Annotated in this window: 45 protein-coding genes (1 of these 45 cut by a window edge); 33 read left to right on the top strand and 12 right to left on the bottom strand. The window is 49.3% G+C overall.

Annotated elements, in window-relative coordinates:
• Together BQ2633_RS03620 and BQ2633_RS03610 are read right to left on the bottom strand one after the other, a co-directional pair.
• Positions 1-12 carry the start of an Ig-like domain-containing protein gene (locus BQ2633_RS03620; RefSeq protein WP_083233930.1) on the bottom strand. The gene continues 3,936 nt to the left of window position 1, outside the view, so only the first 12 of its 3,948 coding nucleotides appear in the window; its start codon is at positions 10-12; its stop codon lies off the left edge, out of view.
• A 555-nt stretch (positions 13-567) separates the two neighbouring features.
• A complete protein-coding gene (locus BQ2633_RS03610; RefSeq protein ID WP_346048092.1) occupies positions 568-2,022 on the bottom strand; it encodes an MATE family efflux transporter in 1,455 nt (484 codons plus the stop codon).
• Positions 2,023-2,133: 111 nt separating this feature from the next.
• On the opposite strand from BQ2633_RS03610, the gene BQ2633_RS03605 reads away from it, so the two are divergent.
• The 23 genes from BQ2633_RS03605 (at position 2,134) to BQ2633_RS03495 (ending at position 25,602) form a co-directional block, all read left to right on the top strand.
• Complete coding sequence (locus tag BQ2633_RS03605; RefSeq protein ID WP_083233929.1) at positions 2,134-3,015, top strand: MBL fold metallo-hydrolase; 882 nt, start codon at positions 2,134-2,136, stop codon at positions 3,013-3,015.
• Positions 3,016-3,096: 81 nt separating this feature from the next.
• Positions 3,097-4,194 (top strand): tryptophan--tRNA ligase, encoded by a 1,098-nt coding sequence (gene trpS, locus BQ2633_RS03600; RefSeq protein WP_075565161.1) that lies wholly within the window; start codon positions 3,097-3,099, stop codon positions 4,192-4,194.
• A 233-nt stretch (positions 4,195-4,427) separates the two neighbouring features.
• Positions 4,428-4,586 carry a 50S ribosomal protein L34 gene (gene rpmH, locus BQ2633_RS03595; protein WP_009437314.1) on the top strand — a complete coding sequence of 53 codons (159 nt, stop codon included), beginning with the start codon at positions 4,428-4,430 and terminating at the stop codon, positions 4,584-4,586.
• Positions 4,587-4,774: 188 nt separating this feature from the next.
• Positions 4,775-5,410 carry a PASTA domain-containing protein gene (locus BQ2633_RS03590; RefSeq protein ID WP_075565160.1) on the top strand — a complete coding sequence of 212 codons (636 nt, stop codon included), beginning with the start codon at positions 4,775-4,777 and terminating at the stop codon, positions 5,408-5,410.
• A 73-nt stretch (positions 5,411-5,483) separates the two neighbouring features.
• On the top strand, positions 5,484-6,596 hold the full coding sequence (locus BQ2633_RS03585) for an RluA family pseudouridine synthase (RefSeq protein ID WP_141700125.1): 1,113 nt from the start codon (positions 5,484-5,486) through the stop codon (positions 6,594-6,596).
• A gap of 171 nt (positions 6,597-6,767) precedes the next feature.
• Positions 6,768-7,763 (top strand): D-alanine--D-alanine ligase, encoded by a 996-nt coding sequence (locus tag BQ2633_RS03580; protein ID WP_075565158.1) that lies wholly within the window; start codon positions 6,768-6,770, stop codon positions 7,761-7,763.
• Positions 7,764-7,834: 71 nt separating this feature from the next.
• Positions 7,835-9,004 carry a 1-acyl-sn-glycerol-3-phosphate acyltransferase gene (locus tag BQ2633_RS03575; protein ID WP_075565156.1) on the top strand — a complete coding sequence of 390 codons (1,170 nt, stop codon included), beginning with the start codon at positions 7,835-7,837 and terminating at the stop codon, positions 9,002-9,004.
• Between the two features lie 33 nt (positions 9,005-9,037).
• Positions 9,038-9,706: a NigD1/NigD2 family lipoprotein gene (locus tag BQ2633_RS03570; protein ID WP_075565154.1), complete on the top strand. Its 669-nt coding sequence runs from the start codon at positions 9,038-9,040 to the stop codon at positions 9,704-9,706.
• A 139-nt stretch (positions 9,707-9,845) separates the two neighbouring features.
• Positions 9,846-10,931 (top strand): GNAT family N-acetyltransferase, encoded by a 1,086-nt coding sequence (locus BQ2633_RS03565; protein ID WP_075565152.1) that lies wholly within the window; start codon positions 9,846-9,848, stop codon positions 10,929-10,931.
• Positions 10,932-10,995: 64 nt separating this feature from the next.
• Entirely contained in the window at positions 10,996-12,168 is a 1,173-nt protein-coding gene (locus BQ2633_RS03560) for an esterase-like activity of phytase family protein (protein ID WP_176720089.1), read from the top strand.
• A 132-nt stretch (positions 12,169-12,300) separates the two neighbouring features.
• Entirely contained in the window at positions 12,301-12,906 is a 606-nt protein-coding gene (locus tag BQ2633_RS03555; RefSeq protein WP_075565149.1) for a DUF3575 domain-containing protein, read from the top strand.
• 235 nt (positions 12,907-13,141) lie between these two features.
• Complete coding sequence (locus tag BQ2633_RS03550) at positions 13,142-13,750, top strand: DUF3575 domain-containing protein (RefSeq protein ID WP_083233927.1); 609 nt, start codon at positions 13,142-13,144, stop codon at positions 13,748-13,750.
• 454 nt (positions 13,751-14,204) lie between these two features.
• Positions 14,205-14,555 (top strand): NADH-quinone oxidoreductase subunit A, encoded by a 351-nt coding sequence (locus tag BQ2633_RS03545; RefSeq protein WP_009437298.1) that lies wholly within the window; start codon positions 14,205-14,207, stop codon positions 14,553-14,555.
• The gene (locus BQ2633_RS03540) at positions 14,546-15,184 is read left to right on the top strand and encodes an NADH-quinone oxidoreductase subunit B (RefSeq protein WP_075565145.1); all 639 of its coding nucleotides are present in this window, start codon (positions 14,546-14,548) and stop codon (positions 15,182-15,184) included. The genes BQ2633_RS03545 and BQ2633_RS03540 overlap by 10 nt, the downstream gene beginning before the upstream one ends.
• A gap of 443 nt (positions 15,185-15,627) precedes the next feature.
• A complete protein-coding gene (locus tag BQ2633_RS03535) occupies positions 15,628-17,187 on the top strand; it encodes an NADH-quinone oxidoreductase subunit D-related protein (protein ID WP_075567166.1) in 1,560 nt (519 codons plus the stop codon).
• Between the two features lie 42 nt (positions 17,188-17,229).
• On the top strand, positions 17,230-18,309 hold the full coding sequence (gene nuoH / locus BQ2633_RS03530) for an NADH-quinone oxidoreductase subunit NuoH (protein WP_075565143.1): 1,080 nt from the start codon (positions 17,230-17,232) through the stop codon (positions 18,307-18,309).
• A 24-nt stretch (positions 18,310-18,333) separates the two neighbouring features.
• Positions 18,334-18,804, top strand: coding sequence for a 4Fe-4S binding protein (locus tag BQ2633_RS03525; RefSeq protein WP_075565141.1), 471 nt, complete (start codon positions 18,334-18,336; stop codon positions 18,802-18,804).
• An 18-nt stretch (positions 18,805-18,822) separates the two neighbouring features.
• A complete protein-coding gene (locus BQ2633_RS03520) occupies positions 18,823-19,338 on the top strand; it encodes an NADH-quinone oxidoreductase subunit J family protein (RefSeq protein ID WP_075565139.1) in 516 nt (171 codons plus the stop codon).
• A 44-nt stretch (positions 19,339-19,382) separates the two neighbouring features.
• On the top strand, positions 19,383-19,691 hold the full coding sequence (gene nuoK / locus BQ2633_RS03515; protein ID WP_075565137.1) for an NADH-quinone oxidoreductase subunit NuoK: 309 nt from the start codon (positions 19,383-19,385) through the stop codon (positions 19,689-19,691).
• A gap of 22 nt (positions 19,692-19,713) precedes the next feature.
• Entirely contained in the window at positions 19,714-21,687 is a 1,974-nt protein-coding gene (gene nuoL / locus BQ2633_RS03510; protein ID WP_075565135.1) for an NADH-quinone oxidoreductase subunit L, read from the top strand.
• A 10-nt stretch (positions 21,688-21,697) separates the two neighbouring features.
• On the top strand, positions 21,698-23,233 hold the full coding sequence (locus BQ2633_RS03505) for a complex I subunit 4 family protein (RefSeq protein WP_075565134.1): 1,536 nt from the start codon (positions 21,698-21,700) through the stop codon (positions 23,231-23,233).
• Between the two features lie 23 nt (positions 23,234-23,256).
• Positions 23,257-24,729, top strand: a complete 1,473-nt coding sequence (locus BQ2633_RS03500; RefSeq protein ID WP_075565132.1) for an NADH-quinone oxidoreductase subunit N — start codon at positions 23,257-23,259, stop codon at positions 24,727-24,729.
• Positions 24,730-25,278: 549 nt separating this feature from the next.
• Positions 25,279-25,602 carry a hypothetical protein gene (locus BQ2633_RS03495; RefSeq protein WP_075565130.1) on the top strand — a complete coding sequence of 108 codons (324 nt, stop codon included), beginning with the start codon at positions 25,279-25,281 and terminating at the stop codon, positions 25,600-25,602.
• A 332-nt stretch (positions 25,603-25,934) separates the two neighbouring features.
• On the opposite strand, the gene sov (BQ2633_RS03490) is transcribed toward BQ2633_RS03495, so the two are convergent.
• The 9 genes from sov (BQ2633_RS03490) to panC form a co-directional block, all read right to left on the bottom strand.
• On the bottom strand, positions 25,935-27,782 hold the full coding sequence (gene sov / locus BQ2633_RS03490) for a T9SS outer membrane translocon Sov/SprA (RefSeq protein ID WP_346048687.1): 1,848 nt from the start codon (positions 27,780-27,782) through the stop codon (positions 25,935-25,937).
• A gap of 15 nt (positions 27,783-27,797) precedes the next feature.
• Positions 27,798-35,282: a T9SS outer membrane translocon Sov/SprA gene (gene sov, locus BQ2633_RS03485; RefSeq protein WP_075565126.1), complete on the bottom strand. Its 7,485-nt coding sequence runs from the start codon at positions 35,280-35,282 to the stop codon at positions 27,798-27,800.
• A 95-nt stretch (positions 35,283-35,377) separates the two neighbouring features.
• Positions 35,378-35,989, bottom strand: a complete 612-nt coding sequence (gene ruvA / locus BQ2633_RS03480; RefSeq protein ID WP_075565124.1) for a Holliday junction branch migration protein RuvA — start codon at positions 35,987-35,989, stop codon at positions 35,378-35,380.
• Positions 35,990-36,303: 314 nt separating this feature from the next.
• Positions 36,304-36,591 (bottom strand): DUF4834 family protein, encoded by a 288-nt coding sequence (locus tag BQ2633_RS03475; RefSeq protein WP_075565122.1) that lies wholly within the window; start codon positions 36,589-36,591, stop codon positions 36,304-36,306.
• 72 nt (positions 36,592-36,663) lie between these two features.
• Complete coding sequence (locus tag BQ2633_RS03470; RefSeq protein WP_083233926.1) at positions 36,664-37,476, bottom strand: CDP-alcohol phosphatidyltransferase family protein; 813 nt, start codon at positions 37,474-37,476, stop codon at positions 36,664-36,666.
• Positions 37,477-37,580: 104 nt separating this feature from the next.
• Positions 37,581-38,300 carry a phosphatidylserine decarboxylase family protein gene (locus tag BQ2633_RS03465; protein ID WP_075565120.1) on the bottom strand — a complete coding sequence of 240 codons (720 nt, stop codon included), beginning with the start codon at positions 38,298-38,300 and terminating at the stop codon, positions 37,581-37,583.
• Positions 38,301-38,558: 258 nt separating this feature from the next.
• Entirely contained in the window at positions 38,559-39,140 is a 582-nt protein-coding gene (gene nadD, locus BQ2633_RS03460; protein ID WP_075565118.1) for a nicotinate (nicotinamide) nucleotide adenylyltransferase, read from the bottom strand.
• Positions 39,140-39,487: an aspartate 1-decarboxylase gene (gene panD / locus BQ2633_RS03455; protein ID WP_075565116.1), complete on the bottom strand. Its 348-nt coding sequence runs from the start codon at positions 39,485-39,487 to the stop codon at positions 39,140-39,142. Before panD ends, nadD begins: the two co-directional genes overlap by 1 nt.
• A gap of 95 nt (positions 39,488-39,582) precedes the next feature.
• Positions 39,583-40,431, bottom strand: a complete 849-nt coding sequence (gene panC / locus BQ2633_RS03450) for a pantoate--beta-alanine ligase (protein ID WP_075565115.1) — start codon at positions 40,429-40,431, stop codon at positions 39,583-39,585.
• A 309-nt stretch (positions 40,432-40,740) separates the two neighbouring features.
• Here panC and BQ2633_RS03445 point away from each other — a divergent pair, with 309 nt between their 5' ends.
• From BQ2633_RS03445 to BQ2633_RS11175, 4 genes are all read left to right on the top strand, one after another.
• Positions 40,741-40,953 (top strand): DUF4492 domain-containing protein, encoded by a 213-nt coding sequence (locus tag BQ2633_RS03445; protein ID WP_075565113.1) that lies wholly within the window; start codon positions 40,741-40,743, stop codon positions 40,951-40,953.
• A gap of 280 nt (positions 40,954-41,233) precedes the next feature.
• Positions 41,234-42,730, top strand: coding sequence for a cytochrome ubiquinol oxidase subunit I (locus BQ2633_RS03440; RefSeq protein ID WP_075565111.1), 1,497 nt, complete (start codon positions 41,234-41,236; stop codon positions 42,728-42,730).
• Positions 42,731-42,742: 12 nt separating this feature from the next.
• Positions 42,743-43,891, top strand: coding sequence for a cytochrome d ubiquinol oxidase subunit II (gene cydB, locus BQ2633_RS03435; protein ID WP_176720088.1), 1,149 nt, complete (start codon positions 42,743-42,745; stop codon positions 43,889-43,891).
• 311 nt (positions 43,892-44,202) lie between these two features.
• Positions 44,203-45,126, top strand: a complete 924-nt coding sequence (locus tag BQ2633_RS11175) for a phosphatase PAP2 family protein (RefSeq protein ID WP_176720087.1) — start codon at positions 44,203-44,205, stop codon at positions 45,124-45,126.
• A gap of 690 nt (positions 45,127-45,816) precedes the next feature.
• Here BQ2633_RS11175 and BQ2633_RS03425 read toward each other — a convergent pair.
• A complete protein-coding gene (locus tag BQ2633_RS03425; protein WP_075565109.1) occupies positions 45,817-46,770 on the bottom strand; it encodes a LuxR C-terminal-related transcriptional regulator in 954 nt (317 codons plus the stop codon).
• Between the two features lie 267 nt (positions 46,771-47,037).
• Between BQ2633_RS03425 and BQ2633_RS03420 the strand changes: the two genes are divergently transcribed.
• The 6 genes from BQ2633_RS03420 to BQ2633_RS03395 all read left to right on the top strand — a co-directional run bounded on the left by BQ2633_RS03420 (position 47,038) and on the right by BQ2633_RS03395 (position 57,667).
• Entirely contained in the window at positions 47,038-48,546 is a 1,509-nt protein-coding gene (locus BQ2633_RS03420) for a hypothetical protein (protein ID WP_075565107.1), read from the top strand.
• A gap of 275 nt (positions 48,547-48,821) precedes the next feature.
• Positions 48,822-50,192, top strand: a complete 1,371-nt coding sequence (locus tag BQ2633_RS03415) for a lipoprotein N-acyltransferase Lnb domain-containing protein (RefSeq protein WP_083233924.1) — start codon at positions 48,822-48,824, stop codon at positions 50,190-50,192.
• A 49-nt stretch (positions 50,193-50,241) separates the two neighbouring features.
• The gene (locus tag BQ2633_RS03410) at positions 50,242-51,840 is read left to right on the top strand and encodes an alkaline phosphatase family protein (protein WP_176720086.1); all 1,599 of its coding nucleotides are present in this window, start codon (positions 50,242-50,244) and stop codon (positions 51,838-51,840) included.
• A 165-nt stretch (positions 51,841-52,005) separates the two neighbouring features.
• Entirely contained in the window at positions 52,006-55,386 is a 3,381-nt protein-coding gene (gene secA / locus BQ2633_RS03405) for a preprotein translocase subunit SecA (protein ID WP_075565104.1), read from the top strand.
• A gap of 271 nt (positions 55,387-55,657) precedes the next feature.
• Positions 55,658-56,728, top strand: coding sequence for a 3-phosphoserine/phosphohydroxythreonine transaminase (gene serC, locus BQ2633_RS03400; protein WP_075565102.1), 1,071 nt, complete (start codon positions 55,658-55,660; stop codon positions 56,726-56,728).
• Positions 56,729-56,746: 18 nt separating this feature from the next.
• A complete protein-coding gene (locus BQ2633_RS03395; protein ID WP_075565100.1) occupies positions 56,747-57,667 on the top strand; it encodes an NAD(P)-dependent oxidoreductase in 921 nt (306 codons plus the stop codon).
• Positions 57,668-57,671: the final 4 nt, after the last annotated feature.

Genomic DNA, 57,671 nt, shown 5'->3' with positions numbered 1-57,671 from the left:
TTTTCTATTCATGGACAAATAGATTACTTTTATGGTATAATGTTGTTTCTTTTTGTGGTAGATTTGAATAAGAAGTTCAGGGCTATCTAGAACTTAAGGGCAAATATACATGTTTTTTTTTGTTTTTCCAGACGTTTGCTGACTTTTATGTGGATAAGAGGTTGATTCCTTGCAAAATTATTCTATTATCGCAGCTGAAAAGCCAAGATGAAATCAGAAAAAAGTCAAGCTAGAAGAAATAATTGCAGACTTGTGCGGAACTATATAGTTGGAAAGGGATTGGAAAAATCTCCGATATAAATGAGAAAACGTGGGAGTTTTTTGAAAAAACGTGGGAGATTTTTGGAAAAACGTGGGAGATAATTTTAGAAATCTCCGACGTTTTATTTCTGGCAAGGGAGAGGTGGAGAAGTGGAGACGAGTCGGAGAAAAGGAAAATAGCAACGTCCGTGTCAAGGTATGATAACTTGACACGGACGTTGTTCGTAGAGAGAAGGAAGATAAAACGGCAATTACCTTCTCGGAAAAACACGCTATGCGATAGCACTCTCACACGAGTCGTGAAGACTATATTTTCTTGTTGAGCCACGTGCCACGACGCATATAAAGGAAAGATCCCAGAAGCAAGGTGAGCGAATAGAAAAGCTCGGCACACCAAGCCACGGTGAGGCTGCAACGCAAATAGAACACGACATAACTGATGAAACCTACATAGAAGAATAGGGCAATAAGTTCGATGACGAGGGCAGAGCGCGTGTTGCCCGAACCTGAGATGCAACTGAAGAGAATGAAGCCAGGAACGAGCAAGGTAGAACTCACACTCAACACGCGCAAGGGCTCGATGCAAGCCGCTATGGTGGGAGCTTCGTTGGTGAAGATGCCCACGATGGGCACTGGGAATATCCACAGGAGCATCCACAAGGGCACGATGGACACTACTGCCATGAGGGTGGCGCGTTTGATCATGGGCACTACGGCTTCACGATGGTCAGCTCCGAGAAGGTTGGAGGTGAGGGTGGAGGCAGTGGAGGCAAACGCCACAAGGGTGACGAACATGAAGTTGGAGATAGCTCGCATCACGTTGGTGGCTGCCAGTTCGCGAGAGCCCAAATGCTCCACGGCGATGAAGAAGACGAACCATGTGGTGAGCGAAAGGAAGTTTTGCACCATCGTCCAAATGGAGATATTGAGCATCTTGCCCAGTAGACGCCACTTAAACTTGGGCAAGCGGTGGAGGGCAAATTTGTGATAATCCACTTTCCACCACGTATAGCCGATGAAAAAGAGCATAGAAAATCCGCTTGCCATCGAAGAGGCGATGGCAGCTCCAGCGATGCCGAGTTGGGGAAATCCGAAGTGACCAAAAATGAGCAAGTAGTCGAACACCACATTGCTCAGCACCATCACGATGGAGTTGAACTTGAGGGTGCCCGTCTGAGTAGTGGCGACGAAGAACGCGCGAAACAGACAAGCCACCATGCTGAAGTAGATGCCCCACATGCGCCACTCCAGATAGGTCCAAGCGGCTTCGTAGACTTGAGGATTACTGATGACGCGAGACAGCAGATAGGGACCTGAGGTTTGGATGATAATCAGAATTACTGTGGAAGTGACGCTGAGAAACGCTAGACTGTGATAGAACACCACACCAATGTCTTGGTAGTTCTGCTCGCCATTGCGACGACCCATCAAGATTTGTGCGCCCGAACAAAAGCCCAAGATGAGCATAAACACCACGATGAAGAAGATGCCACCTAAGGCAGATGCACCTAATTCGATTTCCCCCACGCGCCCCAGGAAGGCGGTGTCGGTCATGCCGACTAATTGCTCCACCAGCGCACTGATGAGCACGGGAAAAGCAATCTTCCAAATGTCGCGATAGGAGTAGTTGGAAAGGAGGGTAGTGGCATCGGTAGAAGAGGAGTTCAAAGCCATAAAGGAGTGTCGGGGTAAGGATGGAGAAGAGTGCGCCCCTCTCTTCGTGGGGTTCATCTCTAGTTCTGGGACAATCTTAAGCGGCATAGCGCCTGTTTACGAGAAGAGAGCCTACAAAGATACACATTTCAGTTCAGATAGTCTTGAATTCTAGAGGGGAAATGCGTAACTTCGCGTTTAAAATCAGCATAAAGAAGTATGAAACTTCATTTCTTAGGCACGGGCACTTCTATCGGTGTCCCACAAATGGGCTGCTCATGCGAAGTTTGTCGGTCGGAAGATCAGAGAGACAAACGCCTGCGCTGCTCCGCATTGGTCGAAACAGATGACCATCGACTCATTCTCTTGGATTGTGGTCCTGACTTTCGCACACAGATGCTCCGATTTATTGCAGAGCATCCCTACAACGCCGACACGTCAGTACCTTATTCTGTGCGCAAGATGAGCGAAATGAGCGACGAACAAGCGCGCAAGATGGGACTACACGAAGCTCCTCGCTTTGATTATGCCATGCCCTGCATAGAAGCGGTGCTGCTCACCCACGAGCATTTCGATCATGTGGCAGGATTGGACGACCTCCGTCCCTTTAGCTACTTCCATTCCATCGATGTTTGGGCAGAACCCAACGTGGCAAGTGCCATCACCAACCACATGGGCTATGTGTTTGGCGCGAAGCATTATCCTGGTGCGCCCAAACTCACGATGAACCATCTGGATGTGGAGCAGTCCATCACCATCGGTGACAATGAGATTGTGCCCATTCGGGTGTATCATGGCAAATTGCCCATCCTCGGATTTCGCATGGGATCGCTGGCTTATCTCACCGATATGTCGAGGCTAGGGGAAGAGCAGATGGAGAAGCTCGCAGGGGTGAAAACCCTTGTGGTGAGTGCACTCCGCCACGAGGTGCATGCCACGCACCAGACCATTGATGAGGCGATCGAATTTAGTAGGGCAGTGGGTGCCGAACACACCTATTTCATCCACATGTGCCACACGGCAGGCAAACAAGCCGAGATGGACGAACAACTGCCCGAAGGGGTGCGCTTCGCCTATGACGGACTGACCATCGAGTGCTAAAGCTAGGGCAATTCTGTCCTGCTAGTTGGTCAATCCGCTCAAAAATTGTAATTTTGCAGCCAAAGAAAAGAATACAACCCTATGGCAACTCCCAAAATCATGCTAACGGGCGACCGTCCCACTGGTCGTCTTCACATCGGACACTACGTGGGTTCGCTCCGTCGCCGCGTAGAACTCCAAAACCAAGGCGACTTCGACAAGATGTTTGTCTTCATCGCCGATGCACAAGCCTTGACCGACAACACGGACAATCCTGAGAAGGTGCGTCAAAATGTGGTGGAAGTCGCGCTTGACTACCTTGCTTGCGGTCTCGACCCCGAGAAGGTGACCATTTTTATCCAAAGCCAAATCCCCGAACTCTGTGAGTTGGCTTTCTATTTCCAAAATTTGGTGACGGTGAGCCGCTTGCAGCGCAACCCAACGGTGAAGACCGAAATCGGTATGCGCGGATTTGAAGGAAGTATCCCCGTGGGATTCTTCACTTATCCCATCTCTCAAGCTGCCGACATCGCTGCTTTCCGTGCCAACGTGGTGCCAGTGGGGGAAGACCAACGCCCCATGATCGAACAAGCTACGGAAATCGTGCGCCGCTTCAATCACATCTATGGCGACACTCTCGTAGAGCCCAATATCATGCTCCCTGACAATCAGGCTTGCATGCGCCTTCCTGGTATTGATGGAAAGGCTAAGATGTCTAAGTCTTTGGGTAACTGCATCTACCTCTCTGAGACGGCTGAGGAAATGGGTAAGAAAGTGAAGGTGATGTACACCGACCCCACTCACCTCTCTGTCAATGATCCTGGACACGTGGAAGGAAACACCGTTTTCACTTATCTCGATGCGTTCTGCCGCGATGAGCATTTCGGACTCTACCTTCCCGACTATGCAAATCTCGATGAGATGAAGGCGCACTACATGCGTGGAGGTCTCGGAGATGTGAAGTGCAAGAAATTTCTTGAGAAAGTGCTCAACGAAACCCTTGAACCCATCCGCGCTCGTCGCCTAGAGTTCCAAAAGGACATCCCTGCTATCTATGATATGCTCCGTCGTGGTTGCGAAGATGCGCGTGCCGTAGCAGCCGACACCTTGGCAGATGTGCGTCGTGCTATGAAAATCAACTACTTCGACGACGAAGCGTTGATTGCAGAACAAGCACAGCGTTTTGCGCAAGATCAATAATCTAGTTGCGCAAGAACAATAATCTAGCAGCAGCTTCTGCAAGGTTTTAGGCAAAAATCCGCGTTTTACTGCGGAGAAAAGGGTGAAAATCGGCTCTGCGTGTGAAAAATACGCAGATTTCTTGGTTGTGCCAAGAAAATGTGCTAACTTTGCACCTCGAATGGACCCGAGTTATCCTTTGATGGCTCAAGTCATTGCCCAACGAATAATAATAATATCGATATAAAACAACAATGAAAAGAACGTTCCAACCCCACAATCGCAAGCGAAACAACAAGCATGGTTTCCGTCAGCGTATGGCGACTGCTAACGGTCGTCGTGTTTTGGCTTCTCGTCGCGCTAAGGGCCGCAAGAAGCTCACTGTATCTGATGAAGTACACGGCAAGAAGTAAACCTTCTACTTTGTTTCTACAGAACAACTCCTACAAGAGCAGCTCGCAAGAGTTGCTCTTTTTTTGTGCCCTTTCCGAGTGTGCCAAAACAACTTGCTACTTCTGCCCCTGCAAAATCAAAAACTTGCGCTTTCTTTCTAGAGGTGATATTTTGTATATTGGAGATATTGCAGTAACTTTGCAGAGTTATGACCTTCAAAGAATTCTACCAAAGACTGACAGGACGCTATTTGTGGGGAAATCTTCTCGCAATGGTACTCACCCTTGTGGTGGTCATCGTGGGCTTGTTTGTCTTTCTCCATTTCTATACGCATCACGGCGAGACTGTCGCTGTGCCCGATGTGCGTGGACAGCGTGCTGAGGTCGCGATTCGCAAACTTCAGGCTTTGGGCATGCGCGCTGAGGTGGTGGACACCGGCTACAATCCTCGTGAACTTGCCGACGTCATTCTCGACCAAGACCTATTGCCAGGCTACAAAGTCAAGTTGAACCGGCTCATTCATCTCACGGTCAATGCTGCTTCTCCACGTCCTGTGGCGCTTCCTGATATTGCCGACAACTGTTCGTTGCGCGAAGCTCGTATGCGTCTCGAGATTCTCGGATTTCGCTTGACGCCTATTCGTCGCATCCGTGGTGACCGCGACTGGGTCTATGCCGTTGAAGTGCGTGGAAGAGAAGTGCGCTCTGGCGAACGCCTAAATGTCAAAATCCCCCTCACCCTAGTGGTGGGAGATGGTGCAGAAGATGAGGAGTTTAATGGCAATGACTCTCTCGACCGACTCTACTTTTCGCGCGACACCACAACACTCGTGGGAGAAGAGTAAACACTTTTAGCTTATCCCAAGAGCAGTCTATCGCTAGACCGCCTTATTTATACATCCCATTTAGCTCAACGATATGACGCAAAACGTGAGTTTTGAAGAAGAACTTGATTTTGACGAACTCGAAATGTCTGCTCCTTCCAGCGAAGAGGTGGAAATTACCGCCACTTCCGGAGAGGGTGAACTTTATGAACACTATCGAGTGGTAGCCGACAAAGGACAACAGCTTCTGCGTGTAGATAAGTTTCTCATCAATCTCATGCACGACACCTCGCGCAATCGCATCCAAGCGGCTGCCGAAGCTGGTTGCATCCATGTCAATGGGCGTGCCGTGAAGAGCAACTACCGCGTTAAGCCCAATGACGTGGTGACTTTGATGCTCAATCGCCCTAAATTTGACAGTAGTATCAAACCTGAGGACATTCCCCTCAATGTGGTTTACGAAGACGACCAACTGGTGGTCATCAACAAGCCTGCTGGTCTCGTGGTGCACCCAGGTTGTGGCAATTATAGCGGTACTTTGGTCAATGCCCTCGCATGGCACCTGCGCGACAATCCCAACTATGACCCCAACGATCCCACGGTGGGACTGGTGCACCGCATCGACAAAGACACCAGTGGGCTACTCGTAGTGGCGAAAACACCAGAGGCGAAGACAAACCTCTGTGCGCAGTTCTTCCACAAGACCACGCGTCGCAAATATCGCGCTTTGGTGTGGGGCAATGTCCAAGCCGACGAAGGAAGCATCGAAGGAAACATCGGGCGCAATCCGAAAGATCGTATGCAAATGGCAGTCTTCCCTGTGGATAGTGGCATTGGCAAACCTGCGGTGACGCACTATCGTGTGTTGGAACGCTTTGGTTATGTCACGCTCGTGGAATGTGTGCTCGAAACAGGGCGTACGCACCAAATCCGCGCGCACATGAAACACATCGGGCATCCCCTCTTTGCCGATGAACGCTACGGTGGACACCAAATCCTATGGGGTACCAACAGCGGAACGTACAAGAGTTTTATCCACAACTGCATGAGTCTTTGTCCCCGTCAAGTGCTGCATGCCTTGACGCTTGGATTTCAGCATCCCACCACTGGAGAGGAAATGGATTTCACCTCACCGCTTGCGGACGATATAGTGGCGCTCCTCGACAAATGGCGCACCTATATCGGAGGATTGCAAAAGAACCTCTAAACCGTTAGCACCTTTCATCGCTGAAGTCTTGCGATTGGTGGATTGAATCTCCCCACTCTGGGGATAGCACCTCTCCTTCTTGGCGTTGAATCCTCCATCATCTTAAAGCAGAAATCGAAATTTTCGCTTTCTCCTTCCCTTATCTCGCATCGCTAATTCCTATATATATCAATGAAGAAGCAAATCGCTATTATTGCCGGAGGTGATTCCTCAGAGCATGATGTGTCGCTGCGCAGCGCAGCAGGTATCCTTTCGTTCATGGATGCCGAAAAATATGATTGCTACATCGTAGAACAGCGTGGCAATGCCATGCAAGTACTCGTAGAAGACGAGAAGATTCCCATGAATCTCCACGACTTCTCTTACCCCCACAAAGGCGAGCGTCGCACGTTCGACTTTGCCTACATCACCATTCACGGCGCTCCTGGTGAGAATGGTATCCTTCAAGGTTATTTCGACCTCATTGGTCTTCCTTATAGCACCAGCGGAGTCTTGGTAGAGGCTTTGACCTTCAACAAATTTGCGTTGAACAATTATCTCCGCTCTCTGCCCAATCTCCATGTGAGTGATAGCATCATGGTGCGTCGTGGCATGACTTTGCCCACAGCCTCCGAGGTGGTGGAAAGAGTAGGGCTTCCCTGCTTCATCAAGCCCAACGCTGGCGGCAGTTCCTTCGGTGTGACGAAGGTGAAGACGGAAGCAGAAGTGCTTCCTGCCATCGAAAAAGCGATGAACGAGAGTGATGAGGTGATGATTGAACGTTTGTTGGTCGGCACCGAAATCACTTGTGGCTGTTTCCGTCGCAAGAATGGCGAAGTAGTCACCTTCCCCATCACGGAAGTTGTGGTGAAGGGCGTAGAGTTCTTCGACTACGAAGCCAAATACGAAGGCAAGAGCGACGAAATCACTCCTGCGCGCATTGCCCCCGAAACGGCAGCTCGTGTGAGCGAAATGACACAATACATCTATCGCCAGCTCGATTGCTATGGCATCATTCGCATCGATTACATCCTCTCGGGCGAGAAGGGCAATGAACAAATCAATCTGCTCGAAATTAACACCACGCCTGGCATGACCCCCGCTTCGTTCATTCCTCAACAAGTGCGTGCTTCAGAGTTTGAAATTGCCGACGTGCTTTCAGAAATCATCGAGGGCAAGTTTGCCTAATCGAAAGAAATACGCGTAAAAAGCGCGTGTTTGCAACATATCAATAAAGGTATCCTCAAAAAATCGCAATTATGCAACATATTCCTGCGGAGTTTGACGACATCCGGTCGCGTACCGATGCCGAGATTCGCCCAAGTTTTCAGGCATTGCTCCACGATCGTCTATTCATGCGCGTGCTTCGTGGCTTCGTCCCATGGTTGCCCGTAAGTTGGATTCGTGCTTTCTTGCGATTCACCTTCCTAGGGGTGAACAGCGTATTGGGCTTTCAGAAGCGTTACATGCTGCGTGCCATGCACATTCTCATGCGACGCACCACCAAAGGTGTCAAATTTGATCATAGCGCCCTCCGCGAGAAGCGTGCGGGATATACCTATATCTCCAACCACCGCGACATTGTGCTCGATGTGGCGATGCTTGATGTGTTGCTGATTGACCATGGATTTCCCAATACTGCCCAAATTGCCATCGGTGACAACCTCTTGATCCACCCTTGGATTGAGCAGTTTGTGCGCATGAACAAAGGCTTTCTCGTGCGTCGCTCTGTGACGGCTCGTCAACTCTTGGAGGCGAGCAAGCACATGAGCCGATATATGCACTATGTCATCGGCACGCGCCAAGACAACATTTGGATCGCTCAGCGTGAAGGACGTGCAAAAGACTCTAGCGACCACACACAACCCTCTGTGTTGCGCATGATGACCCTCGGGGGTGAGGGCAATCACTATGAGAACCTTCGCCACATGCAAGTCGTTCCGCTCACGATTTCTTACGAATATGACCCTTGCGACTACTTGAAAGCCAAGGAATTTCAACAAAAGCGCGATGATGCTAGCTTCAAGAAGTCGAAACAAGACGACCTTGACAATATGCGCGTGGGCATCCTCGGCAAGAAAGGTCGCGTGCACTACCGCACTGCCGACTGCATCAACCATTGGTTGGAGGAATACAAAGACCTTCCTGCCAAAGAATTCTTCGAAGCAGTGGCAGCGCGCATAGATCGCGACATCCATGCAGGCTACGAGCTCTATCCCAATAACTATGTAGCTGCCGATCTCTTGGAAGGGGGTAAGCGATTTGCCGATCATTACACTGCCAAGGATGTGGCGCGCTTTGAGAAGTATCTGCAAAGCCGTCTCGATCTCATCGAGTTGCCCAATAAAGACGAGGCTTATTTGCGCGAACGCATGCTGACCATGTATGCCAATCCGCTCTACAATTACCTCAAAGCACACGAGAGATAAGCCCTCCACTTTGTCCCTTTTGCACAAAACGCTATGTTGTTTCCTTCGTTAAAGCCCTTTTTCTCTCGCTTTGTCCTCCTCATCTTGTGTGGAGTGGGCAGTTTGCTGCTCGTGCAATGCGGTAAAGACGAAGTCCCCTTACCTGCTTTGCGCTCTGACCTCCTACTGGCACGCACCAATGCTCAAGGTGTTGTCACGCAGTTGATTACAGACGAGGGAGAATCCCTGCAACCTGTGCATTCCATACGCGGTAGCCGCTCTGATACGACCTATCGCGTCTTGGCGGTCTACCATCGTCTAGAGGCGTCGACGCAAGTGGAGGTGCGACAATTGGTGCGGATTCCCACCGCTCCTCCCGTGGTGATGGATGAGCAACAACTACAAACTGCTCCCATCCAACTATTGTCGCTGTGGAAAAGTAAGACTTTTCTCAATCTTCGTTTCGGCATCCCTAAGAGTTTTAGTGGACATCACACCATCGGATGGGCGTTTCGTGGCATCATCCAGCACGCTGATGGACACCGTTTGCTTCGTTTGCAACTCTATCACAATGCGCATGACGACCGCAATGATTATTACGAAGATGCCTATCTCTCCTGTCCGCTACAACCTTTCGCGCAATGGCTCACCGCAGGACGCGACAGCATCGTCCTCGACGTCAACACATATCAAGGACAGCACACGGCAGTTTTTCCCTACTGATCGGTTGTTGGGCACAATCGTTTCTGTTTTCAGGGCAAATCTCGTTTGAGATGCCCATCTCCTCTCTCTGAATGCTCCAATATGCTCCAGCGTGTTTCCGACTTAGTCACTTTATATTCTCCTAAATATACCTAATTGCATGCTCCTATCACCAGAAAACATACAGCAACAAACGCGTGCTTTGTGGGAATCCTCCTTTCCCGAAGTCTCTTCCGAACGTCTCGATCTCTATTTTCAGCGTCGTTATACCGATGAGCGCAATGTAACAGTGCGCCACGATGGCAAAGTTCGTGCTGCCGTGCAGGTACTTCCTTTCAAGTTCCTCTTTGGTGGCAAAGCCGTGTCTGTGGGACACCTCAATGGACTTTGCGCAGAAAGTGGTGAAGACCACGGCAAACTCGAAGCACAAGTGGTGCGCCAAGCCCTCCGAAAAATGTATGATGAAGGGCAACTGTTGAGCTTTTTGCTACCTCACGATGAGAAGCATCGCAAAGCCATCGAGAAAGAGCATCTAGGTAGTTTCTGGACTGCCACACATCGCTTGTTGGTGCCTTTCGATCTCCCCGAAAATTATCGTCCCGACTTCAATCTCGACATCCTCCCCGAAGCAACTTGGGGACGGGAATTGTGGACCTTCTACAACACCTTTGGTGGACGTCACGACTATGAAATCCGTCACGATCGCGATAGTTTTGAGACTGCGCTCCAACTGCATCAACAACAAGGTGGACAACTCTTCGTGGCGCGTCGTCGCGGCAAGATAGTGGGATTCTGCGTTGCCATTAAACAACCCCGCATTCTTAAGAGCGGTAAGCCCTCGAAAAAGGATTTTTATGGCCACATTCGCTTTATGCTCACCACCGATCAAAACGTGGTGTATCACTTCCGCCGCCGTGTAGCAGAAGTGTTTGAGGTGCAAGAAGTGGCAGTAGTAGGCGGATGTCCGGGGCGTGGTTTCAAAGAGTCTAAGCCCTACGCCATGGCGCGTGTGGTAGATGTCTTAGGGTTCCTCCAGTTCTTGGGACGTGTGCACCCTGGTTTGCAACTCACCGTGGGGGTGGAGAACGACGAAGATATCCCCGAAAACAATGGTTATTACGAACTCTTTGAAGGTGAAGTGCGTGTGCTTGAACATCGCCCCGATAACGTGCTTACTGCTGGTGGACTTGCAGCGCTTTTGCTCGGTAGCCAACCGGTGCAATTGCCTCTGATGCTCGATGATTGATATTTTATTTCCCCATATACATCGATGGTTTTGCTCTGTGCGAAGCCATCGATGTCGTCTTTTGATGTCCTTTGTCTCGGACTTCTTGCCCACCCGCACACCCTTGCATAAGATACTGCAGAGTAGAGCGGTGATGTGGTTGCTGATGCTCCTTGTGAGCCTTCCTCTGTCAGCGCAGTTGGCTCAAGTGTTGCCCCAGAGAGCTTTGTCGAAATGGGGCATCCCTGCAGGCAATTACAGCGGCATCACTCCTTTGGGCAACGGTCGTTTCGCAGTAGTCAGTGACAAAGCACCGAGTCTGGGCTATTTTGAATGGAGCATCGAGCAAGATAGTCTCACAGGGCAAGTCACGTACGTTTCTGCACTGGGCTTTCGTCCGCTGCAGGCTGGTGCGAATCTACCTGCAACAGCCCTTGATGTGGAAGACTTGGTTTTTGATGCACAGCGTGGAGCGGTGTGGATAGCCAACGAAGGTGACCAAACGCTCACTGCCTACGACACCGCTACACAACAGCTAGGGGCAACGATGGTTATTCCTCCTTATTTTTCGCGAGATAGCATTTTTGCCAACTTAGGTTTTGAAGCCCTTGCCCACGATGCGCGCACCCAACTGTGGTGCACTACGAGCGAATCACCCCTTCGGGTAGATGCCCCGGCGCGTCCTGAGCAACTGTTGCCCACTGTGCCACTCGATTTGCGCCTTACCTTCTGGGATAGTACCTTCACCGCCCAACGCATCGTGCCTTATCGCATGGCTACTCCGCAACTTTCGCGACAAGCGCGTTATTATCTACAAGGGGTGCCAGCTCTTTGTTTTTTGCCCAATGGGTCTTTGCTCGTGATGGAGCGTGAACTCTCGGTGCCTCGCACCTACTTGGGCGCGAAATGCCACATTCGATTGCGATGGATTGCTCCCGATGCTCTGCAGCAATGGGCACTGAGTGCTGAAAAAATCAGCTCCGATAGCAGGACCACCGATACAATGCTCATCGCCACTCCGTGGCACGTGCTCGCCCTTCAGACACCTGTGATGGAGGTCGCTGAATGGCGCACCCAGTTGGGCGTGTTTTGCCGTAGTCTAGCCAACTATGAAGGAATGTGTCTGGGACGTCGTTTGGCAGATGGCCGTCAGACAATCCTCTGCGTGAGCGATGCGCAGGGTGGGGCAGGGCGTTGCGGAGTGCATCTCCGCGATTTCCTCCGCGTGGTCGTGCTGGATCGCGAATGTACAGATTGAGGCCGCAATTTACCTTTGAGCATCTCTTCCGTTACCCCTCTCTTCTGCTGCTTTTTTCCTCAATCTTCCCATTATTTCCACACTTCTTCTAGCTCTTCTCACAAGCTTCTTCCATCATTCATCGACACAAATATGCTATTTCTTGATTCCTCAGAACGTTTAGGGGAGTTCGTCGTCAATTTGCTCTATGCATTGGGCAGCCTCATTAGCACCACGCATTTCACCACCAGTCCCGACCCACCGCAACCGAAGTTTGCTGCCGAAGTAGGGGTGCTGAGTGGGGTGAGCTATGAGCAACCCATCGGAGGGAAATTCTCTCTCGTGGGCAAAGCAGGGGTGACGATGCTCGATCAGGGCAACCCATGGGCGTATAGCGGTTTTCAACCCGCCGCAGAACTCGGCCTGCGCTGGTATTTCTCTGGTGTTTCTCCCAGCAATGCCAACAACGAAGGGAGCTACCTTGCGCTCCGCAGCTTCATCAGTTATCAAAAGATGGCGCTCTGGGCAGCTCGTCCCAATCAGTATCACCACGTAGCCGCATTTGACTACTCCCTTGTGTGGGGGCGCACGTGGAATCTCAATCCACGCTGGGCGTTGAAAACACAAATCGGCATCGGCGCGCATGGCTATCTCCGTACCGCAGCCCAAGAAGCCTTCTACGACCAACCAGAAAATTATGGCACCGAGACAAGTGGCCTCACTTGTCCCGTCGACATCGGCCTCGTCTATCGGTTTTGAAGAGTTGGATAAAAAAGACATTGTATGCTTTCCAATTAGAAATGCACGGTATATTGAAATTTAATTGGGGATTTCCTTGTAAGGAATGAAGGCTGTTGTTATCTTTGCATCGATAAACTTAAAAACCTATTTCAGTCTATTTCAATGAAGAACTTCCTACTATGTGCATGTTGTTTTTCTCAAGATGGCAATGAATGGATTGGCCGTATTTTGTTTTGGTAAGTATTGATAGAATATGTTCTTTCTAACTTCTTCTACCGATAGGCTAGGCGAATTTGTAGCTAGTGCTCTTGGTCTTTTTCTTAATTCTCTTATTCCAACAACTATACCATCGACACATTACAAACCAGAACCCAAGTTTGCTGCTGAGGTCGGAGTGTTGAGTGGTGTCAGTTATGAACAACCCATTGGCGGAAAGTTTTCTGCCGTTGGAAAGCTGGGTCTTTCGATGTCTGACGAGGGAAACCCTTGGACGTATGCGGGATTTCAACCAACTGCCGAACTCGGACTGCGCTGGTATTTTGCAGGCATCACCGAAAACGAGAATAACGAAGGCAGTTATCTTGCGGTTCGTACGCAATGGGCTTATCAGAGAATGGCATTTCTCAAGTCCTACCCCGAAGAGCATAACCAACTCTATACCTATAGTGTGAGTCTTGTATGGGGACGATCGTGGAACATCAACGACCGCTGGGCGGTCAAGACTCAAATAGGGATTGGCAACATTTGGAATGTTGAAAGTAAACGTCAGAAATGGGAGAATCGTAATCTTGATGGCTATCACGTTGGCAATGAATATGGAACGTTTTGCCCCGCGGACATCGGTGTGACTTATCGCTTCTAAACATAGCGTTTTCTCCTCTACTCGTATAGATATAGCGCAGCAAGTGGGCAGTGATGCCTGCGTGCTGCGCTGTTTGCAGAAAGAAGATAGCTTGCATTTTCGCGTTTTGCGGTGCGAAAGTGGACGTGTGCTAGATAAAAACTCCATGAAAATCGCCTGCAATACATAAAAAATTGTACCTTTGCAGATACGTAAGACGATGAATCGTGAACATAGTCACCAATCTAAATCATTGGCATAACATGTTTTCCATTGAGAATCAGTGTATAAAGCACGAGAAATCGGACTGTAATCTCTCTGTTTCTTGAAGCGCACGCCAATATTTGGGGCGTGCCTGAACCGTTTGTGGACACTTGTCCATACCTTTCTTCCTCACCATGACAGGGCGTTAGCGACCCATTGGTCGATTGATCAGACTCTAAAAATAACAATTTAAATATCTCCACTTAGCACAATGAACTTTACCCTTTTTGTCACAGCGTTGCTGACGGGTCTAGGGTTTGTAGGTCTCGTGTCGGTGCTCGTAAAACTATTGGCACCTCGCAGCTTCAATGCCCAAAAGGAAGACCCCTTTGAGTGCGGTATTCCCACTCGCGGACGCTCGTGGATGCAATTTCGTGTAGGCTACTACCTCTTTGCCATCCTATTCCTCATGTTCGATGTGGAGACCATGTTCCTCTTCCCATGGGCGGTCGTGATGCGCACGCTCGGTCCTGCGGCATTGTTGAGCATTGGTTTCTTCTTGTTTATCTTAGTTCTGGGACTTGCCTATGCCTGGAAGAAAGGAGCTTTGGAATGGCAGTAATCAAAAGACCCGAAATAAATAATATCCCCTACGAAGAGTTTCAAGATAATGAAACGCTCGAGAAGCTCGTTCAAGAGTTGAATGAGAATGGGGTAGGCGTGATGGTGGGCCAGTTGGACAAGCTCATCGACTGGGGACGCAGTAATTCCCTTTGGCATTTGACCTTTGCCACTAGCTGCTGCGGTATCGAATTTATGGCGGTGGCGGCTGCTCGTTATGATATGGCTCGTTTTGGCTTTGAAATCACGCGCAACAGTCCTCGTCAAGCCGACGTGATTTTGGTGAATGGTACGATTACCACCAAAATGGCGCCTGTGTTGAAGCGTTTGTACAACCAGATGCCCGATCCTAAATATGTGGTCGCCATTGGTGGTTGCGCCATCTCCGGTGGTCCTTTCACCAAGAGTTATCACGTGGTGAAGGGTGTGGACAAGGTGATTCCTGTGGATGTCTACGTGCCAGGTTGCCCTCCACGTCCCGAAGCCTTCTTGTATGGCATGATGCAGTTGCAGCGCAAAGTGCGTGTGGAAAACTTCTTTGGCACGGTGAACCGCAAAGAAAAAGACCCCTACAAGAAAGAGATGCAACAAGAATATAAAGAACTGCTTAACGAACAGGAGGAAGCATAATGGAAGAAAAAGAACAATTGACGCCTCAAACGGAAAATACCGCCGCGGAAGTTGCTCCCAAGGCTGCTGAAAATGTGTCTCCTGCGGCAGAAAATAATGCTGTGAGTGCAGTTACTGCACCTGCGGCAGAGGCTGTGACAACCGATGATAAGGTGGAAGAAAAGGCAGAGGCTCCCAAGGCTGAAGCCACTGCACCTAAGACCGAAGAGAAGCCTACCACTGCTGAAGCACAACTCATCACAGCTCCTGCACAAGAAGCTGCTCCCAAAGCAGAAGCTCCAGCGCCTAAGGCGGAAGAAAAAACCGCGGTGGCTGAAAAGCCTGCTGCTGAGAAACCTGCAACAGCCGAACAACCTGCAGCAGCCGCTCCTGCCGCTCCACGTCCTGCACGCCCTGCAGTGCCACGTCCTGCGCCAAAACCTGCAGCGCCTGCAAAGAATGAGGTGAAAGCTGAAGTTGTCGAGGCTAAAGAACTGCACAGCACTTTGGCAAAACTCAAAGCCGAAGGCTACACTTTCCTCGAAAGTCTCACTGGTGTGGACTGGGGTGAGGAAGGCATGGGCGTAGTCTACAGCGTGTCTAATGCCGAAACCTTTGAAATGAAGCACATTAAGGCTGTGGCAGAGAGCAAGGAAGAGCCTTACCTCGACTCTGTTTGCGACCTTTGGGACATTGCCAATTTCTACGAACGTGAAGTTTACGACTTCTACGGCATCAAATTTTTGAACCACCCCGATATGCGCCGCATCTTCTTGCGCGAAGACTGGGTGGGACATCCTTTCCGCAAGGACGACAAACCTGAAGAACACAACGAAGAAATCGCTGTTGGCGATGAACCAATCTCTGATTTGGCAGTGTGCTACACCCTCAATCAAGATGGTTCGCTCAATAAAACCGAAACTCCTCTCTTTGAGGAAGATGATTATGTCATCAACCTCGGTCCTCAACACCCCTCAACGCATGGTGTGTTGCACTTCCGCACGCGCATCAATGGTGAAACGATTACGAAAATCGATCCACACCTCGGCTATATTCACCGCGGTATCGAGAAAATCAGTGAAGAACTGACTTATCCTCAGACGCTTGCGCTCACCGATCGTATGGACTATCTCGGTGCGATGCAAAACCGCCACGCTCTTTGCGCTTGCATTGAACAGGCTATGGGAGTGGAAGTGAGCGATCGCGTGCAAGTGATTCGTACCATCATGGACGAGTTGCAACGTATCGACTCTCACTTGCTCTTCTTCTCTTGCTTGTGCCAAGACATGGGTGCGACAACGGCGTTCCTTTATGGTTTCCGCGATCGCGAACTCATTCTCGACATCTTTGAAGAAACTTGCGGTGGTCGTTTGATTCTCAACTACAACATGATTGGTGGTTTGGCTTACGACATTCACCCCAACTTCCAAAAGCGCGTGAAGGAATTCATCGTGACGATGCGCAAGAATCTCAAAGAGTATGACGACATCTTCACGGGCAATGTGATTTTCCAAACACGTGCGAAGGGTGTAGGTATCATCACCAAGGAGCAAGCCATTTCGTTTGGTTGCACCGGCGGTACGGGTCGTGCCTCTGGTTGGAGCAACGACTTGCGTAAGCACCGTCCTTATGCCGCTTATGATCGTGTAGAGTTCAATGAAGTGGTGCGCACCGAAGGCGACAGCTTTGCGCGTTATATGATTCGTCTCGATGAGATTCGCGAATCGCTCCACATCATCGAACAACTGATTGACAACATTCCTGAGGGTAACTTCGCAGAGAAGATGAAACCCGTGATTAAAGTACCTGCTGGTAGCTACTATTCAGCTGTCGAGGGAAGCCGTGGTATCTTGGGTGTTTATCTCGAGAGCCGTGGTGATAAATTCCCTTATCGCTTGCACTATCGCGCCACAGGTTTGCCTCTCGTGGCAGTGATGGACACGGCATGTCGTGGCAATATGATTGCCGACTTGATTACTATCGGTGGAACCATCGACTATGTAGTGCCCGATATCGACCGATAATGCGAATTTCTCTCAAGGATTAACCCAATAACAAAACATATTATGTTTGATTTTTCTGTCGTGACGACTTGGCTGCACAGCTTGCTCTCTGGATGGATGGGAGACAGCTTGGCAATCTTGGTGGAATGCGTGCTGGTAGCTTTGGTTATCATCACCATCTACGCCATTTTCGCCATCATCATGATTTACGCAGAGCGTAAAGTCTGCGCAGCTTTCCAGTGCCGCATCGGACCTGACCGTGTGGGTAAGTGGGGCTTGCTGCAGGTGATTAGCGACGTGCTCAAGATGATGACCAAGGAAGTCATCAATTTCCGTAAAACTGACCAATTCTTGCACCGCATCGCTCCTTTCCTGGTGGTGACGGCTTCTATGGTCACCTTCGCTTGCTTGCCTTGGAACAAAGGCGCACAAATCATTGATTTCAATGTGGGCGTGTTCTTCTTCCTGGCTGTGGGCAGTGTGGGCGTAGTGGGCATTTTGCTCGCTGGTTGGTCTTCCAACAACAAGTTTGCGCTTGTCGGTTCGATGCGTGCTGGTGCACAAATCATTTCCTATGAACTCTCCATCGGTTTGGTCATGCTCAGCATGATTTGCCTCACTGGAACCATGAGTTTCTCTGAAATTTGTCAACAACAAGCCGAATTGGGTTGGAATATCTTCCGTGGTCACATTGTGGCAATTCCTGCTTTTGTGATTTATCTCATTGCTGGTAATGCTGAATGTAACCGTGGACCTTTCGACTTGCCTGAAAGTGAAAGTGAATTGACCGCAGGTTACCACACCGAATATTCCGGTATGGACTTCGGTTTCTACTATCTCGCCGAATACCTCAACATCGTCATCTGCGCGGGCATGGCAGCCACCATGTTCTTGGGTGGTTGGGCTCCTCTCGTAGTACCAGGGTTGGATGGATTCAACGAAGTGATGGCTTACGTCCCTGGCTTTGTATGGTTCATCGGTAAGACATTCTTCGTCGTAGCTTTGTTGCTTTGGATCCGCTGGACATTCCCTCGTTTGCGTGTCGATCAAATCTTGCGCCTAGAGTGGAAGTATTTGATGCCTATGTCAATGGTGCTTCTCGTGTTGATGGCAGTACTCGTTAGTTTCGGTTTGACTTTCTAATCTCACCTCCAAATAGATATAACAATGGAAAATCAAAATTATTTCTCTGGACTTGTAGGAGGTGTGAAGAGCTTGCTCACGGGATTGAAAACCACGATGCGCGAGTTCTGGACGCCTAAAATTACAGAGCGTTACCCCGAAAACCGCAAAGAGAACAAGATGTTTGAGCGTTTTCGTGGACAGCTCATCCTTCCGCACAATGAACTCAACCAACACAAGTGCGTTGGTTGTGGAGTTTGTCAAAATGTATGTCCTAATGATACCATCGTCATCGAAACAGAGATGCTGGAGGATCCTGAAACAGGACGTAAGAAAAAGGTGCTGCTCAATCATATCTACGATCACGGTCGCTGTATGTATTGCATGCTCTGCGTGACGAGCTGTCCTCATGGTGCATTGGATTTTGACAACGAATTTGAATATGCTGTTTTCGATAGAACCAAATTGGTGAAACATTTGAATCACCCTGGTTCGGTGGTGCAGCCTAAAAAGTAATCTAATAAACTCAGCAAAATGAACGCATACAATATTATGTTTGTGGTGCTTGCCGTGCTGATCCTCTGTTCTTCCATCGCAACGGTGGTGACTAAGAGCATCATTCGCGCAGCCACTTATCTGCTGTTTGTGCTGCTTGGCACTGCTGGATTGTACTTCCTGCTGGGCTACACCTTCCTTGGTTCGGTGCAAATCATGGTTTACGCTGGAGGCATCATTGTGCTTTATGTGTTTTCCATCTTGCTCACCAGTGGACAGCAAGAACAGCTCACCAAAGGCAGTCGCCTGAAATCCATCAGTGCTCTCGTGCTCAGTCTTGTTGGCTTAGCCGTGGTGGGTGGCATCTTTTGGACACACGGTTTTGGTCAGGTGTTCTTGCCCGCACCCTCAGAAGGCGCAGTACCTTCTATGAGCGACATCGGTTACCACATGCTTTCAGGTGATAAAGGCGGTTTCCTGCTTCCTTTTGAAGCCGTTTCAGTGTTACTTCTCGCGTGTATCGTGGCTGGTCTTGTCATTGCGCGTAAGCGATAACTTCAACATTCAGCAATATCCCTCTACATTCAGAACAAAACATTATGATCCCTATCGAATGTCTTCTAGCCGTATCGGCTGTTATGCTGTTTGCTGGCATCTATGGTTTCCTCACGCGTAAGAGCACATTGGCGATTTTGCTCAGTATTGAGTTGATGCTCAATGCAGCCGACCTCAACTTTGCGGTCTTCAATCGCCTGTTGTTCCCTGGTGGACACGAAGGTCTCTTCTTTTCCATCTTCGCGATTGCCATTGCCGCAGCAGAAAGTGCCATCGCCATTGCCATTATGATCAACATCTATCGTCATCTCAACAATCTCTCTGTGGATCAGTTGAAGAAGATGAAGTGGTAACGACTCAAAGCAACTATAAACAATGGATTATACTATCTTTATCCTCCTACTTCCTCTCCTCTCCTTCCTCTTGATTGGTGTGGTAGATCTCGACATCACCAAGACTGGTAAGGTGTGGAGTCATAAAGCAGCAGGACTTATCGGTACCATTTCTTTGGCTTTGGTGACGATATTGTCTTACACAACGGCTTATCAGTACTTCTTCGGTACTGAACGTCTGGCTGATGGCACGTTCCCAACGATTGTGCCTTTCAACTTCACTTGGTTGCCTTTGGGTAGCTTGCACTTCGACCTCGGTATTCTCCTCGATCCCATCTCTGTGATGATGCTCGTGGTCATCTCCACTGTCTCGTTGATGGTGCATCTCTACTCCTTCGGTTATATGCACGGTGAGCGTGGTTTCCAACGCTACTATGCCTATTTGAGCCTCTTCACCATGTCGATGCTCGGCTTGGTGTTGGCGACCAATATCTTCCAAATGTACCTTTTCTGGGAATTGGTGGGTGTGTCTTCTTATCTCCTCATCGGTTTCTACTACACTAGTCCTGCTGCTATCGCAGCTTCCAAGAAAGCCTTCATCGTCACTCGCTTTGCCGATATGTTCTTCTTGGTGGGTATCCTCATCTTTGGATATTTTGCACACACGTTCAACTTTGACTTCGGTGCGCACATCCAATACGGTGCTGGAGCCGCAACCTTCCTTCCCGTTGCCATCAGCAAAGAAGTGGTTGCAGCGGGCTTCCTCATCCCCACTGCTTTGGTGTTGATGTTCATCGGTGGTGCGGGTAAGAGTGCCATGTTCCCCCTCCACATTTGGTTGCCCGATGCGATGGAAGGTCCCACTCCAGTGTCAGCTTTGATTCACGCTGCAACGATGGTCGTTGCGGGTGTCGTACAAATCGCCCGCATGTTCCCCATGTGGATGGAATACGCACCTTCTTCTCTCTCCATAGTTGTATGGGTAGGCGCCATCACCGCATTCTATGCCGCTGCTGTGGCTTGTGTGCAAAGTGACATCAAGCGTGTACTCGCGTTCTCAACGATTTCACAAATCGCCTTTATGATGGTAGCCCTCGGAGCTAGCCTTCCTGGTCACGAAGGAGCCTTGATAGACAATCACGCTTCCCTCGGATACATGGCAGGTTTGTTCCATCTCTTCACCCACGCCATGTTTAAGGCTTGCCTCTTCTTGGGCGCAGGTTGCATCATTCACGCAGTTCACAGTAACGAAATGAGCAAAATGGGCGGATTGCGCAAATATATGCCCATCACCCACATCACCTTCCTCATCAGTTGCTTAGCCATCGCAGGTATTCCCGGTCTTTCTGGTTTCTTCTCCAAAGATGAAATCATCACCGCCTGCTTCCACTACAGTCCTGTGTTGGGGTGGTGGATGACCATGGTAGCTGCCATGACAGCCTTCTACATGTTCCGTCTTTACTACGGCATTTTCTGGGGACAAGACAATAGTGAGCAATACGCGCATCACACTCCCCACGAATCCCCTTGGACCATGACGCTCCCACTCATCATTTTGAGTGTAATCACACTTGGTGCAGGTTGGATGCCTTTCGGTCATTTCATCTCTGCAGCAGGCACAGCTTACGACATCCATCTCGACAGCAGCATTGCTATCACTAGCAGTGTGATTGCCGTGTTGAGCATTGCCCTTGCCACATATATATATGCTGGTAAGAAACAACCCATTGCAGAAAAGATGCAAGCCGCTTTGCCAAATCTCCATCAATGGGCTTACAAACGCTTCTATATGGATGAAGTCTACCAATTCGTGACTCATCGCATCATTTTCCGTTATATCTCTCGTCCCATTGCATGGTTCGATCGCCACATCATTGATGGCTTCTTCGATTTCTTGGCTTGGGGCACGCAGCGTCTCTCGCTCTGCATCCGAGGCTTGCAAAACGGAAGTGTGCAAACTTACGCGTTTGTCTTCCTCCTCGGCACTTTGGTGCTCTTACTCATCATGATACTCTAACATCACGACTATGAATTTTCTTTCGATATTCGTACTAATCCCCCTTTTGATGCTGCCCGCGCTTTGGATTGCGCGCAGTCTCAATCAGGTTCGAGGCGTCATGGTAGCCGGGAGCACAGCCCTCTTGGCACTCTCCGTCTATCTGGTCTTCGCCTTCCTCGATGCGCGCGCGCTCGATCCCCACAGCGAAATGCTCTTTGTGAGCAGTGTAGAGTGGTTTCCACCCCTTCACATCAACTACACCGTTGGTGTTGACGGCATCAGCGTAGCCATGTTGCTCCTCTCTGCCATCATCACCTTCACTGGTACTTTTGCTTCTTGGCAACTCAAGCCATTGACCAAGGAATACTTCCTCTGGTTCACCCTTCTCTCCATGGGTGTGTTTGGCTTCTTCATCACCACCGACATGTTCGCTATGTTCATGTTCTATGAAATCGCCCTTATCCCCATGTATCTCCTCATCGGAGTGTGGGGTAGTGGGCGCAAAGAATATGCAGCGATGAAACTGACCCTGATGTTGATGGGAGGTTCTGCCTTCCTCATGTGCGGAATCTTCGGCATCTTCTATGGTGCAGGTGGTCAAACCATGAACATCATCGACATTGCCAACCATACCAACGGGGCGCACGCCATTGCCACCAACTGGCAGTTGATTTGGTTCCCCATGACCTTTGTAGGTTTTGGTATCCTTGGTGCCTTGTTCCCCTTCCACACTTGGTCACCCGATGGTCACGCTTCTGCACCCACTGCAGTGTCTATGCTCCACGCTGGTGTCTTGATGAAGCTCGGAGGATACGGATGCTTCCGCATCGCCATGTATCTCTTGCCCGAAGCAGCCAACGAACTTAGTTGGATTTTCCTTATCCTCACCGGTATCTCTGTGGTATATGGGGCTTTCTCTGCTTGTGTGCAAACAGACCTCAAATACATCAACGCGTATTCATCGGTTTCTCACTGCGGACTCGTGCTCTTCGCCATCTGTATGGCTACTGAAACTGCCAGCACCGGTGCTATCCTTCAGATGCTTTCTCACGGTTTGATGACTGCACTCTTCTTCGCGCTCATCGGTTTCATCTATGGTCGCACCCACACGCGTGACATCCGCGAGTTGGCAGGCCTGATGAAGATTATGCCTTTCCTCGCAGTCTGCTACGTCATTGCTGGTTTAGCCAACCTCGGTCTTCCCGGACTTTCAGGTTTCGTTGCTGAAATGACCATCTTCGTAGGATCGTTCGAGAACACCGGTACTTTCTACACCACCATGACCATTATCGCTTGCACCTCCATCGTCATCACCGCGGTTTACATCTTGCGACTTGTCGGTAAAATCCTCTATGGAGTGCCCACCAACGAGCATCATCTCCAACTCACCGATGCCACTTGGGACGAGCGTTTCTCTGTCATCTGTCTCATCCTCGCCGTTGCAGCACTCGGTCTTGCACCTTTCTGGGTCAGCGACATGATTCGCACTGGCGTGCATCCCGTGATTGAGCACCTCCAACAAGCAGGTTCTCTGTTGAACAGTCATAGTAATCCCTTTTTGTAAACTCCTAAACGTATCAATACAGCATGGACTTTTCACAGTTTCTTAGCATGCAAGCAGAACTTTCACTCCTCGCAGTGATTGTTATCCTCTTCATTGCTGATCTATTCATGAGTGGCGACGGCAAGGAGCAAAAAGGCATCTACAACACTCCGTTGCCCATCATCCTTTTGGCAGCGCACACATTGTTGAATCTCGTGCCCACACTCAGTGGTGATGCAGCCACCACCGCTTTCGGTGGCATGTATGTCACCACTGCCATGGGTGGTATCGTTAAGTCGGTGCTCAGCATCGGCACACTCATCACCTTCCTCATGGCACATGAGTGGATGTCGCGTCAAGAGAATTTGGTGAAACAAGGTGAGTTCTACATCATCACCCTCTTCACCCTCCTCGGCATGTACTTCATGATTTCCAGCGGACACTTCCTCATGTTCTTCATCGGACTCGAGTTAGCTTCTATCCCAATGGCAGCTCTCGTGAGCTACGACAAATATCGCTACGAAAGTGCCGAAGCCGGCGCCAAGTTCATCTTGCTCGCCCTCTTCTCAGCTGGTTTGTTGCTCTACGGTCTCTCGTTGATTTATGGAGGCACTGGCACCTTGTATTTTGATGGAGTCTTCGCTCTTCTGGGCAAAGCCAACGCATACACCCTCCTCGGCATGCTCTTCTTTATCACCGGCATGGGCTTCAAGATTTCTCTTGTTCCCTTCCACCTCTGGACAGCCGACACTTACGAAGGTGCACCCACCGTCGTTACAGGCTATTTGAGCGTGATTTCTAAGGGTAGTGCAGCCTTTGTGCTTTTCACAGTGCTCACGAAAGTGTTCTCCGCTAACGGTGGTCTCTTTGAAGCCTGGAACACTGCCTTCTTCTGGATCATCATTGCTTCTATCACCATTGCCAACCTCTTCGCCATTCGTCAGAAAAACCTCAAGCGTTTCATGGCATTCTCTGCCATCTCTCAAGCCGGGTACCTCGTGCTCACCCTCATGGGCGGCACAGCGCAAGGCATGACAGCCATGGTTTTCTACCTCCTCGTCTATATGGCAGCCAACATGGGTGCATTTGCCGTGATGAATGTCGTAGAGCAAAACAGCGGACTCATCGGCATTGACGACTACAACGGACTTTACCGCACCAATCCCAAGCTCGCGTTCATCATGACGCTCTGCTTGTTCTCTTTGGCAGGTATTCCCCCATTCGCAGGTTTCTTCTCGAAGTTCTTCGTCTTTATGGCAGCTTTCCACGCAGGTTATCATTGGTTGGTGCTCATCGCCTTGATCAACACGGTGATTTCACTCTACTACTATCTCCTCATTGTGAAAGCAATGTACATCAATCCTAGTGAGAATCCCATTGCCACTTTCAAGAGCGACTGTTATTCTCGCACAGCGATCGCCATTTGCGTAGCAGGCGTCATGCTCCTCGGCATCTTGGGTTGCGTTTACAGCTATCTCGACACCTTCTCTTATGGTGTTTTCCGCGCTTTCTTGTAGTGCACTTCTCATAGCATAAACGCTATTTCTCACATATCTAATGGTGGACACTTCACGGTGAAGTGTCCACCATTTTCTTTTCGTGTTCCTATTGCTCCATCAGTACTAATAATGCTCTGTGAGCGCTCTTGTGTCATAAAGGCGATTTCCTCACAAGAACTCCGACGTTTCTCGAAAAACGTCGGAGAATTTTCCAAAAACGTCGGAGTTTTTTTGAATTTTCTCCGAGATAATTTTGAAAATCTCCGACGTTTTTTCAGATTCCTCCGAGTTTATCATATAGAGGTGTGGTGCAGAGCAACATAGATGATGGATAGAGTTCTAGATTTAGGACACGATTCACTATATCCGCTGGCTTTTTCAACTTAAAGAGTACGCCCTACGCGTCTGTGTCAGTGACATGAATGCACGATGATGGATAGGGAAAAAGTTCAGATTCTTGGCTAAATGCTTGGTGAGGTGTGATTTTATTTTTATTTTTGAGGTGACAATAAAGACTCTTCTACATGATGGAGCTTTCTATTTATCAACACTCTAAAAGTTTGTATTATGCTGACAATATGGGCTATCGCTTTTGTTCTGGGACTCATCGCCCTGTGTGTCTCTCTCTGGGTGACTTTCTGGGTAGTGATGTTTGTCGTTGTGCTTTTCAGAGTTGCTCATCAAGACTTGTCTTATCGTCGTGCTGAAAAGCATCACCCTGGCATCTATGCTCGCTTCCAACGGACGCTTGCGCTTCGAGAAGCCCAACGGAAAAGGAAAGAAGCTCATGATAAGTGGAGCAAAGCAATGCAAGCCTCTATCAACAAAAGAAAACGACAAGCCAGTGCCCACCGCACTGCTGCTGCATGGGCTGCTTTTGCTAGCTTATAGCGAAAAGTTGTCATTTTCTATTCTCCCCTAAGGTCGTATCTTTGGTGTCACAACCATAGATACGATTTTTATTATGACCGATAAACTCCATATTAATTCCCCAAAAAGAAAAGCCGCGTGCGCAACAAATACGTTGCGCACGCGGCTTGTTTATGACTTCCTACAAAGAGAAAGACTGTGCTTCATTGAAGATAATCCTAAAGATGAGCCTTTGCAAGTCCTTTGGAAGACCTATCCACCCCTTCTTCGGTGAGCTTTGTGGCTAATCCGGGGGATAAACCTTGGGAATTAGACCAGTGACTTGGGGGATACTTGAGAGAACGGGTCAATGTCTATCTCGCCAACTGGAATTTGAGGTTGATACCGAAGTCTTGCACCGTGGTGGGGAAGGCGGAAGAGGTGAGGAGCGGACGGTTCATCTGTCGTTCGTAGTAGGCAGAGATGGTAAAGAAACGCGATACGGCATAGTCTGCTGAGAAGGATATTTGCACCGCTCTGTTGCCACTCGTGGCTTGAGAAAGCGTGGTGAGGAGATTGCGTTGTAGCGCACTCTGATCACGGAACGAGAGGTCCAGACGTAAGTTGAGCGAGTGGGCAAAACCATCCCCAGATGTACCCGAAGCACTATCAGAAAAACTGTCGTTGTTGGAGTTGTTGGCTGAAGCACTTCGTGCTGAACGACGAGATTTGCTGCTTTTTCCTTTTACACCACTACCACCAAACGTGGGGAACTTGAAATCATTGACCCGATAGCCAAAGCCCACAACAATATCGTTGGAGTGAGTCTCGGTGAGCAACTGAGAAGCCATGGAGAGCGTAAGCACACGTGTGCGACGCATTTCCAGTTTGGCAGTCATGCTGTTGTAGAAAGTGGCATCTATACCCAAGAGGGGAGAGAAACTTTCGTTGATGCTCACTGTCGAGATGTCGAATTGCGACGAAGGTTGCGGACGACCATTCTCCACATTGCTGATAAATCCGAGTCCATCCACTGCGGAACGATAGCTTTGGAAGCTATTGTACGAACCAACATTGTAAAGACTGCGATAGCTGTGGTTGAGGTTAAAGGCACGGAACCATCGTTTGAAGGCAGGTAGTGACGCCAGTCCAGAGTAAGTGAGCGTCCAGTTGGGCAAGAGCTTTGTTAGGATAGGGAAGATGTCGGTAGTTCCACCCATGGAAGTATAAGTGTCCAAGAATGCAGGTATCATCACTTCGCTGGAATACTTGCCTACTACGCCATTTTCGGGGTTGTATGGTTGTCCACTCCATGAGCCGAGTCCAGCAGGGTAGGTGGTTCCTACATAACGCTGTTGTAGTCGAGCTTGATAACGATCGAGGGCACCTAGGAACTGTTGGAAGCGCGCACTGCGGTAGCCATTGTCCGCTGTACCATTAGATGAGAAGGCACTACCGAGGGAAAGAGTGGTCATTGTAAAGGAGCCACTTTGGAGCGATGGCATTCCCTCAAACATGTATTGTATGGTCTTGTTGCGATTGTGATTGCGCGAGAAAGTGAGGCTGATGCGGAAATCGCGTGCCGGTTCTATCTGTGCGCGCAGCTGGAAGTCCTCCGTTTGGGCGAAGGTAGCAGGGGTGGTGATGCTGTCGCTTTGGAGCAACCAACCTCTGTCGGCAGCCCGTTGCACATAGTCTTCGCCTGCTGTAGCAAAGGCAAAGTCGAGCCCAGGCACAAAGAGGCTGCCCATGCGTGACTGTCCGAAGATGTCGCCCACATTAGGCATGAAGCCCGGGAGAGAGAGTTGCGCATTGTTGCGATAGCTCACATTGAAATTGCGCAGACTCATCAGTCCGCGTGCGCCCACTTCAGCTACTTTATACCATGTTTGTTCCTCCATACGCTTGCGAGCTGCCACGGTAATCTTGAGAGAGTCTGCACCGCGTGAGAGCACTTCGATGCGGTTGATGTCAAGCACTTTGTATTTGATGGCATAGCGTGAGCCGTCTTTGCGAATTGCTACGACACGGAGCTTCTTGCTGCCTTGGTTGTGAGGAACAATGAAGGTAGTGTCAGCGCGCAGCACGATTTCTTTCTCGTAGAACTTCTTTTCAGCTTTCGTGTTGCGCGTGTTGCTCTGCGAGAACTTACGATTCACTCGCTTCAAGAAAGGCACCTTATTATATAGGTTTTCCATATTGAAGCGACCATTGGCGGTGATGTCGCGGCGGTNTGTCTATCTCGCCAACTGGAATTTGAGGTTGATACCGAAGTCTTGCACCGTGGTGGGGAAGGCGGAAGAGGTGAGGAGCGGACGGTTCATCTGTCGTTCGTAGTAGGCAGAGATGGTAAAGAAACGCGATACGGCATAGTCTGCTGAGAAGGATATTTGCACCGCTCTGTTGCCACTCGTGGCTTGAGAAAGCGTGGTGAGGAGATTGCGTTGTAGCGCACTCTGATCACGGAACGAGAGGTCCAGACGTAAGTTGAGCGAGTGGGCAAAACCATCCCCAGATGTACCCGAAGCACTATCAGAAAAACTGTCGTTGTTGGAGTTGTTGGCTGAAGCACTTCGTGCTGAACGACGAGATTTGCTGCTTTTTCCTTTTACACCACTACCACCAAACGTGGGGAACTTGAAATCATTGACCCGATAGCCAAAGCCCACAACAATATCGTTGGAGTGAGTCTCGGTGAGCAACTGAGAAGCCATGGAGAGCGTAAGCACACGTGTGCGACGCATTTCCAGTTTGGCAGTCATGCTGTTGTAGAAAGTGGCATCTATACCCAAGAGGGGAGAGAAACTTTCGTTGATGCTCACTGTCGAGATGTCGAATTGCGACGAAGGTTGCGGACGACCATTCTCCACATTGCTGATAAATCCGAGTCCATCCACTGCGGAACGATAGCTTTGGAAGCTATTGTACGAACCAACATTGTAAAGACTGCGATAGCTGTGGTTGAGGTTAAAGGCACGGAACCATCGTTTGAAGGCAGGTAGTGACGCCAGTCCAGAGTAAGTGAGCGTCCAGTTGGGCAAGAGCTTTGTTAGGATAGGGAAGATGTCGGTAGTTCCACCCATGGAAGTATAAGTGTCCAAGAATGCAGGTATCATCACTTCGCTGGAATACTTGCCTACTACGCCATTTTCGGGGTTGTATGGTTGTCCACTCCATGAGCCGAGTCCAGCAGGGTAGGTGGTTCCTACATAACGCTGTTGTAGTCGAGCTTGATAACGATCGAGGGCACCTAGGAACTGTTGGAAGCGCGCACTGCGGTAGCCATTGTCCGCTGTACCATTAGATGAGAAGGCACTACCGAGGGAAAGAGTGGTCATTGTAAAGGAGCCACTTTGGAGCGATGGCATTCCCTCAAACATGTATTGTATGGTCTTGTTGCGATTGTGATTGCGCGAGAAAGTGAGGCTGATGCGGAAATCGCGTGCCGGTTCTATCTGTGCGCGCAGCTGGAAGTCCTCCGTTTGGGCGAAGGTAGCAGGGGTGGTGATGCTGTCGCTTTGGAGCAACCAACCTCTGTCGGCAGCCCGTTGCACATAGTCTTCGCCTGCTGTAGCAAAGGCAAAGTCGAGCCCAGGCACAAAGAGGCTGCCCATGCGTGACTGTCCGAAGATGTCGCCCACATTAGGCATGAAGCCCGGGAGAGAGAGTTGCGCATTGTTGCGATAGCTCACATTGAAATTGCGCAGACTCATCAGTCCGCGTGCGCCCACTTCAGCTACTTTATACCATGTTTGTTCCTCCATACGCTTGCGAGCTGCCACGGTAATCTTGAGAGAGTCTGCACCGCGTGAGAGCACTTCGATGCGGTTGATGTCAAGCACTTTGTATTTGATGGCATAGCGTGAGCCGTCTTTGCGAATTGCTACGACACGGAGCTTCTTGCTGCCTTGGTTGTGAGGAACAATGAAGGTAGTGTCAGCGCGCAGCACGATTTCTTTCTCGTAGAACTTCTTTTCAGCTTTCGTGTTGCGCGTGTTGCTCTGCGAGAACTTACGATTCACTCGCTTCAAGAAAGGCACCTTATTATATAGGTTTTCCATATTGAAGCGACCATTGGCGGTGATGTCGCGGCGGTTGGCAATGTTGTTGCCCAAGGATTGCCCTGTAGTGCTCTCGATGCCGCGTGTCCAGTTGTAGGAACTTCCGTATTTAGCATCGGCAGTGATCCAGTCGAGGGCAGGGATTTTGTTGAGCGGAATATTCCACGACAATTCGGCATTCTGCTGATAGGCGAGCGGACGACCAAGTTCTAGGATGCTGCGTGTGATGGAGTCCTTCCATGCTGTGTAGCGATCGGGATAAAGCGCTTCATTGACGGGCGTATTAGGTTGCTCAATCTCCGCATTGGTGCCAGAGGCAAAGTTGAAGTGAATGTTTTTAGTAGGATCCCAACGGAGTTGGAAGCTACGATTCCACAAGAAGTCGCTAGAGAAGGTGAGCGGAAGTGTCTTGTTCTCTAGATTCTCCATGTCGCGCTCTTGGAGTTCATAATAGTGGCGCGAAATATCCGAGTTGAACGCAATGCTTTGTGGCAAATAGTTGATGCCAAAATCCTTGAAGATGCGCAACCAAGGAGATTTAGATTTGATGATACCACGAAGCGGCTCAAATGAAAAACGTCCTGGCGAATAGGCATAGGCAAAGTTCATTTTCCAATTCATATCTCGCTCCCAAGCCGTCGTCGTACCTGCAGTGTGGCGCGTGGATTGTGCAAAGCCAAGTGTGAAGTTCCCCAAGTCGTAAGGCATAGGGCTTCCTTTTGTGGTGCGGTTGAAGCGTAGACCAGAAACGGAGAAGTTCTTGTTCACCACTACGCGATTGGTGAGGTCACGTAGGGAGTCGCGCTGCGCCGATGTAGGCAACGAAGCCAGCGCATCCGCCATCGGCATGTCGGTGTCGAGGGGATTGTAGCGAGGAGTTACCACCTCTTTGGAGTACGAATAGTAGACAGGCGCAGTGAGCTTCACTTTCTCGGGGACGAGTTTGCCCAATTCCACATTGGTCGTCATGGAGAATTGCGAAAGATCGTCGTTGCGACGTTGGCTCACGGTTTCTTCCAATCCACCGAATCCGTTCGTTTCTAGGTGTCCGCTCAGATTGATAGTCGCCAAATCTGAGAGTTGGATATTGAGTTGGCTTTGAGCTGCCCAGCCCCCTTGATTGGCAAAGTCTTGCAGACGGAGTTCATTTGCCCACACTTCGACACTGCGCGGAGCGCGCGAGTTGTTGCGCACACCAATCATGATGGTGCGCACTTCTCCCAAGGAAGGATTGCCCTGAATGCTTACCTTGTTCTTGGGGCGCGCAGGGTCATATACCGAGAACAGTTGGGTGAAGGCTGCCAAACCTTGTGCTTTCTTGCGGTTGCGACCAGCCTTCAACCGGGTGAAAAGGTCGAGATCCACATCGAGCATGTTGTCATTGGGCCATACGGCACGGCGCCCCACCTCACCACCGTAGCGACCTTCGGGAGTGAGCGTGAGAGGAATCTCGTATTCGTAGAAGTTGTTTTTATAGTCAGAACCCAAACGCACGAACAAACTGATTTGACCATCTGCCAAATCTTTGTCGCCAGGGAGGGCGTTGGCATGGACAAAAAGTTGGAGGTGCTTGTAGCGACGGAGGTCGAGCTGCGTGTTTTTATATACCGCACGCGCATCGCCACTAGAAAGATTCTTTACGGTCAGAGAGAGGGCTTGCTCATTGTTTTCAAGCACCTGCTCTTGTCCGGGTTCGATGCTACGGCTGATGCCAGGAGGAAGCACGTAGTTGACCGGAGTTTTCTCGTTGTTTTCTTCAAAGTTCACTGCACTTACCACCATTTCGCCCGATTGTCCACCGAGTCCAGTGGTGTAGAGAGGCTGTTCGTAGTCGCGCCATTCTCCGCGCACCAAGTTGAGCGTCGCCAAACGCAGCACGGCAGGCTGGTCAAAGCCCGTCATGAACATGCGCATGAAGCGGATGGAAGAGAAATCGTTGATGCTTCCGTAGCGACGCTCGTACTGGTCTATGGGGATGCGGAAGAGATACCACTTCGTTTCGGGTGTCTTGCCATCTCGAGTCTTCGCATTGATGGTGCGACTATCTACGATGTAATTCTGACCCACTTGCATGGCGTCAGGACGGATTTGCACACGATATTGGTAGTATTTCTCATATTCGTTGAGCGTATAGTCCTGATTGATATCCTCCACATCGGGAGTGATTTTGTAGGCTGTGGAATAGCGTTCGGGAGAAGCATCGGCAGCTACAGAGTTACCATTGGGGTTGTTGATAAACTTGTAGCGATCGAGGATGCTCATGCGGCGCTCATCAAAGTCCGTACCGCGGTAATAGTGATAGCGGTCGGCTGAAGGACTTTGTAAGAGTGAGTCGTAAACTTCGGGACGCACACGGCTGCGCACGTCTTCGAGGAACTTGGCATAGGGACCAAAGGTGCGTTCTTCTTCGGAGGTCAATCCGTTGAAACCTATGTCTTGCAGTCGGCGACTGTCGGAAGCGGTGTTGAAAGCATAAGTCACTGCGCTTTGGTTGGGCACCCATCCCCATGCCGTTTGCGTGAGTTGCGAGCGATCGCCATCCACTGGCATTCCGCTTTCGTAGAACTTGCGACCATCGCGGAGTACGTCTTCTGAGATTTCTCCTAGATTGAAATAGAGATTACCCGTATAGTTAGGGGTTTTGCCGTCAATCTCTGTGAAAGGATCCATCATCCAAAACTCGATGTACGCCACATTTGCGGCTTGGAAATCGGAAGTTTCGAGACGACGCATCATACCTCCCCAGCGTTGGGTGGGATTAGCCAGATGTCCATCGCGATCGAGGGTTGGATCGAGGTTGTAAGGTCCGCGTTCGTTGGGATAGAATGCGAGGTTGAGCACAGGAAGCGTGGCAGCATCCTTGTAGTTCAACGACTTGTTGGGGTAGAGGTCGCTGACATAAACCTCTCTCACTCGCGCGTCCGATAGTTGACGCAAGTCGGATTTGATGTGACCAGGGGTGAGGGACGAGTTGCGACGTGTGAAGAGTGGATCGATGGTGTACCACGCTAGGCGCGCGCGGTTGTAGCCAGAGCGCACATCGTTGTTGAGTTGCGACTCCGCAAACATCGAGGGCACCGAAGAGAGACTCCATTGTTGGGGGGCAGAGATGTCGATTTCAGTCTTGGCATTCTCAAAGTCGTCTAAGTAAGAGGCGCGACCTTGCACCTCACTGCTTTGTCCAGCAATGAGATGTGCGAATTCAGCGGTGAAGTTGATGGAAGATGGGGCAGAGGCGTGCACGAAGGGCAGGCGGTTCACCAGATTAGTGAGCCACTGACTTTGCTGTTTCCATGCCATGTTCAGCCCCCAAAGGGTGTTATTGAGCGGTTCACTGCCGAGCGCCACTTTAGAGGTCAAAGGTTGCTCGCTGAGATGCAGGAGAGAACCTCCAAATTGGAAGTCGCGTGAAAAGTCGTATTGCCAGTTCAAGCCCATCATGGTCTTGCGCTGCAAACCGTAGTCGGTGTTGGACTCTACGGAGCATTGGATGGGCGTTCCAGCATCGAGGATACTCTTGTTGAGGATGCGTACGACACCGGCACTGTAATCCACAGTGTAGTCACTGCCTTCGGTGAGGATTTGTCCGCCAGCGGTCACGACCACACTTCCTTGAGGAATGCCAGAAGTGTTGAGGACAATCTCGTCGCTCTTCGTGGCTTTATAGCGACCTTTGATGACAAACTTGTTGTGTTCCGCCACTTGCTTGGCAATGGTGCGCGTAGAATCGTAGAGTTCGGTGTAAGCAAAACTGCGCGCCACATCAGCATCTTCAATGACATTTGCCAAGAAGCTACCGAAGGGTTCCACTTGGGGGAAGAAAACACGCCCAGAAGCTGCGTCGATGGTGTAGCCTTCCACGAAGTCAAAGTAGCCATTCGGCACGCGACGTGCGTTGTTGTCCAGATTGTCTAAGCCCAGGAGCGAAAGTAAACGCTTGTCTTTGAGGCGTGGAATAGGAAGATAGGAAATGTCAACACCAGTGGTGTCGGACAAATACTTGACATCGAGGGCAAACCGCTCACGTTGCACTGCCGTAGCTCCGAGCGCATAGACGTTGCGCATCATCAGTTTCCAGTTGCCCATCTTAGGGGTGTTCGCGGTGTTTTTGAGCGATTTGACGAGGAGAGCTTGCGTGTTGTCCTTGATGTCGGTAGAAAATTCCCCCACTTGATAGGTTTGTCCGCGATAAGTGTATTCAAACGCCACTGCCAACACTTGGTCGGGTTGGAGCGTAGACTTGAGCGACACATAACCCAAGGCAGAGTTGAGCGAATATTCGGAACTGCTCAGCAGGCGTGCGCTTTCCAGTTTTTCGTAGTCCTCACCACCCACCAAATCCATTGCGTCAAGTTGGGCGTTGCTCTGCGTGATGTCGCGCACTTGCGGAGCCGTTTGGAGGATGAAGTTGTAAGTGTTGTTAGAACGATTGGAGGGAGCCACATCATTCGGTGTCGCTACCCAGACCTTATTGTTGAACTTCTTGGCTTCGCCCAAGTCGGTGAGGGCAATAAGATTGCGCGTGTTGGTGGTGGCAGCACTCTTGTTGGTGACCCAAAGTTCGATGCGATTGATGGTCACTCCCGAAAGAATGTTGGGGAGCTGCGTCATCCACTGGTCGTAGTGGTCGCGGAAGAAATGAGCAAGGAAGAAATGTCGGTTTTCGTCGTAGTCGGAAGCTGAGAACTCGAAGTCGGTGAGCTGCACTCCACCACGGGAATTGACAGTTTGTGCTGCCGATTTCTTTTGCGCCAGCATGGTTTGCAGTTTGAGCCGCCCGAACTGCATATCCGTCCGCACACCGAAGAGGCTTTGTCCGCCACGGATGAGCGAAGACTGCGTGGGCATGGACACATTACCGGCTTCCACGAGTTTGATAATCTCATCTTCTTTGCCTTCGTAGCGGAGTTTGAGGTTTTGCGCGTCAAAGTTGAACGTGGCTTCTGAGTTATAGTTGAAGTCCATGTTCACCTTGTCGCCCACTTTTCCGTTAAGGGCAAGATTGATTTTCTCATTGAAGTCGAAGCCAAACACGCTGCGATTGCGTTCCGACAGCGAGGGATTGTCCGTCCATCTGTGATTTGCTCCGAGTTTTAGTTCTGCACTCCCTTGGGTTCGCACGCGCACTCCGCCAGGACCGAAAATTTTCTCTGCGGGTCCGAGGGAAAATTGCATATCGGTGAAGTCAAAACTATTTTTGCCTTGGCTACGGTATTCTTCGTTGTTGCGCTTGCGGAAGTAATCCATCATAGATCGACGGATGCCCTCGCGCATCACTTCGTCCGTACCCATGAAGATAGGAGAGAAAACAAAGCGATCGCCTACTTTTGTGCCGTATTTATAGAGTCCTGTCGCCTCATCATAGAACAGTCCCGTGGTGAGGTTCTCCGGATCTTTCAAGTCGCCAGAATGGCGGTCGTCAGATGAGGGGTTGGCACTGGCAGTAGGACGCACAGTAAAAGGCACAACACGCTCTGTTTGTGGGTTGCGCTTTGGAACAATGCTGTCGCGCACCGCTTGTGGTGCTGGTAGCTCAGCTGCTTTCTCCGTGCGCGGTGCCACAAACGCCGCATGAACTGCCCCCCAAGTGGCTACACAGCAGAGCGCCACACCGAGGAGTGCGACCCAATGTTGGATTTTACTTGGAGAGAAGAGCTTCATTATGTTCAAGTTTTTTGAGGGAGTACAAATGGAGGTTCGAGAGTTTCTAGAGATAAAGCTTAGAAGTGCTCGAAGATGTCACAGGACAAGAGCGATTATTTGATTTCTTTCAAACCGCGTTTGATGAGTTGCTGCACGTCCAACCCTGGTTCTGCTTTGAGGATATTGCCAATGACCTTGCGCACTGTCGCAGGTTGGAAACCGAGAATCGAGAGGGCAGAGATGGCTTCTTCTGCCACTTTTTTGTCGGCAGTGGCAATGGCACCACCAGCTGAAGGAGCTACGTCGAGTGTTCCAGTGCTGAGCAGATTGCCAATCTTGTCGCGCAGGTCCAAAACAATGCGCGCGGCAGCTTTGGGTCCAATACCTTTCACGCTCTTGAGCATGGCTGTTTGTTCGCCTTGTATGATTTCTGTCAGTTCCGCAGGCGAGAAAGCCGAGAGTACCATGCGTGCCGTCTGTCCGCCAATGCCATTGACCGAGGTGAGGGCTTCGAAGAGAGTGCGTTCTTGTTTGCTGTAAAATCCAAACAAAAGGTGAGCATCTTCGCGAATCACCTCAGTGACATACACACGAGCCGATTCTTTGCCTTGGAGGGCTGCGAAAGTGTTGAGCGAAATAGCGATGGAATAGCCCAGACCTGCGGCTTCCACCACCACTTCAGTGGGAGTGAGTTCGGCAATGCTGCCTTTGATATAAGTGATCATTCGGAGATAACGTCGTTGGAGTGTTGAAAATATCCTGCTGAAAAGGGCGGAGTGCGTGAGAAAATGCGGATAGAGAATGGAGGAAAATCCATGCTATTCACAGCACCTTTTTTAGTCTTGCCCTTGGTGCACAGCAGAGCCTACATTACATAACGTGCAAAGTTACGGATTATTGCACGTATCTGCCGAATGATGAGGGCGAAAAGTGCAACGAAGCAGCGGTAGTCTGTGCTTTTTCTAGGTCGATGGCCCGGAAAATCGAGGAGATGAGGGAAAACCTGCGCTAGGTTATGGACAAAAAGAAAGACGCGCCATTAAGGCACGTCTTCAAATTCTACGTATTCACTTTCATCTTTCGTGAAAATCTTGCCATTTGAGGCGCTGTTACTGTTCGATTCTTGGCTAGAACTATGGTGTTGTTGGGAACGATTCGCTTGCTGTTGCCCTTGTTGTTGTGCTTGCTGTCTAAAAGCCTCTGCATTGTCTGGCAACTTGATGCCTAGGAGAGAAAGAATGAATCGAAGACCTTGATGGAGTAGTGCCCATGCTACGAAAAATAGACCTATGAAAAAGGCAAAAAGGCAACCTAAGAATGTACCCATATACTTTTTTGAATTGAGGTGACTAAACAGATGTTTCTTAGTATACGTGCAACTACTGTGCCATAAAAAGCATCACTTGTTGCGAACGAGGAGAGAAATCAGACTGTAAAGTACGATGAGGAGGGACAAGGCTAAGTCGTAGATTTGGAGACCTACCCCAGCCGTCACAACAACAGCCGCCAAAATTATAAAGCAGTAGCGTACTTTGTTGTCCTTCCACGTGAAGTTCTTAAATTTCAATGCGAACATCGGCACTTCGCTGACCATAATCCAGCATGACAACGCAATGAGTAGTATAAGAGTACCTATTGTGACGGGCACAAGATAATAATGAATGGGGTGTCTGTAAAGAAAGTTTGTCAAACCAGCCCAAAATAAAGCGTTGGCAGGTGTGGGAAGTCCAATGAAACTATGCGACTGCCGGGTGTCTAGATTGAACTTTGCCAAACGAACTGCAGAGAATGCTGCGATGGCAAAGGGGAGTATGCTGACAATGTAGAGCATAGCGTCTGGATATTCCTCATAGATGATGGGCAAATACGTTTGTAGGGTCATGAACAACATCATTGAGGGGACGAGGCCAAAGGTGATGACATCTGCCAGAGAGTCCAACTCTTTACCGATGGGACTAGAGACTCCAAGAAGGCGAGCGGTGAACCCATCGAAAAAGTCGAAGAGGAGTCCGAGAAGCATAAAGCAAAGCGCGTAAAGTAGTTCACCATCGACTGCAAATATAGTGGCTATGCAACCACTTACTAGGTTAAAACTAGTGATAATGTTGGGGATATGTCGTTTCACGAGAGGAAATTTGTTGTTACGAAAGGTGAGAATAGAGAAGTCTTTGTGGGGGATGATACTAGAACACTCAGCACGGACGTGGTCCATTCACTCATACCTGAGGGGAGGTCATGGCTTGTTTGCGACATTCACGTAGGTATATGCGCAAACGCCCTCCGTGTTTCCGAAGGGCGTTGCTTATAGGGAGAATGTTATACGCTCTGTGTCGTTGTATTCTTGTCTTTCAGGTAACCCAGAATCGTGCTGTTACCAGTGGTGGCTTGTCCCATTTCTACCGAAATCTCTGTGTCGAGAGGGAGATAAACATCGACACGTGAACCAAACTTGATGAAGCCGAGGTGGTTGTCTATCTTACAAGTTTGTTCTTCGGTGGCGTAAGTCACGATGCGACGTGCCACAGCACCTGCTACTTGGCGCACGAGGATGTCGTGACCAGAGGGAGTGGTGATGACCACTGTGCTACGTTCGTTCTCGGTGCTGGCTTTGGGCAACCATGCTTTAGCAAAGTTTCCATTGTGATGACGCACCAATTTCACTGTACCTTCTACGGGGAACCAGTTGGCGTGTACGTTGGTCACGGACATAAACACCGACACCATGAGGCGACGGTCGTGGAAATATTCGTTTTCTTCTACTTCTTCAATCACGACAATGCGACCATCTGCAGGTGCAACCACCACGTTATGGGTATCACCAGGGAAGATGCGCACGGGGCAACGGAAGAAATTCACAATAATGCCGTAGACAACGAGGAATACGGCCAAGATGATATAGAAGGCAACAGGGTAATCGGGATAAAACAGCCAATAGTCCAAGGCTGCGATGGCAACGAGGGCAATACCTCCTAGGGTAAGGGTGGTGCTCCCTTCGTTGTGAAGACGGTGTTGTTTCACCTTACGGAGTGTGGACATGTGGTTTCTTTTTGAAAGTCTGGGTTGCAAAAATACGCATTTCTGAACAAATGTACAAATATAACGCAATCAACTTGCAGGAATTGTGCTATTTTCTGAACATACGTGCGTTCTTATGCAGAAAAATAGACACAAACGATGGAATTTGTGTCTATTTTTGCGGTTTTTGCAGCTTACTATGCAATGCGTTTTCGGAGTTTCTTCGCTTGAGTTTCCTTATTTTGGGAAACGCCGTGGCGATCAATCAGCATCTTCTGCTCACTTTTGTGGTGCATAAATGTGTTGTGCAGCATCGATGATGCAGGCAGGAATCATCTTTTCTACATCTTTTCCTTCTGCGAGTCGAGCGCGAATGTTCGTACTGCTGAAGGGGAAGAGTGGGGCATCTATGAGCTGCACTGTGGTCGGCAACGTTTCTGGCAAAATTGGGTAGCCTTCTCGGGGATAAACCAGCAAGGGATATTCTGCCAATAAGTCATCGTGGTGTGCCCATCGTGTGAAGTTCACCCAGTTGTCAGCACCGATGATGAGCGAAAAGACATTTTCGGGATAGTGATGCCGAAGAGCCTCCATCGTTCGCCAAGTGTAGCTCGGGCGCGGCAGTTGCATCTCAAAGTCAGCAGCGACAATATGGGGGAAATCTTCCACAGCTTGTCGTGCGAGCGCAAGACGATCTTGTTCGGGAGCCAAGTCTGTGGCAGCTTGTTTGAGAGGATTTTGCGGAGATACCATCAGCCAGACTTCATCCACGAGGTCCTGGTCAACGACTCTTTGAGCCACCGCCAAATGCCCCAGATGAATGGGATTGAATGAGCCGCCGAAAATGCCAATTCGTCGCATTAGTCCAGCGCGTTTTGTGCGTTGGGGAACACCACTTTCGGTGTGAAGTCTTTGGCTTCTTCGGGAGTGAAACCAGCGTAAGCCATGATGATCACTTCGTCACCTACTTGGAAACGGCGAGCAGCTGCGCCATTAAGGCAGATGCAACCAGAGTTGCGCTCACCACGAATCACATAAGTTTCGATGCGTTCACCGTTCATATTGTTGACCACATGCACGTGTTCGCCTGCAATAAGTCCAGCCGCATCGAGCAAAGCCTCGTCGATGGTGATAGAACCCATGTAGTGCAAGTTGGCTTCTGTGACTGTGGCACAGTGAATTTTTGATTTTAGAAGACTGAGAATCATATTTGATACTATGAATCAGGCGTTTTTAATTTAGCCTTGTGCTGTTGTATATTGACTTCGTACAGTTGCGTATGGCAGACTGTCGTAAGTTCGGTTTAGCGGTAGGCAATGTTGTCGATAAGACGTACGGGACGCGCTCCGCAGAACACGGTGATGCACCCTTGGATGTGGGGGGCATCTTCCCAAGAAGTCACTGGCTGAAGCGTTTCGCCATTCACGATTTCGTAGTATTCCACCTCTAGTCCTTCGAGGGCATTGAGGTGTTCCACCACAAATTGTTGGGTTTCCGCCACAGTGTGCGATTGTGCGTAGTCCACACTTTCGCGAAGTGTGCGATAAATGTTGGTTGCCAGCACGCGCTCTTCGTCGCTCATCAAAGCATTGCGGGAAGAAAGTGCCAAACCGCTCTCTTCGCGCACTATGGGGCAGGGCACCAATTGGAAGGTATAGCCCAAGTCTTTCATCATGGCACGCACCACAGCGATTTGCTGGAAGTCTTTTTCTCCGAAATATGCCTTGTCTGGGGTCACCATGTCAAAGAGTTTCGACACGATTTGGCACACGCCATTGAAGTGTCCGGGACGGCGCGCTCCTTCCATCACGGTGTCGATGGGAGGATAGGCAAACACGCGGGTGTCTTCTTGCGGATATACCTCTTCCACACTGGGAGCAAAGACGAGGTCACCACCGAGCGAAGCGATGAGTTGCGCGTCGGCTTCAAAAGTTCTTGGGTAGTGTTGCAAATCCTTGGGGTCATTAAACTGAGTGGGATTCACAAACACACTGACCACAGTGAGTTGGTTTTCTTCCACACTTTGGCGAATGAGGGAGGCATGTCCTTCGTGCAAAGCCCCCATGGTGGGCACAAGACCCACGGAAAGTCCTTGTTGTTTAGCTTCAGTCACGGCTTGTTGCAGCGCAGCGACCGTATTGATGATTTTCATATAGCTTCAATTATTGCCGTGCAAAGTTACAACGAAGCGCAGGAAACACCAAATAATCGAGCTGGAAATGGGGCGATTTTGTCTTTTGTACGATAAAAAAAGGCCGTTATCCTCATTTATGAGGAAAAATGTTTGGAAATTTCACGCGCACGACGTAATTTTGTAGTCCGAACAATTATAAAGTCTACATTGCAAATCAGAATAACCCGCAGAGGTATCCGACAGGCGACTTGGTAGTTTGCCTACTTAGAACTGCTGTTACGTGAAAATCTCTATATTCATTTCTGATTCTTTTCTATCCTTTTCAATATGGTTGCCGCACTTAAAACCTTTTTTCGCATCTATGCCGAAGGGCTTCGAGGCATGACTTGGGGTAAAACGCTCTGGATCATCGTCTTGATTAAACTTTTCGTCATGTTTGCGGTGCTTAAACTCTTTTTCTTTCAGCCTACGCTCAAGGGTAGTGCTGCTGAAAAAGCGAATACTGTAGGCGATAATTTCGTGCAGGAGCAGCGCAAATAGAGGGTTTTCCCCTTCGTCATTAAGGCTGAGATTCTAGAACCCTCCCATGGCGCACGCCTAGTTCTCCCTTTTTTCTAGCTCCCAACTGCTCACTGAGGCTGCAAAAACTTCGACGTTCTCTCCTCGCTACACCATATATATAGCACATAGCCTGCGGAACATCACATAATAAGGTATGCCCTATATATATAATAATGCGTGTTGCCTACCAACGTAGGGTCGCTGATTGGAGCACTTCCTACTAGAAACATCATAGACAATTCAATAACAATATCAAGATATGACATTTTTACAAGCCACGGACCCGGCAGTCCTAGACTGGTCGCGCGCCCAATTTGCCCTCACGGCATGCTATCACTGGTTGTTTGTCCCACTTACGCTCGGACTTGCACTCGTGATGGCGATTATGGAAACTATTTATTACCGCACAGGTGATGAGTTCTGGAAAACAACTACCAAGTTTTGGCAGAAGCTCTTCGGTATCAACTTCGCTATCGGTGTTGCCACGGGTATTATCCTCGAATTTGAGTTTGGTACCAACTGGAGCAACTACTCTTGGTTTGTGGGTGACATCTTCGGTGCTCCCCTTGCCATTGAAGGTATCTTCGCCTTCTTCATGGAATCCACCTTCATCGCGCTCATGTTCTTCGGATGGGGCAAGATTAGCAAGGGCTTCCACCTCGCCTCTACTTGGCTCACTGGCTTCGGCGCTACGCTTTCTGCGTGGTGGATTTTGGTTGCCAACAGCTGGATGCAGCACCCCACGGGCATGAACTTCAACCCCGACACCGTGCGCAACGAGATGATGGACTTTTTCGCTGTGGCTTTCCAGCCTTTTGCCGTCAATAAGTTCACACACACCGTGTCTAGTGCATGGTTGTTGGGAGCGGTTTTCGTTGTTGCCGTGAGTTGCTGGTATTTGCTTCGCAATCGCAACGTGAAAATGGCTGTACAAAGCATCAAAGTTGCTAGTATTGTCGGTTTCATTGCTGCCATTCTCACCGCTGCTACTGGAGACGCTAGTGGTGTGAATATTGCCACTCATCAGCCCATGAAGCTTGCCGCTGCTGAAGGACTCAAGGATGGAGAGTGTGGTGCGTGCTTCACTGTAGTGCCTGGTGTCAAAGTGCCTTATGCGCTTTCCTTGATAGCCTTCAAAAATCCAAATTGCTTTGTGCCTGGTGAAAACGACATCCTCTATAAGGGTTACACCACTCACAAGGGTGAAAAGGTGATTCCTGCCACAGAGAAAATGGAGAAAGGTAAAGTGGCGCTCGCTGCTTTCAAAGAATATCGTGAAAATCGCAAGACCAACCCCGAGAAGGCTGCAGTAGCTCGCAAGACGTTTGAAGAAAACAAGGCCTACTTCGGTTATGGTTACATCGAGAAGGTAGAAGATCTCGTGCCCAATCGTGGTTTGATGTTCTGGTCATTCCGCGTCATGGTGGGTACTGGCTTTGCGCTCATCTTGGTGATGGCTTTGCTCTGGTGGTTTGGTCGCAAAGGCAAACTTCAGCACATGCGCTGGTTGCTTCATGTGGGCCTTTGGAGCGTGATACTCGCATATGCTGCGCAACAAGCTGGTTGGATTGTTGCCGAAGTGGGTCGTCAGCCCTGGGCTATTCAAGACCTCCTTCCCGTCAATGCCGCTGTGTCTAGTCTTTCTGTGCACAATGTGCAAATCACTTTTGCTCTCTTCTTCCTCGTCTTCACTGCTTTGCTCATAGCAGAATTGCGCATCATGTTTAAAGCCATCAACAAGCACGAACAAGAATAATCTCACTGCCCTATGATTACCTACGAACTTCTTCAACAATACTGGTGGTTGCTGGTCAGCCTCCTCGGTGCTCTGGTTGTCTTCCTCATGTTTGTGCAAGGCGCCAACACCCAAATCTTCACCCTCGGTCGTACTGAGGAAGAGCGCGTGCTCATCGTTAACAGCACCGGTCGTAAGTGGGAATTCACTTTTACCACGCTCGTCACTTTCGGGGGTGCGTTCTTCGCTTCTTTTCCCTTGTTCTATAGCACCAGCTTCGGTGGTGCTTACTGGGTGTGGATGCTTATCCTCTTTAGCTTCGTGCTTCAAGCCGTGAGCTATGAGTTCCAATCTAAGCTCGGCAACTTGTTGGGAAAAAACACCTATCGTTGGTTCCTCGTGCTCAATGGTGTGCTCGGTCCTGTCCTTTTGGGCACCGCTGTCGGCACCTTCTTCCACGGTGCAAACTTCGTGGTGAATAAAGATGTCATGACCGATCAAATCGCACCTGCTATTAGTCAGTGGACCACTGGCTGGCACGGTCTTGAAGCTGTGACAAATCCTTGGAATGTTATCCTCGGTTTGGTGGTGTTCTTCTTGAGCCGTGTGTTGGGCGATCTCTATATGCTCAACAATATCGCTGACGAAACTCTTGGCGCTCGCATCCGTCGTCAAGTGCGCACCGACGCCGTAGCTTTCCTCGTGCTTTTCTTGGCGTTTGCTGGTCACTTGCTCACTATGGATGGCTGGGCTGTTGATGCCAACACAGGTATGGTGTCTATGGAGGCTTACAAGTATCTCCACAACTTCCTCGCACTTCCTGGAGTCCTCGTGCTCTTCTTAGTGGGTGTTGTGCTCGTGTTGGTGGGCATCGCTCGCACCGTTTTCTGCAGCACCTATGTTCGAGGCATCTGGTTCACTGGCATCGGAGCAGTGCTTGCGGTTTGGGCTTTGCTGCTCATCGCAGGATTGAACAACACGGCTTATTATCCCTCTCTTGCTGATGCACAAAGCTCTTTGACCCTTGCCAACAGCTGCTCCAGTGAGTTCACGCTTACCGCCATGAGCGTTGTGTCCATTGCCATTCCCTTTGTCTTAGCCTACATTGTCTATGCTTGGTATAGCATCGACCGCAAGAGTATGACTAAGGAAGAACTCCAAGAAAACGAACACGCCTACTAAGTTTAGGTTGTGTTTTTCATCAAAGCACCGCAGTTCAAGCAACTAGCGGTGCTTTGTTTATTGTAGTCCTCGCATGACATTTGGACAGTCGAATCACCGATAAGGCAAGTTTTAGTGGTGTTTTCCTCTCTGTTTGAGGATAAATCACTACTTTTGCTTCCAATTTATCCTGAATTTCTTAGACGGTATTAGCAACTATCTTGATTTTTAGGATAGATGTTTTGTCTGTTATCTTCCACTTTTCTGTTCAACACTCCCTGCTTCTCATGTATTTTCGATTAACACTCCTGCTGTGCTACTTGTTTATTTCAATGATAGGTTGTAAGCTCCCGCTTTGTGCTCAAAGCATTTCAGAGTCTACTTCGCATTTCGGAGGTGCAGGAGTCTTTGCGGTGTCAGATACGACGATAGCTCCTCTCAAAGTGCAGGGCTATCTGAGGGATAGCATAGGTTTAGACACTCAGTCAGTGCGCAAAGCCTTGGAGTTTGCTCCTGATTTTACTATTGACACTCTGCTTGTGCGCAAAACCTCACACTTTGCCCATCTTTCTCCAACTCTGCAAATAGGTATTCCCGTGGGACTAACAGCTCTTGGAGCATGGGGGGTAGTAGACCGTGGCTGGTTTTATAAACGTCGCATGGCTGTGCGCAAACATTTTCTTCGTTGGCACATGAGAGGTCCCATGCGTGCAGATGATTATATCCAGTATTCGCCCTTTGCTGCCTTTTTGTCTTTAGGCTTTTTTCCTGGAGTATATCATCGACATAATTTCCGCGATCGTCTACTTCTTGGGGCAACCACCTATTTCATCATGGGAACTTTGGTCAACGCCACAAAATATTCTGTTGGTTCACTACGTCCCGATGGTAGTGCGCGCAATTCTTTTCCGTCTGGCCATACCGCTACTGCCGTGATGGGGGCAGAATTGGTGCGCGCGGAGTATGGAAATATGGCAGGTCTGGGAGCTTATGCTGTGGCAGCTACGGTGGGCGCGTTGCGCATGTACAACAATCGCCACTGGGTCAATGATGTGCTCGGAGGGGCAGCCTATGGCTTTGCTGCGGTGCGCCTTGGTCTGCTACTTTTGCCCCTCGAAAAGAAGCTTTTCGGTTGGGATCGCAAGAAATCGTTCGGTAGAAAATCCGATAAAAGTTCCACTTCTTCGCTCTTCATCCTGCCCACTTTTGATGCCTCACAAAACACCACTGGTTTTTCTGCTGTTTGGCTTTTCTAGTGCTAGGGCAGTTGTTATGACCGATATCCTTTCTCTCCGTAGTTTCATGGACGTTGGAGGAGTGAATCTATCTAGTCGAAACACCCTCCTTCTCGCCTTTTGACAGAGTTCTCAAATGGTTGTGATGAAAATCTCCCACGTTTTTTCGAAAATCTCCCACGTTTTTGAAAAAATCTCCGACGTTTTTTGAGAAAAGTCCGACGTTTTTTCGAAAATCTCCCACGTTTTGAGGAGTGCGCTTTGAGGAAATATTTATGTTTAGCGCAAGGCATCGAGACGATGCTGTTCGTGCACTCTGATTTCCAGGGGCAAACCTTTGAATCACTGCCACAACTTAGTCTCTTTGTGCAGACCACTCTCGCTTCCTTACAAAGTGTTTTGCAACGAACTTTCCCAGAATGAACGAAAAAAGCACTCGGGTGTGCCAAAACTTAGTTTGACACACCCGAGTGTTGGTGTTTTGATGGTCTTCCGACCTTTAACCCCAATCGGTCATTAGACCGTTATAGTACGACTCGTAATTGAAAAGATAACTTCCTGTCAACTTTCATTTTCTTGTTGGCATCTAGTTTTTCGTTCGTTCTCGCCGTAGCCCGCTACGTCTTTGAACTCATGATAAACAATCTGCTCAACAATCTAATGAAATCTGTTCAGGATCTAATGACCGATTTGGGTTTAAGGAAGTGCGCTTTAATTGAGAGAAACTTCGTCAATTTGCACAATGCCATTGACGATGGCATAGATAGTGAGACCACTCACAGAGTGAATGTCCAATTTGCGCGAGATGTTGCGGCGGTGGGTGAGCACTGTGTTGATGGAAATGAAGAGTTGCTCCGCTACTTCACGATTGGTCAAGCCACGCACCACGCAAGCCACGATTTGGCGTTCGCGTTCGGTGAGGGTTTCTCCGTCTTCGTTTTCATCATTTGTATTCGCGCTAAACTGATTGTTCGCAATGCGCTCCTCCAAAAGTTGTACAGCTGGGAAGAACAGCGAGTCTTCCATATCGCAGTGCGCACGAAGATCAGCTTCCGAATTGTAGATGCTGAAGAGAACATAGCAAAGTAAATCACCCGACGTGCCTTCGTTGGGCGTGTAATACTTGATGATGATATTCTTTAGTTCCTGAAGTTTGTGCTCCATTCCGTCATGGCTACTGGAATATTGTGCAATGCGGAAGTCCGTCACCTTTTCTCCTGCCAGCAATCGCTTGACATAAGAGAAAATGTGCTGGTTTTCATATTCCATGTGCTTGCGCACCTCGTGCATATACTCATCGTAAAACTTGAGGATGAGGAAGGCGACTTCGTTTTGACGCGAACAGTCGATGGCTTCTAGCAGTTTGCGGCGGATATGTGGGAGTTGGAAGTCGAGGAAGAACTCGTGTGCCGACTCCAAGTGGCGCATCATGGTGGGCATATCGATTTTGTCGATGTAAAACCCTGCTGCTGTGGCTCCTTGCTTCATAACATTAGCCACGGCAAGGAAAGTTGTCGTGTCTACTTTTGAGGCTTCACACACTTCGCGCACTGTTTTCTCGCCCACCCCTAGTTGGATGCCAAAGCGAGAAATCATTTGAAGTAGAGAAGGCTGCGACGCTATGACGTCGCTCATCTTGTTATGTTCAGTGTAGCCAGTAGTCATAGGATAAAAGAGAGGAATAGAATACCATGATTTCGGCATAATCACTACGAGACAAACTGAGAAAGCCTGAAAAACGTATGGATTATTGACCAATGTATTTGCAAAGATACAAACTTTTTTTCGGGTTTTCCCTCCTTATATGTCGGTATTTTCCATAAAAAGCTCATAGCAAGGAGGAAGATGACGGACGAAAATACTTATATCTGGTGATTGCTTGTTTACGATAAATGTTGTAATTTTGCAGCTGTATATTGAAAAACAAAAGCAATGACTAGCAAAAATCTACTTTTTACCGCCTTCGTGGCTGCGCTCTCGTTGAATGCTGCTGCACAGTGCCGCATCAAAGACGAAATCATGGGTGATCACCCCTTGAAAGAGCTCAATGCTCGGGTGCCCGATGGAGTGATGGACTCGAAGAAGGATAAGAAATCTGCCAATCTCAAGAAGGGAGTAGCGGGTATGCAGGATGTTCCTGCTGGAACACACTGCCACCATGGACAAGATGTGCATTGTGAAGCGCACTGTGACGGCAATCATCCGCACAATGCCCTCAAACTTCGTGCTTCGGACGAAGAATATGATAGTTTCACACGTTTCCGCTTAGGGGGCTATGGCGAAATGCTCTCTTCTTTCAAAGGGTATGGCTTGGATCGCTTAGCTACGCAATCAGGAAGCGAAGCAGAAAACCGTGCGACTATCTCCATCCCTCGCTTCGTCTTAGCATTGGATTATAAAATCAATCCCAAGTGGATCGTGGGAGCTGAGATCGAATTTGAATCAGGCGGTACGGGTATAGTTGGCGAAGTGGAAGAAACGAAATCGGGCACTGCATCTTCTTTTATCACTAAGGGAGGACAAGTGGGAATTGAACAATTTCATATCACACGCCTCATTCATCCCGCTTTTAATCTCCGTTTTGGACACATGGTGGTGCCGATGGGGCTTACCAATGCTCACCACGAACCGCTGAACTTCTTTGGTACTTCGCGTCCAGAAGGCGAAACAAGCATCATCCCCAGTACTTGGCACGAAACAGGTCTTGCGGCGTATGGTAGCTTTGGTCGAAAGATGGCGCAATTTAACTATCAAGCGATGGTGGTGGCTGGCTTGAATGCCCAGAATTTTAGCCCTAAACATTGGGTGCACGGTGGACATCAAGGACTTTTTGAAGAAGACAACTTCACCAGTCCTGCGGTGACCGCACGCTTAGACTGGGTGGGTGTGCATGGTTTGCGCTTGGGAGCAAGCGCTTATTATTGCTCCAATACGATGGATAATGCGTTTATGTCTGAAGAATCTCGTAGTAAGCTACGTCGTATCCCCGTCTTTCTCTGGTCGTTTGATGCACAATGGCTGAGCAAATATGTAGAAGCTCGCGCAAATGTGTTGTCAGGCAATGTAGACAATGCCGATGCCCTTGGAGGTTTGGGAGGAAAAAGGTTCTTCCTCGCGAAAAGCGCACTGAGCTATGGTGCAGAGGTTGGTTTCAATCTGAAGAATATCTTCCATTCCAATCACACCCCTGACATTATTCCTTTCGTGCGTTATGAGTATTACAACCCACAACATGAGGGGGTAGAATTTGTTTTTCCCCCCGCCCCTATGACGAATGTTTTTGAAACTTCCATGTGGGTGGCTGGCTTGAACTATCGTTTAGGAAAGGACATCGTATTGAAGGCGGATTACAAGCACCGTACGATTGCTGGTGGTGAGCTCCGTTCTGAGAATGAATTCGCCATTGGTGCTGCTTTCAATGCTTGGTTCTTAAGCCGCTAACCCTTGATGGCTATACCGCTCTCTGCTGTAGAGTGTAAAGTGTAACGCGGGTGCTATAGTTTTCTTTGTTTATGAGGACTATAGCACCTGCTTTGTGTTTATTTGAACGCTCAAGTTTTGCGCCGGATGTAGTGGCTGACTTTTGCTGTTTTCCTCTGACTTAGACATCACAACGGAGGGTTGAGGCCGTTTCCTTGAGGAAAAGAGAAAAAGGAAGAGCAAAAATTTTGTCCCTTGCTCATTTTTCTGTAAATTTGCCCGTCAATAACTGTGCAATGATGAAGAAAATACTGCACATACTTCTTGTTTTGGTGCTCTTGCCGCTAGCGGTGAGGGCTCAAAGTTTTGTAGATGTGTCTACCATGTCTGCTGCCAACGACAGTGCGCGAGTGAGCTTGCTCACCTGTGCGCCTGGAACAAGTCTTTATCGTTTGTATGGACATACGGCACTTCGCGTGCGTGGTGCGAATGGTACACCCGACTATGCCTATAACTACGGACTTTTTAGCCTGAGCAAGTCGGGCTTTATCCTCGATTTCATGCTCGGATTGACAGACTATTCCGTGTCGCGCGAGAGTTTGGCGTTGTTTGGCTACGAGTTTGCCAATGAGCAAATGCCAGTGACCGAGCAATATCTGAACCTCACTCCTGCTGAAGTGGCGTATGTGATGCGTTTGCAAAATCAAATCTTTGAGCAGCACAAGTATGAACGCCGCACTTTCCCCGTGCAAGGTCTCAATGGTACGGACACCTTAGTGGCTGATCGCCCAGAATGGACCTATCGTTACAATTTTCTTTATGACAACTGCACCACGCGTGCGGTAGATGCCATTAAGGCTGCGCTGAAAGCCCATGGCGAAACGCTGGTTTTCCCAAATCTGAAGCGCGACAAATCGGTGATGACCCAGCGCGATATGATTCATGAATTTACGAAATCCAGTCCGTGGTATCAGTTTGGACAAGATCTTTTGCTCGGACCTGAAGTGGATCGTCAGTTTAATGCCGAAGAGCAATTACGCTATAATTTCTTACCCACTTATGCGCTGCGCATTTTTGACGCGGCGCAAATCCGCGGACGTGATGGACAATTACGCCCACTTGTGCTGGCAAAAACACCGCTCTTGCCGATGGTGACTTTGTCCCAGCAAAAAGCCACTCCGCTCACTCCGATGGTTGTCTTTGGCATATTGTTTGCTTTCAGTTTATTACTGACTTTTGGGCAATGGCGTGCGCGAAAGGGCAATCCTGTGACGCAACGTGCTTGGCGCATCTGGACACTTAGTTTCGACACCGTGCTATTAGTAGGACTGAGTGTGGTAGGTATCTTGCTGACCATCATGATTGGTTGGTCGGAACATCCAGCAGTGGGGACGAACTATCTGTATGTGATATTCAATCCCCTCATGTTATTGTTTCTTCTCTCGCTCTATTTGCCTCGTGCAGTAGCCTTCCGTAAGGTAATGGCTGTCCTAGCAATAGTAGGAGTCTTGGGGTATTTTGTCGTGTATTTCTTAGGTATCCAACAATTTCCCTTGGCTACTGTGCCCATTGCTCTCATTCTATTGGTGCGCTCTGCAATGGTTGCATATACTTCTTGCGATATTGCACACCATGCTCGCCATCGTGTGGCACATAGTTTAAGATAAAAAGGGAGTTTTATCCCTGTGTTACAGAAAAATAGATTCAATATTTACCATGCGCAAGCATAATTTCATTCTTTCTTTCATCACTGCGATGACCATCTTAGCTGCTGTTGAGGCTAAGGGGGCTGAGTTGTCGTGGGAAGGCGAGAAGAATGTTGTGCCGCGATTGGTGGTAAATATCTTGGTAGACCAACTGCGGTCTGATTATCTCGAAGCGTTCTCTCCACTTTACGGAGAAGATGGGCTGCAACGCCTCATGCGACAAGGACGCTTGTATGAGCAAGCCGAATATCCTTTGGCACGTCCCGATCGCGCATCAGCAGCTGCCACACTAGCCACTGGCACTACAGCCGCCGACCATGGCATCGTGTCCTGGCGTTGGCTCAATCGCGAGACACTCCGTCCCATGCTTTGCGTAGAAGATCGACAAGTAAAAGGACTGGGAACGGTGGAGCAATTCTCCCCCCGTTGGTTGAATGTGAGCACCATTGGCGATGAACTCAAGGTGGCAACACGCGGAAAAGCGCAGGTGGTGTCGATTGCTCCCGAAGCCGATGTGGCTATTCTCTCCGCAGGCCATGCCGCCGACCAAGTGGTGTGGATGGATAACAACACGGGCAACTGGGTTTCTTCATCTTATTACGGACATTTCCCCGCGTGGGCTGACCATCGCAACACCTATTATAATATAGATTTGCGGTTGCAAAACGAGAGTTGGCAACCTGCCAACGACCGAGTGGGCAAGTTCTCCTACTTCGTCACAGGAGATGCGCGCAAACCCTTTGCACATCGCTTTAAGGGCAGCAATCGCTTCACAGAGTTCAAAACCTCTGCTTTGGTGAATGACGAGGTGGCTGCCATGACTTCCGCCGCTCTCATCGGCACGCACCTAGGAGCGGACGCCACTACAGACTATCTCTCCGTAGCGCTCTACGCGGGCACTTATAAAAATCGCCCCGTATCGGAGGGTTCTTTAGAACTCCAAGACACTTATGCGCGACTAGATCGTGCCGTAGCTGAAATTATTCGCGCTGCCGAAGCCAAAGCTGGTGCCGGTCGCGTGCTCTTCACGCTTACTTCCACCGGATACACCGAAGAAGAAACGGCAGATCTCTCCAAATACCGCATTCCCACAGGGACATTTGACATGCGACGCACCGTGAGTTTGCTCGGCATGTACCTTGTGGCTGTGTATGGACAAGGTAATTATATAGAAGCTACTTACGGCACAGAAATCTATTTCAACCACCGTTTGCTTGAGAATCGACAAATTAATGTGTCGGAATTTCAAGCGCGTGTGCAAGATTTCTTGATTCAACTTGCTGGCGTTAAGGATGTCTATACTGCCCATCGCCTGATGCAAGGGGCATGGACACCTGGTATTTCGCGCATCCGCGGAGGATTTAACCAACAACGCTCGGGCGATGTGACGATTCAAGTGATGCCCGGTTGGAGATATGTCAATGCCGACACGCAAGAATCAAAGATGATGCGCGAGGCTTATGTGGCTTTCCCCATCATTCTCTATGGCACGGGGGTGAAACCGGAATTGATTACTACACCCGTGACGGTAGATTGCATCGCTCCCACGCTGTCAAAAGCTCTGCGCATCCGCGCGCCCAATGCTTGCACGCGTGCACCGCTGCTATAATGCGGATAGGAAATTTCTATTCTAGATGTTTAGGTCTATCACAAATTAGCGCAGCTTTATTGAGAGCACGCAGGTGTTTTCTCAAAAATAACAAGGTGGGGTAGCTAGGAATAGACTACATATCCACACATTTCACCATCATTTACAACGAAAATATACCCATTTATGGATCTTAATAAACTACTCTCCAAGATTTTTGGTAGTAAGGCTACCCGCGATATGAAGGAAATTCAACCGTGGGTGGAGAAAATCAAGGCGGTATCGCCTACCCTCGAAGCACTCAGCAACGACGAGTTGCGTGCAAAGACCGAAGAACTCAAGCGTAATATCCAAAGTTCTGGGGATGACCTCAACGCAGAAATCGCTGAGATTCGCGCAAAAATTGAGGACACTCCCATCGAAGACCGTGAAGTACTCTTCACCAAGATCGACAAACTCGAGAAAGAAGTGCTCGAACGCATGGATGTAGCCCTCGAAGAGGCGCTTCCCGAAGCTTTTGCTATCGTAAAAGAAACCGCACGTCGCTTTGCTTCGAACGAAACTATTGAGGTTACTGCCAACGACTTCGACCGTGAACTGGCGGCAACTCGCGATTTCGTAGAAATTTCTGAGGACGGTACTAAGGCGATTTACCACAATCACTGGATTGCAGGTGGTAACGATCTCAAGTGGGCGATGGTGCATTATGATGTGCAACTCTTTGGTGGTGTCGTGCTCACCCAAGGTAAAATTGCCGAGATGGCAACGGGTGAGGGTAAAACCTTGGTGGCAACTTGCCCCGTGTTCCTTCGCGCGCTCTCAGGTCGTGGTGTGCACGTGGTGACTGTCAATGACTACCTCGCAAAACGTGACTCAGAATGGATGGGACCTCTCTACCAATTCCATGGTTTGAGCGTGGATTGCATCGACAAACACCAACCCAATAGTGAAGCGCGTCGTCGTGCATACAACAGCGACATCACTTTCGGTACGAACAATGAGTTCGGTTTCGACTACCTTCGCGACAACATGGCGATGAGTCCCTCAGATCTTGTACAACGTAAGCACTATTATGCGATTGTCGACGAGGTAGACTCCGTGCTCATCGACGATGCGCGTACGCCACTCATCATTTCTGGTCCAGTAGAGCGTGGTGAAGACCAAATGTACGAAGAATACCAACCCCTTGTAGAGCGTTTGGTGGCTGTACAGAAGAAGTTGGCTACTGAATACCTTACAGAAGCAAAGCGTTTGCTCAAGAGCGACAACAAAGAAGATCGCGAAAAGGGTAATCTCGCCCTCTATCGTTCGCACAAGGCGCTGCCAAAGAACGGTCCTCTCATCAAGTTCCTCTCTGAGCCTGGTGTGAAGGCTGGTATGCTCAAGACGGAAGAAATCTACATGGAGAACAACAACCGTCGCATGCCTGAGGTTGTTGAACCCCTTTATTTCGTTGTAGACGAAAAGCAACGCTCTTGTGATCTCACCGACAAGGGTACAGCTTGGTTGGCTGAAGCCGTGCAAAACGATGAACTCTTCGTGCTTCCTGATATTACGACACAGCTTTCTGAGCTCGAAGCGCAACATTTGCCCGATGAAGAGCGTATTGCCAAGAAAGACGAACTCATGGCAAACTATGCCATCAAGAGTGACCGTGTGCATACTCTCCAACAACTATTGAAGGCTTATGCGATGTTCACCCTCAATGATGACTATGTGATCCAAGATGGTCAAGTAAAGATTGTTGATGAATCTACAGGTCGTATCATGGAAGGTCGCCGTTGGAGCGATGGACTTCACCAAGCTGTTGAGGCGAAAGAGCACGTGCGTGTAGAAGCTGCTACGCAGACTTTCGCTACGATTACGCTGCAAAACTACTTCCGTATGTACCACAAGTTGGCAGGTATGACGGGTACGGCTATCACAGAAGCTGGTGAGTTCTGGAATATCTACAAGCTCGACGTTGTGGAAATTCCTACCAATCGTCCTATCCAGCGCATTGATATGAATGACCGTGTGTACAAAACGCAACGCGAAAAGTACACTGCGGTGATTGATGAAGTAGAAAAGATGCGAAATGCCGGACGTCCTGTGCTGGTCGGCACAAGTTCTGTGGAAATCTCCGAACTTCTCAGCCGTCTGCTCAATCTTCGTCGCATTCCACACCAAGTGCTCAATGCTAAGCTCCACCAAAAGGAATCAGAAATCGTAGCCCTCGCTGGTCAAAGCACCTTGGGCAAGGTGACCATCACCGACGAAGATGGCAATAAGCACGAAGAAGAACGTCTCCTCGGTGCAGTTACCATCGCCACCAACATGGCTGGTCGTGGTACCGACATTAAACTCTCTGATGAAGTCCGTGCTGCTGGTGGTTTGGCAATCATTGGTACGGAGCGTCACGATAGCCGCCGCGTAGACCGTCAGTTGCGCGGTCGTGCAGGTCGTCAAGGTGACGTAGGTAGCTCCGTCTTCTATGTATCTCTCGAAGACAAACTCATGCGTCTCTTCGCATCAGAGCGCATCGCCGCTGTAATGGACCGTCTCGGATTTAAGGATGGTGAGATGATCGAAGCCAAGATGATTAGCAAGAGCATTGAGCGTGCGCAGAAGAAAGTTGAAGAAAATAGCTTCGGTACGCGTAAGCACCTCCTCGAATACGACGACGTGATGAACAAGCAGCGTACGGTTATCTACGAAAAGCGTCGTCATGCTTTGATGGGTGAGCGTATTGGCATGGACATCTCCAACATGATTTGGGACCGTGTCGTAGACACCATTCAGAAGAATGACTACGAAGGTTGCAAAGAGCGCTTCATCGAACTCTTCGCAATGGAAGTTCCCTTCACCGAAGACGAGTTGAATCGTTCTAAGCGCGGTGATCTCTACGAACGCGCCTTTGAAGCTGCCATCAGTACTTTCAATCGCAAGACCGAAACTCTGCGTGCAGTAGCATTGCCTGTCATTAAGCAAATCTACGAAACTCAGTCAGACATGTACGACAACATCTTGATTCCTATCAGCGATGGTCGTTTGGTCTACAATGTTCGCGTAGATCTCAAAGAAGCCTACGAGACTGAAGCTAAGAGTGTGGTGCGCGAGTTTGAAAAACTCATCCTTCTTCACAATATTGACGACTCATGGAAGGAAAACCTCCGTATGCTCGACGAGCTCAAGCACTCTGTGCGCAACGTATCCTACGAACAGAAGGATCCCCTCGTGGTGTTCAAAATCGAGAGTGTGAAACTCTTTGACGATATGGTGAACGACATCAACAATTCGTCCGTGTCCACTTTGATGCGCGCCCACATCGCTGGTGCAGAAGTGCCCACCGAGTTGCAAGAAGCCGTAGTGGAGCACGACGCTCGCGAAGAAATGACCGAGAGCAAACAAGAATTTGATGCTCAAGGCGACTTGGTGGACGTAGAAGCTACACAGCTTTCTAGAGAAGCCGCACCTGCAGAAGTGCAACAACCTTTCCAACAGCAGCAGATGCCCCATCGCAACGACCCCTGTCCTTGTGGTTCTGGCAAACCTTTCAAGCACTGCCACGGAAAAGGCATCGTTTAATCCTGATTCCTCCTGGGTATAAAGCCCATATCACGCTGAATTAGAGCTGCAAAATGCTCTATTTCATAAGATAGACTCGAAAGTTCTTGGTCCGCCTACAAAGTGGGAAACTAAGAACTTTCGAGTTTTTTTGTTGTTTCTCTTGTGAGTTTCGAACGAAATGTGTAATTTCGTGGTGTGACAACTCGAGTTTGCAAAATAGCCAGGTAGTTTGTCGGTCTTTTCTTGTCGACTTTTGCCGACATCTCGAACATTTCAACCCTATACTATCATGAAAAAGTACAATTTTGGTGCTGGTCCCTCTATTCTTCCCCAGCAAGTCATCAAAGCCACTGCAGAAGCCTGCATAGAATTTGACGGAATGGGACTTTCTCTCATGGAGATTAGTCACCGCACGAGTAATTTCCAAGCCGTGATTGACGAATCGGTAGCTCTTGTCAAAGAACTTTTGAAAGTGCCCGAAGGTTATGAAGTACTTTTCGTAGGAGGTGGTGCCTCCACTCAATTCTGCTACGTACCTTTTAACCTTCTTGAGCACCAAGCCGCCTATCTCAACACGGGAGTATGGGCAAAGAAGGCCATGAAAGAAGCAAAACTCTTTGGAGATGTGGTAGAAGTAGCCTCTTCTGCTGCCGACAATTTCACCTATATCCCCAAGGATTACACCATTCCCACCACCGCCGACTATTTCCACATTACCACCAATAATACCATCTACGGCACAGAATTGCACGAAGATCTCGATAGTCCAGTTCCCGTTGTGGCGGATATGTCGAGTGACATCTTCTCTCGTCAGATTGACGTTTCGAAATATGGCCTCATTTATGGCGGAGCACAGAAGAATCTCTCCATGGCAGGCGTCACTTTCGTCATCGTTCGCACCGACATTCTCGGCAAGGTGAGTCGTCCTCTTCCCTCCATGATTGACTACCGCACCCACATCGCTGGCGGTAGCATGTTCAACACGCCTCCCGTATTGCCCATCTTCACCTGTCTCCAAACCTTGCGTTGGATCAAGGAACAGGGTGGGGTCGCTGAGATGGAGCGTCGCGCAAAAGAAAAAGCCGACTTGCTCTATGCAGAAATCGACCGCAATCCTTTCTTCCGTGGCACAGTGACCGACAAGGCAGATAGAAGTTACATGAACGTGTGCTTCGTCATGGCAGAAGGTAAGGAGGAACTCGAAGCAGAGTTCCTAAAGTTTGCCACAGCTCGCGGCATGCACGGCATCAAGGGCCACCGTTCTGTAGGTGGGTTCCGAGCTTCTCTTTATAATGCTATGCCACTTGAAGGCGTGCAAGCCCTTGTGGAAACGATGAAACAATTCGAACAAGAACATTAATCGCTTATTTTGCATTGTATGAACATTCTAATTGCCACCGAAAAGCCTTTTGCAGCCTCAGCTGTCGAAGGAATTCGAGAAATTGTCGAAGCAGCAGGGCATCAACTCCAGCTGTTGGAGCGATACACCGAGAAAAGCGAACTGCTGGCTGCTGTAGCCGAAGCGGATGCGCTCATTGTGCGCAGTGATGTCATTGATGCTGAAGTTTTTGATGCAGCAACAAAGTTGCAAATCGTTGTACGCGCAGGCGCAGGCGTCGACAGTATCGACTTAGAGTCAGCCACAGCTCACAACGTTGTGGTGATGAACACCCCTGGTCAAAATGCTAATGCTGTGGCAGAACTTGTGTTTGCCTATCTGCTTTTCCATGTGCGTCAGCAATTCAATGGAAAGATTGGCACCGAACTCAAGGGTAAGCGCATCGGTCTCTTAGCTTATGGCAATGTGGCAAGCGAAGTAGCTCGTATCGCTCATGGCTTTGGTATGGATGTTCATGCTTATGATTTCTTTCATCGCGTAGAGCGCATCGAGAGTGATGGCGTTTATGCAGAGCACAACCTCTACGACTTGGTGCAATGCTGCGATATCGTGAGTTTCCACACCCCTGCAACGCCCCGCACTATCGGATTTGTCAATCGCGAAATGATAGAATTGATGAAACCTGGTGGCATCTTGATTAACACCGCTCGCAAAGAAATCATCAATGAAGACGAGTTACTCGAACTGTTTAAGGAGCGCACCGACATTAGCTTCATCACCGACATCCCACCCAAGCGTCATGAAGACTTCAAAGCGTTGATGGGCGATAAGTATTTTGCACCACCCAAGAAGATGGGTGCGCAAACTGCCGAAGCCAATGCCAATGCCGGACTGGCTGCCGCTCGACAAATTGTGAAATTCTTCGCCACTGGCGACAAGACTTTCCAAGTCAACGTGTAGACAT

Origin of the sequence: Ihuprevotella massiliensis, assembly GCA_900095835.1 — a bacterium.
GTDB classification, from domain to species: Bacteria; Bacteroidota; Bacteroidia; order Bacteroidales; family Bacteroidaceae; genus Alloprevotella; species Alloprevotella massiliensis.
This window is presented reverse-complemented; position numbering and strand designations above follow the sequence as displayed.

Bases quoted from the DNA above. Each gene is read 5' to 3' on its own strand.
- BQ2633_RS03495 (WP_075565130.1), top strand. From the start codon at position 25,279: ATGCTGACAATATGGGCTATCGCTTTTGTTCTGGGACTCATCGCCCTG.
- BQ2633_RS03565 (WP_075565152.1), top strand. From the start codon at position 9,846: ATGCTCCTATCACCAGAAAACATACAGCAACAAACGCGTGCTTTGTGG.
- BQ2633_RS03585 (WP_141700125.1), top strand. From the start codon at position 5,484: ATGACGCAAAACGTGAGTTTTGAAGAAGAACTTGATTTTGACGAACTC.
- BQ2633_RS03470 (WP_083233926.1), bottom strand. From the start codon at position 37,476: ATGGACCACGTCCGTGCTGAGTGTTCTAGTATCATCCCCCACAAAGAC.
- panC (WP_075565115.1), bottom strand. From the start codon at position 40,431: ATGAAAATCATCAATACGGTCGCTGCGCTGCAACAAGCCGTGACTGAA.
- trpS (WP_075565161.1), top strand. From the start codon at position 3,097: ATGGCAACTCCCAAAATCATGCTAACGGGCGACCGTCCCACTGGTCGT.
- ruvA (WP_075565124.1), bottom strand. From the start codon at position 35,989: ATGATCACTTATATCAAAGGCAGCATTGCCGAACTCACTCCCACTGAA.
- BQ2633_RS11175 (WP_176720087.1), top strand. From the start codon at position 44,203: ATGATAGGTTGTAAGCTCCCGCTTTGTGCTCAAAGCATTTCAGAGTCT.
- BQ2633_RS03590 (WP_075565160.1), top strand. From the start codon at position 4,775: ATGACCTTCAAAGAATTCTACCAAAGACTGACAGGACGCTATTTGTGG.
- BQ2633_RS03475 (WP_075565122.1), bottom strand. From the start codon at position 36,591: ATGGGTACATTCTTAGGTTGCCTTTTTGCCTTTTTCATAGGTCTATTT.
- nuoH (WP_075565143.1), top strand. From the start codon at position 17,230: ATGTTTGATTTTTCTGTCGTGACGACTTGGCTGCACAGCTTGCTCTCT.
- panD (WP_075565116.1), bottom strand. From the start codon at position 39,487: ATGATTCTCAGTCTTCTAAAATCAAAAATTCACTGTGCCACAGTCACA.
- BQ2633_RS03425 (WP_075565109.1), bottom strand. From the start codon at position 46,770: ATGACTACTGGCTACACTGAACATAACAAGATGAGCGACGTCATAGCG.
- BQ2633_RS03415 (WP_083233924.1), top strand. From the start codon at position 48,822: ATGATGAAGAAAATACTGCACATACTTCTTGTTTTGGTGCTCTTGCCG.
- BQ2633_RS03605 (WP_083233929.1), top strand. From the start codon at position 2,134: ATGAAACTTCATTTCTTAGGCACGGGCACTTCTATCGGTGTCCCACAA.
- BQ2633_RS03410 (WP_176720086.1), top strand. From the start codon at position 50,242: ATGCGCAAGCATAATTTCATTCTTTCTTTCATCACTGCGATGACCATC.
- nadD (WP_075565118.1), bottom strand. From the start codon at position 39,140: ATGCGACGAATTGGCATTTTCGGCGGCTCATTCAATCCCATTCATCTG.
- BQ2633_RS03525 (WP_075565141.1), top strand. From the start codon at position 18,334: ATGGAAAATCAAAATTATTTCTCTGGACTTGTAGGAGGTGTGAAGAGC.
- cydB (WP_176720088.1), top strand. From the start codon at position 42,743: ATGATTACCTACGAACTTCTTCAACAATACTGGTGGTTGCTGGTCAGC.
- BQ2633_RS03395 (WP_075565100.1), top strand. From the start codon at position 56,747: ATGAACATTCTAATTGCCACCGAAAAGCCTTTTGCAGCCTCAGCTGTC.
- BQ2633_RS03520 (WP_075565139.1), top strand. From the start codon at position 18,823: ATGAACGCATACAATATTATGTTTGTGGTGCTTGCCGTGCTGATCCTC.
- BQ2633_RS03440 (WP_075565111.1), top strand. From the start codon at position 41,234: ATGACATTTTTACAAGCCACGGACCCGGCAGTCCTAGACTGGTCGCGC.
- BQ2633_RS03445 (WP_075565113.1), top strand. From the start codon at position 40,741: ATGGTTGCCGCACTTAAAACCTTTTTTCGCATCTATGCCGAAGGGCTT.
- BQ2633_RS03540 (WP_075565145.1), top strand. From the start codon at position 14,546: ATGGCAGTAATCAAAAGACCCGAAATAAATAATATCCCCTACGAAGAG.
- serC (WP_075565102.1), top strand. From the start codon at position 55,658: ATGAAAAAGTACAATTTTGGTGCTGGTCCCTCTATTCTTCCCCAGCAA.
- nuoK (WP_075565137.1), top strand. From the start codon at position 19,383: ATGATCCCTATCGAATGTCTTCTAGCCGTATCGGCTGTTATGCTGTTT.
- BQ2633_RS03560 (WP_176720089.1), top strand. From the start codon at position 10,996: ATGTCCTTTGTCTCGGACTTCTTGCCCACCCGCACACCCTTGCATAAG.
- rpmH (WP_009437314.1), top strand. From the start codon at position 4,428: ATGAAAAGAACGTTCCAACCCCACAATCGCAAGCGAAACAACAAGCAT.
- BQ2633_RS03555 (WP_075565149.1), top strand. From the start codon at position 12,301: ATGCTATTTCTTGATTCCTCAGAACGTTTAGGGGAGTTCGTCGTCAAT.
- BQ2633_RS03570 (WP_075565154.1), top strand. From the start codon at position 9,038: ATGTTGTTTCCTTCGTTAAAGCCCTTTTTCTCTCGCTTTGTCCTCCTC.
- BQ2633_RS03420 (WP_075565107.1), top strand. From the start codon at position 47,038: ATGACTAGCAAAAATCTACTTTTTACCGCCTTCGTGGCTGCGCTCTCG.
- BQ2633_RS03505 (WP_075565134.1), top strand. From the start codon at position 21,698: ATGAATTTTCTTTCGATATTCGTACTAATCCCCCTTTTGATGCTGCCC.
- sov (WP_075565126.1), bottom strand. From the start codon at position 35,282: ATGAAGCTCTTCTCTCCAAGTAAAATCCAACATTGGGTCGCACTCCTC.
- nuoL (WP_075565135.1), top strand. From the start codon at position 19,714: ATGGATTATACTATCTTTATCCTCCTACTTCCTCTCCTCTCCTTCCTC.
- secA (WP_075565104.1), top strand. From the start codon at position 52,006: ATGGATCTTAATAAACTACTCTCCAAGATTTTTGGTAGTAAGGCTACC.
- BQ2633_RS03610 (WP_346048092.1), bottom strand. From the start codon at position 2,022: ATGCCGCTTAAGATTGTCCCAGAACTAGAGATGAACCCCACGAAGAGA.
- BQ2633_RS03500 (WP_075565132.1), top strand. From the start codon at position 23,257: ATGGACTTTTCACAGTTTCTTAGCATGCAAGCAGAACTTTCACTCCTC.
- BQ2633_RS03580 (WP_075565158.1), top strand. From the start codon at position 6,768: ATGAAGAAGCAAATCGCTATTATTGCCGGAGGTGATTCCTCAGAGCAT.
- BQ2633_RS03465 (WP_075565120.1), bottom strand. From the start codon at position 38,300: ATGTCCACACTCCGTAAGGTGAAACAACACCGTCTTCACAACGAAGGG.
- BQ2633_RS03545 (WP_009437298.1), top strand. From the start codon at position 14,205: ATGAACTTTACCCTTTTTGTCACAGCGTTGCTGACGGGTCTAGGGTTT.
- BQ2633_RS03550 (WP_083233927.1), top strand. From the start codon at position 13,142: ATGTTCTTTCTAACTTCTTCTACCGATAGGCTAGGCGAATTTGTAGCT.
- BQ2633_RS03575 (WP_075565156.1), top strand. From the start codon at position 7,835: ATGCAACATATTCCTGCGGAGTTTGACGACATCCGGTCGCGTACCGAT.